This window comes from Paenibacillus sp. IHB B 3415, assembly GCF_000802655.2.
Taxonomy (GTDB): domain Bacteria; phylum Bacillota; class Bacilli; order Paenibacillales; family Paenibacillaceae; genus Paenibacillus_AQ; species Paenibacillus_AQ phytohabitans.
The window spans coordinates 1-57,671 of record NZ_JUEI01000032.1; the positions used below are offsets into that span (position 1 = coordinate 1).

Here is a 57,671-nt window from a genome sequence, read left to right on the forward strand (position 1 = left end):
CACTCCTTGTTCCGGTCCAGCGCACCTTCTGTAATGAGTGAATGGATGTGTGGGTTAAACTTTAAATCGCGACCAAACGTATGAATCACCGTTATGACACCAACTTCGTATCTCTTGCTCTTATTTTTCCGTCGGTAATAATACTGAATCACTTTAGCCACTTGCTTACTGAGTTCATTTAACTTGCGCCGGTCTTGAAAAAACACCTTGCGCAATTCCTCCGGCACCGTGAAAACCAGATGGCGGTGAGGTACATTCAAGATCCGCTCCTGCTGCTTTTCTGCCCATTCATCCGTATATTTTTTCCCGCATCCATGACAAAAGCGGCTTTTGCAGGTAAAACAAATAAACACCGGATCCGGCGTGCCTTTTGTACATGGTGAGGTACATTCAAGATCCGCTCCTGCTGCTTTTCTGCCCATTCATCCGTATATTTTTTCCCGCATCCATGACAAAAGCGGCTTTTGCAGGTAAAACAAATAAACACCGGATCCGGCGTGCCTTTTGTACATCCCTTACATTCATATCTCGCGTAGCCCATATCCCGCATGCCACAGCGTATGGCTTTATTCACCGTTTCTGTAATACTACTGCGAAGATTCTCCGGCAGGTGGTGTCCATGCATTTCCATAAACCCATGGAAGTGATCTTTTAGGATCTGCCTTATGATCCCTCGTTTTTTCCACGTTTCTTGGTTTTTCATGTTCATCCCCCTACCTTTTTCTTCGGAGTTATCCACATTTTTTTGTATTGTATAATTTCCTAAACGATGAAAAAAGACAACCTGTATCCTGATTACATCCTGGATCTGCCTTATGATCCCTCGTTTTTTCCACGTTTCTTGGTTTTTCATGTTCATCCCCCTACCTTTTTCTTCGGAGTTATCCACATTTTTTTGTATTGTATAATTTCCTAAACGATGAAAAAAGACAACCTGTATCCTGATTACATCCTCTGGGGATGTATCTGGAGAGTCAGGTTGCCTTGTTCAATTGCTGCTGAATTGACAGGAATGTCCGGGATTGCGCACTATACATTCTGAAGCGTACCGCCGAATAGTCTGCGGATATATCCCTGCAGCTTGCCGATATGCGGCACGAAGGTGCTTTTGTCATACACATAATTAGACTGGCTGACCAGCTGTGAATAGATCAGAAACAGAATAGCTGCGAGCTCCCGGTCAATCTGCTTCTCATGCTCGATCAGCAGATACGTTTCATCCAGCGCCTCGTATAGCTGAAGCAGGGCAGCTTCATTAATGATTTTGCGGCGCAGCGGTACAATAATATCCGTGGCAATAGCGTCAATCCGCAGAATTAAGGCTGCCAGTCTCTCGTTCATGCGGTTTCCCTCCTGCTGTGACTGAATGGTTAAAGCGCTTGCTTAATACCATCCTATGTCAGCCGGACCTTGAGCATGCCTTGAGCGGCTGGAACACATTCTGCTTATCTATGTTATTCTTCTTACCTTGTGTATTCCTCGTACTCATCTTTCTGGTTATGCCTCGAATACATGTACTCATCATTCTTCAGCTTATACATCTGCCCCATCCCGCCAAATATGAACAGCAGCACTACAAGCAGTGTGTAGGCATAAGTGAATTGATTGAAGTAGAAGCAAAGCACAACTGCCGCTATAATCAGCAGCAGCAGTCCGAGACCTATACGGCTTAAGATTTTTCTCATCAGGGGTTCCTCCGCAGAAATTTTAGTCTTACTGTACCATGTTCTGCGGAAGGAATATGTCGAAAGCTGGCGCTATACAATCAGGGAATGTCCCTGGCAGCCGCTTCCTGGCTCCGGGGCATCCCCTGATATATGTTATACTTCTTAACCTTTTATAGTAATTTGGAGATCACCGTTCCGGCCAGCAGCTGTCCGAGCGTCTTATCCAGCGGCAGCGGCTTGTTGCCAAGGCAGGTTCTGAGCGCTGTCAGCAGCACCCGGACATCATATTTACTCGGATGGACAGGAATCACTTCTTTTTCCAGCGCCAAAAGATTATACACTGCCATCATCGCGGACCGGACCGAATATTCCACGGTAAAGACGCAGTCGTCCGGAACTTCGGCAAACTGGCCGAGGAAGGCCAGATTGGTGCTGCCCTGCGGAACCACCTGCGGGCGGTCTCCTGCGACACGCGGCATGAACTGTGAAGTGATATAAGGCATCATACAAGGAATAACATTGGTCGTATGCTCCAGTATCTCCGGAATGCGGTTCTTCAGACCGATATGGTACATCAGCTCCTCCAGAAGCTCGCGTCCGCTGCAGTCACTCATTTTCTTCTTGATATAATCGCCTTCGGCATCCGGGAATAACCCGTAGGCCCAGAGCACCTTCACATTCTCCGGCTGGTTAATGAAATGCGGCTGCTTCGGTGCGGTCCAGGACATCATCCAGCTGGAGTCTTTGATGGTCACAACGCCGCCCATACCGGGAGCATCCCCGGTCAGCTCAAGCAGATACGGGAATACAATATCGTCATCGGTAAAGGTCATCGTAAACGACAGCCACTTGGACTTGTCGATGTCCCCGCAGAACACTTCCGGGTGGCCGAAATCCGGAGATTTCGCGGCAAGCTTCTCCCAGAGGCTCCAGCAGCCGCGTTCCGTAACAGAGCGGTTCAGAACCGCCGGATGGTCCAGATCGCCCAGGGTGGAGTTCTCTGTCATCGAGCCATTGGTGACCATGACCAGATCTCCGCGTGCTGTTGAGAGAGTCTTAGGCTCTCCGTTCACGAGCAGCTGAATAGCGGTTACGGTCTTCTCCCCGCCGGTGAAATCAAGCTCCAGATCTGTTACCTGATGGCCTTTGTCAAAATTGACCCCCTGGCTTTCCAGCCATTTCATCAAGGGAAGAATCAATGAATCGAACTGGTTGTATTCGGTATGCAGGATTCCCTTCAGCTGGTTCATCCCGGAGATCAGGTGCATGAAACGTTCCATGTAACGCTTCACCTCAACTACACTATGCCAATTCTCGAAGGCGAACATTGAGCGCCAGAAATACCAGAAGTTCGTCTCCAGAAAGGTCGGGTCAAAAAACTGCTCAATCGTCACCGCTCCAAGTCTTTCTTCCGTCGCCAGGGTCAGCTTGCCCAATTGCAGCGCATGCGCAGTGGAGAGTCCCAGCGTTGAGAAATCGGCGGGCTGCCCTTCCTTTTCTACCAGACGGCAGTGGGATTCGATCGGTTCTGCCAGATTCAGCTCACGAAATTCATCCAGCACCGTCCGGTCCGGATTCGTTAATGAGGGAATGAAGCCGAACAGCTCCATGAAGCATTCAAAGTGCTCTTCGATCTCGCGTCCGCCGCGGGCACTGTAGCCGTCCTTCGCATTCCCCGCCCCGTCCATCGAGCCGCCATAGACCGCTGATTGCTCAAGGATATGAATATTCCGTCCCGGCATATGGCCGTCACGGATCAGGAAAGCGGCTGCCGACAACGAGCCGATCCCCCCTCCTACGAGATATGCCTTACGTGATGCGATGCCTTCCTGTACCAGCAGATGAATTCTTTGATAGGTACCCATATGTCCTCTTCCTTCCATGATCAGGGGATAAGTGCCTGCTAACTGCCTTCACTATACCCACCGTGAACAATGAATTCTATGGACAGCTTGGCGCGACTGTACAGGGATTACACATCTGCCGGAGATTGTGTCATTTCACTGGACCGGATGGGCGGCGGCAGCCTGGTAGTGTTCCAGGCCCCTGGCGATGCTTCCTTCCATAATCCGGGCTACCTTCTCCACCATTTCGGCCGGGTCGGTATTTGCCCCTGCTTTGAGCCAATGGATCACCTGTTCAAGGATAGCCAGTGTGTAGAAATCGGCAATGTCCTGTCTGGCCTGGCTTCTCCCCTGTTCCGGAATCTGCTTTTGTCCTTCACGAGCCCGCTCCTGCCCGTCCAGTTCTTCCACCACCCTGATCATGACGCCATAAATAACTCCGTACAGAAACTGCTCCAGATGCTCGCGTCCAAGCGAATGAAAGGTGTTCAGACAGATGGTTTTGTTGCTCACGGTGTACCGCAGGACGCTTAAGAATCCCTGCTTCCAACCGGCGCAGCAGCGGTAGGGTTCCAGATCTTCAATTACCTCTGACCTGTAGACCCAGCCGAGCAACTCGTAGATATCCTGAAAATGATTATAAAACGTATGCCGGGTCACGCCGCAATCCGCTGTAAGCTGCTGGATCGTAATCTTATTCAGGGGCTTTGCAAGCATGAGTTTTTTGAGTGACCGGGCTAAAGCGTTCTTGGTTAACAGTGAATTGGACATTTCTTCCCCCTTATTGCAGTAGGAACTTAACCGGATTTCTGGATTTACTGCATTGCTTAATAGGCTTCAAGGTTCTACAATACGGTGTATATGTTCCAATTATAACCAATTAAGAGCAGGTTTTCATAATAACCTTACGGGAGTGGATACACTTGAATAGAAGAAGGTACGGCAATACGGGAAAAACTGTGTCGGAGATTGGCTTCGGTGCCTGGCAGCTTGGGAATAAGCAGGATTGGGAGGCTATGAAGGATCGTGCAGCGGTCTCTCTAGTGCATGAAGCGCTGGAGCGCGGCATGAATTTCTTCGATACCGCCCCGGGTTACGGGCACGGTGCCAGTGAAACCCTGCTCGGGACCGCCTTATCTGGCAGACGCGCCAGCGCTGTGATCAACACCAAATTCGGTCACGGGGCGGATGGCAGCACCAGCTTTGATGCGGACCACATCCGGGCCTCCGTCGAAGGCAGCTTACAGCGTCTGCAGACGGAATATGTGGATTCCGTGCTGATTCATAATCCGCCTTTTGAGCTGCTGGACGGGAAATACGGCCACTACGACGAACTGGACAAGCTAAAAGCTGAAGGAAAGATTCTCTCTTACGGGGTTTCGGTCGATTCCGTGCCGGAAATGCTGGAGGTCATCCGCCATACGGATATTGGCGTTATGGAGGTGATGTTCAATATCTTTTACCAGGAAACGGCGGAAGCTTTCAAGCTGGCCCGTGAGAAAAACATAGCGATCATCGTCAAGGTCCCTCTGGACTCCGGCTGGCTCTCCGGCAAATATGACAGCAGCAGCACCTTCGAAGGGGTAAGAAGCCGCTGGTCGCCGGAGGTGATCGCGAAACGCGCCGCCCTGGTGGATCGCATCCGGTTCATAACGGACGAAGAGACGACCATGACTATGGCTGCCCTGCGCTTCATCCTTGCTCACCCGGAGGTCACGACCGTTATTCCCGGAGTACGCAGCAGCGCACAGCTGGCCGAGAATATATCCGCAAGCCGTGAGGTGATGCCGGCGGAGTATGTGGTGAGGCTCAAGGAGCTGTGGGACAAGGAGATCCGGGATCAGCAGCTCGGCTGGTAATCCGCCGCTGCAGTTATTCCTTTTCGCCAAGCCGGACTGAATAGGTTCTGTACCCGTCTTCATTAATCTCCAGACAGTTCAGCTGCTCTCCATATACACAGCCGCCGTCGATGCCAATCTTATCTCCGTGCGGACTGAACCAGATTCCTGCCCCGTCCTGCAAATCTACCGTGGAGGTATGTCCGAATACAACCGTCTTCGCGGTAGAGGTTACCGGATGATTATAGAACGGCTCGCGGATCCAGATGAAATCATACTCCCGCTGGCTTGTCCAGTCGGCAAGGGAAGGATCAATTCCTGCGTGGACGAATAAATGCGTGTCCGTTTCATAATAGAAAGGCAGCGTACCCAGGAAATCCAGATGCTCCTGATACTCGCGGCGCATATATTCCTTCATTTCCGCATAATCCTTCCAGCCTGAATCCGGGCGCAGCAGGACCGAATCGCGGCCTCCGCAATAACTCAGCAGGGTATGAAATCCCCCGTTGGTAATCCAGTGTGTATCTCGCTTGTCATCTTCACCCGCCAGCGCATCACACGCCATCTGATCATGATTGCCCCGCAGCACGATAACACCGTGCTCTTCCGCAAGACGTTTCACCTGCTCAACCACCGCCCTGCTGTCCGGCCCCCGGTCCACATAATCACCAAGCAGAATTAACTGGTCTTCGGAGGGGATATAGTTTGCCCTGCGGAGCAGCAGGTTGAATTCTTCCACGCATCCATGAATGTCACTGATCACTAATGTTCTGATACTCGTTCCCTCCGCTTCTTTTCATAAGATACCTTACACTCAGAACATTAATTATACTGATAAAACCGGATTTCCGCACGGTCAGGCTGCTGAAAACCTATTGTAAGCGGTTACCAAAGCAGCGGCCTGCAGAAAAAAGAGGTTAGCCCGCACTGCCGGGAAACCTCTTCATCCAATACTATTCGCTCTGTATTACGTTCCGACCTGCACCGGTAATTCAGCAGCGCTGTCCCAGCGCCAAGGCACCTCATGCCCCTGCAGATGCAGCCCGCCGTACCATTCATCTACACCTTGCACTCTCACTCTATCCGCTGTTCCGGCCAATACCTGCTCTCCCAGCTCTGACAGAATAACTGTGCGGTTCAGGAATTCCGGTACTTCTCTGTAGTCTGTAATTTCTGCCGTACCCTCAATAATAAGCAGAGGATGCTCTCCAGCCGTCAGCGTGCGAAGAACCTTCCAGTATTCCACATCTCCCATTCCCAGCCGGTGCAGTGCATCTGTGACTTGACGGAACAGCTTCAGGGGCGTATCCGCTCCGCCAGCCGCAGCCTCAAGCGTTGTCTGTTCGGCAATACCAAGACCGTTATAAACTGAAGGCAGACGCGAGAGATGAAGCTTGAAGGCGTCATAGGCAAAAGAATACGCAGATTTGAACAGTTCGGGCTTACTCTCCTCCAGGAGCTGTGCCAGCTGCCGGGGATCTGGAGATGCATATGCCTGCCATAGCCTGCTCCCAAGCTGCAGCTCCTCCGTGCCGATATTCTGCCAGGTTCCGGACAAGGTCTGAAGCTGTTCTGCCGTAAGCTGGCCCAGACCATGGAACAGCTCAATCCCGGGAAATTCCCCGATGCAGAGCAGACTCAGCTTCGTGCTGCCCAGCTTCCGGTTGCTGAACCAGTGCAGCAGATAGGCCAGCATACTCTGGTCAAACAGATCATGCTCAAACCACAGCACCACTTCATCATACTTGTGGAATCCGCTGAGCATGCGCTCCTGCTCCTCACAGCCCTTCATATATTCTTCTGCCGGAATTCCCAGTGTGGCCTGCAGAACCTCTGCCCGCAGCCGCCGATCCTGCTCTGACGACGGATCCATGAATATCGGCCCCGCCGTGTAGATTTCTCTCCATACGAGCACATCCCCTTGGACAATCCCCTGCTTCAGCTTATCCCCAACCGAATCACCGTTCACAATATGCAGCATACGCTGTCCTCCCTCTTGTAACAGATTAAATGCGGCCGCAAGATCAGCCACGGGAAAAGCCCCCTTCAGCTTGCGTCTGCCGTCATACAGCCTTTTCTTCAGCGTTCCGGCCGGAATTCCCAAATAAACGGAAATCTCCTGAAGCGAATAGCCATAGAAGTAGAACAGCTGCAGCGGTACCCGCAGCCTGGCGGACAATTCTGCCACCGAGCTATGCAGCACCTGTGCCCATTCTCTGCGTTCGGCAATTTCCTCAACGCCTGGAGAAGACCCCGCGACATGTACCGCTGCCTCTAGAGGCAGCAGTGTTTGGCGCCTGCGCCGCAGCAGCCGGTGGCACTGCCTGACCACAATGGTTCTGAACCAACCCGGAAACGCAGCTGGCTCCTTCAAACTGCCAAGGTTCATATACGCCTCAATAAATGCCTCCTGCACCGCGTCTTCCGCCAGCTGAACATCTCCCAGCATATTGTAAGATACTACGTAAGCCATTCCCCGGACATGCTCTGTCAGCTGCCTGAAAGCTCCGGCGTCCCCCTTCTGTGCTTCTTCAATCCACTGCAGCATACGCCTGCGAACCTCATTTCTGTATTTTCATCTGTTCTAAGGATAAGTGCCATTCCGCGGAAAAAAGGTTACAAATGATTGTTCAAGCTCCGGGTTAGCCTATCTATGCTACAAGCCCTTAGTTTATTGACCAGTGTCAGGTTTATATTTTGATAAATTAAATTTATACAAATTAATTTTATTATAATTAATTTTTAATAATGTGTGTTACTATTATTTCATTTAGCAAATCTTGGAGCCTGGGAGGATCTTTAACGCGATAACAACGGCTTATTTCAGTGGAGACAATACAAATTTCAGGAGGCATAACATTGAACCCTAAACCCGGCAGACTTTTTCTCTCCACACTAATGATAGTTACCGCACTTTATTCTTCTTCGGTTGGAACAGCTTTTGGCGCGGCAGCACCTTCATTAACAGGCATCACAGGCCACTGGGCTCAGAACGAAGTGACGGACTGGGTTGAAAAAGGGTTCATTCAGGGATACGCCGACGGCAGCTTCAAGCCGGATAACAGTCTGAAAAGAACCGAATTCATGGCGCTGATTAATCGTGCGTTTGGGTTCACTGAAACTGCGGCTGTCTCCTATACGGACCTCTCTTCAAGCAACTGGGCCTACTCCGAGGTTGCCAAAGCAGTCAAAGCCGGATATATCAACGGATATTCAGATGGCACCATCGGTGCAGGCAAGACCATCAGCAGACAGGAAGCCGCAGTAATCATCAACCGGTTATTGAAGCTGGATGCAGCGCAGACCAGCGTTCTTTTCAGCGATTCCAAGGATATTGCCGCCTGGGCTCTCGGCTCTGTAAATGCAGTAGCCTCTGCAGGAATCATGAAAGGGTATTCCGAAGATAACAGCTTCAAGCCCGGCAGGGATATTACACGCGCGGAAGCAGTAGTGTCATTAACACGGACCAAGGCCATTGAGACTGCTCCGGCCAGTACACCGGATAATACCGGCACGGTCACCCCTTCGGCAACTGCCTCTCCGGCAGCCAGTCCAACAGCTTCACCGACTGCTACACCTTCACCTGTCCGGAGCCCCGATATTCCTTCTGTTCCAACGGCCACACCTGAACCTGTCTCCACACCTACAGCAGCGCCAGAACCGGAAGCTACAGCAACACCAGAACCTACAGCGGCTCCGACTGCGACTCCCGATCCGGCAGATGCGGCAGCCCCGATCCTTACAGGTGTAACTCTTGGAGCAGTTACTGTAGGAGACAATGTATACGGGACAAGTAACGAAGCGGGTTATTTGTATCTGGTCCCTTCCACTGTAGCAGTGACCCCAACCGGTCTGGAGGATTCTGTCCAAGCTGCGCACGGGACAAAGCTGGCGGTAACTGCCTCTGTATATTCCCAACTGAACACGCAGGGTCTGCCTGCAGATCATTATGTTGTATATGCTGTAGATGGCTCCGGTAATATTTCCATCCCTTCCAGCCCTATTGAGGTTAAAGCTATTGAGCTGACCCTGGATGCTCCGGCCTCACTGACGGAATCCAAAACCTATGATGGCACCGCCACAGCAGCAGTAACCGCAAGTCCGCTGATCGGCGTGCTAAGCGGTGACGTAGTAGAAGTGAATGCCTCCGCTTCTTACAGCAACGCGGCGCTTGGAGTTAACAAGACTATAACTGTTGTCTATACCATAAGCGGAGCCCAGTCAGCCAGCTATATTGCTCCAGCCCCATACACCGTCCATACGGGAATTATCTCACTGAATCAATTGACTCTCGGGGCCCCGGATCTGACCTTGGCGAAGTTCAAGGACGGAACAACCACCGCAGCTGTGACCCCTGGTCAGCTCATTGGAGTAATCCCCGGGGATGATGTCAGTGTGAGCGCCGTTGCCAATTATGATACATCCGCAGTAGGTACGAACAAAACTATAACTGTAGTCTATACACTCAGTGGACCAGATGCCGGTAATTATATTGCACCTAAGAACTACGTCGTGAACACAGGTGAAATTGACCGGGATCAGATTACACGCTCCAGAGTCTATGATGGAACTACTGCGGCGGTAGTGGTTGCTGGTGCTGTGACCGGAATCGAACCTGGTGATAGCGTCACAGTAGAAGGTATTGGTGAATACAGCGATGTCAACGTAGGCACGAATAAAATCATAACTATTTCGTACATCTTGACAGGTCCAGACGCTGGCAACTATCTACCTCCTGTTAGCTACACTATAAGCACTGGAATCATCACCGCCTTGCAGTTAGACATTACCCCACCAGTCATCACGGAGTCCAAGCTCTATGACGGAACGCTATCAGCGCAAGTCACTCCAGGCACTCTGATTGGAGTCCTTCCGGGAGATGATGTAACGGTCAGCGCAACGGCGGCCTACAGCGACGCTACTGCGGGCAGCGGCAAAATCATCACCGTAGTCTACACTCTATCTGGGGACGATGCCGCGAACTATTTGGCACCAGAGAATTATATGATTTCCACAGGTGTGATTGTAGCGCCTTAGGCAGAGATATTATGAACACTTGTTAAAAGATAAAAGCGTCCCGCGAGCCGTGAACAGGCTGGCTGGGGCGCTTTTTGTTGGTTGGGAGTAGTAAATCGCTTGCCCGATGGTTTGCAGTGACCCAATTACGGTATATGCCTGGGAGTTGGGAGTATGGTATATGCTTGCTTAATTGCACTCTGTACAACTAAATTGTCTGATTTGCAACCGATTCTCCGTTTAGTTGTATTTCGTACAATTAAACTGCCTGTGTATATTGCTTATCACCTATTCGGGCAGATTTAGTTGTACAGATTACAGTTATTTGATGCAGGCATCCCTTTTCGCTGTTTTTAATTGTACATTCTACAACTATCAATGAAAGCAGGCGGAATGTAGTCTGCTAACCAGATATTATGATTGCCGTGGTAAAACTTAATCCCTTCGTTCGCTGCCCGCCCGGCATCAATTGTTAAAATCACAGGATTAGAATCTTTCCGCCCTCCAACCAGCTTTGCTGTTTCGGTATCCACCGAGAAATGCACATACTGTCTCTTCATTGGTTTAAGGCCCTCGTGCAGAATCGTCTCCACCCACTGTCTGGCTGTTCCATGGTACAGAACGGGGGGTGGGGTTACATTCAGCTTAATTATCTTTTGAGGCACAGAGTGACCATATAGCGCCCTTATCTTGCCCTCGACAATCTCATGCCGCTGTTTAGCCGATACCGCTATCATCTTAGCCAGATCATCTGCAGTTACTGAATTCCATTGTTGCTCAAGGTGCAATGCATTTAATAGCTGTTCGATCTCAACAAAGCCCTCATCATCTAATTCCAGTTCATACTCCCAAGGCGCGTGACGCAGTGCATATGAAACCTCTTTGCTGAGCTTCGAATAATCCATATCAGACCTCCTCACTAAAATGCCGCTTTGGCGTCAAAAACATATATGATTACGAGTTTATCATATGTAACGCTGCCAACATAATACTGCGAAGGTTATATGTGATCCATCATCCGGCGAGGAGGACTGAAATTCCGCTATTTCAGCTAATCAGGCGGATATGTGGGGCACGCGGACTCAGAATCCGTTAAGTGTCCGGATTCCCCTTAGTCGGGGCCGAATGAACAAGATAACGGAATCTCAGTCCGCTTCACTCTTGTGATAACAAAGTAGCTCCCTACGCCGCCCTCATACTAATCTGGCTGTAAGCAAGTAGCTCTAACCAACATTTTGGGCGGTGGAGGCGGAAGTTGGCTGATATTGATGACTGGGGCAGCGGCTAAATAGAGAGATGGCTGTGACATCAGCGGCGAGAATGACTGGCGGTGGCGGTGGGGCAACGGCGACTGCAGCGGCGACGGTATTTACTGCGATGGCGAAGCGGCAATAGCAACATTAGCGGCGGCGGTTCCTTTGTCTTGGGCAGTCCCGTCCACAGCAAAAAGCCGCCCCTCCCGAGGCGGCCGTCCTGCACCCGTCACTGTACATCCTCATACCTGATTCATACTCAACTGTACTGCCAGTCCGGCCATCCTGGCGGTTAACGCCAATGACGGGGCTGTTTGACTGCTGCATCGCTGCTGAACCCTTGATTCCCGGCCTACTGCGCGATCTGCTCGCGGATGTTCGCGAGAATCTTCTTCTCCAGCCTCGACACCTGAACCTGCGAAATGCCGAGGCGACTGGCGACTTCGGACTGGGTCTGGTCGCGGTAGTAGCGCAGGTAGACAATCAGGCGCTCGCGCTCGGTTAAGGCGCCGATGGCCTCATTCAAGGCAAGCTTGTCGAACCAGCGCTCCTGCGACTCGTCAGCGATCTGGTCGATCAGGGTGATCGGATCGCCGTCGTTCTCGAAGACCGTCTCGTGGATCGAAGTCGGCGGTTTGTTGGCTTCCTGGGCGAAGACGATTTCTTCGGGCGTCACGCCCAGCGCCTCCGCCACTTCGCCGATGGTCGGCAGGCGGTCGAGCGTTTTGGACATTTCATCCTTCATCTTACGCACCTTGTTGGCCATTTCCTTGAGTGAACGGCTGACCTTGAGTGTGCCGTCATCGCGGAGGAACCGCTGGATCTCGCCGATAATCATCGGCACCGCATAGGTGGAGAACTTGACCTCATAGCTGAGGTCGAATTTATCAACGGACTTCAGAAGTCCGATACAGCCGATCTGGAATAAATCATCCGGTTCATATCCACGGTTCATAAACCGCTGCACCACCGACCAGACGAGGCGGATATTGCAATTGACCAGCGTGTCGCGGGCCGTATTATCCCCGGCTTGACTGAGCGCGATTAGACGTTTGACCTCCGCATCGTCCAAATAGGTCGGCGGAGCTTTTTTTGACTCTGCATCCATGGCTCCAACCCCTAATTGTATAAAGCTTTTTTCGAGACGATGGTTTTCTTCATTGAAATGGATGTGCCGCGTCCCGGTTCACTGGTAACTTCGAATTCATCCATGAAATTCTCCATAATGGTAAAACCCATGCCCGACCGCTCCAGCTCCGGCTTGGAGGTATACAGCGGCTGCTGGGCCAGCTCCAAATCCTCAATGCCTCTACCCTGATCCTCAATCGTCAAATGCACAGTCTCAACATCAATGGAAGCGGAGATGCTGACCACTCCTGCAGGATCACTGTCGTACCCGTGGATAATGCAGTTGGTGACCGCCTCCGACACAACCGTCTTCAGGTCATTCAGCTCCTCCATGGTCGGATCGAGCCTGGAGACAAAAGCCGCCACTACCACACGTGCGAATGATTCATTCTCCGACAGTGCGGCAAACTGGACGCTCATGAAGTTACGAGCTTCACTATTTGTCATAACGCAACCTCCAAATCCGAGAGTGCAGCGCTCTCGTCGTCATATAGGGGCATGATCTTGAACAGGCCCGACATTTCCAGCAGGCGCTTCACGGGTGCGGTGGCATCGCAGACTGCCATCTTGCCGCCCTTGCTGCGGATCAGCTTGTACCTTCCCAGAATGACTCCGAGGCCCGAGCTATCCATGAACTGTAGCTCCTTCAGGCTGAGAATCAGATGCTCCACCTGGCCCCGCATAATCGCTTCATCCATATCCATACGTACATAATCGGCTGCGTGATGATCCAGTTCGCCAGACAAACGGACAATCAGTACACCCCGGTGATGCTCCATCTCCACATGAGAATTCATCCTTGCCACTCTCCTCTTCGTTGCTTGGACAACCGCCCTGTAACTACTTTCTTTCCCCTACAAGGACAAGGTTTTCTACACCGCAATTGAGGATTCCTGCCTCACGACAAAACTAGAAGAAAACCCCTAAGAACTTACATAAAGCATGGGACTAATCTACAAAATGCAAGAAATTAATCACTAGCACTAATCAATGGTAAAAAGCGACCCCGTTGTACGCTTGAACAGCTTCCACCAGCCTGCCTTGGCTACAGCTTCGCCTGCTTTCAGCTCATATTCCTTCAGCACGTCAGTCCCCTGGTATACGACCAGCTTGCCGACAGTCTGATCTGCGGCCACAGGAGCCTTCAAGTGTTCTTCCAGCACCAGCTTATGCCGGATACCCTCCTGGGTAATTCCTTTTTTGAGTAATACACTGTAAGTTTCCTTCGCCGTCAGCGGCAGCTCCGTCTTCACGCCCTTCTCAATCTTCACTGTGCCGATGGGGTCCCCCGCCTTATGAATCGTATGCAGCTTATATTGGGAAAAGAGGTAATCGAACATCGCCGACACTTCGCTGTTGCGTGTTTTGGTATTCGGCTCACCCAGTACAACCGCGACAGCGCGCAGTCCGTCTCTGGCCGCAGTTGCGGACAGGCAGAACTTCGCTTCAGCCGTATACCCCGTCTTCAGGCCGTCAGCGCCTGTATAGAAACGCACCAGCTTATTCGTATTGACCAGCCAGAACGGCTTGGCCGAATCCTTGCGCAGGTAATCCTGATAGGAGCCGGTGTACTTGATAATCCGCTCATGCTTCAGAAGTTCCTGGCTGATTACGGCGATGTCATGCGCGGATGAATAATGATTCGCAGCCGGCAGTCCATTGCAGTTGGCAAAGTGGGTATCTTTCAGGCCCAAGGCTTCAGCTTTCTGATTCATCAGATCCACAAAAGCGCTCTCCGAGCCGGCGATTTTCTCTGCTATAGCTACAGAAGCGTCATTGCCGGAAGCCATCGCGATGCCCTTCAGCATTTCATCAACCGTCATTTCCTCACCCGGCTCCAGAAAAATCTGTGAACCGCCCATCGATGCAGCATACTCACTGGTCCGCACTTTGTCGGTCAGCTGTAGCCTGCCTTCATCCAGCGCCTCCACGGTCAGCAGCATGGTCATAATTTTGGTAATACTGGCCGGCGGCAGCTTGTCATGGCTGTTCTTCTCGTAGATGATCGTGCCTGTACTGGCATCCATGAGAATGGCAGAGCGTGCCCCCGGTGCGAGGTCAGCGGCCGCAGTACTTCCGGTATTGCCGGTATTGGCAGTACCTTTGGCTTTTTCTTCGGCAAAAGCGCCGGAAGCTCCTCCCAGAACCGAAACAGCGATGCACAGCGCAAGCGTTACATAACGAATTTTTCTCACAATGGTTCCCCTCCTGAACATTAACCTTCATTTCACAGGTACTGTGTTCCAGTTTCGTCAAAAAGGCAGGAAATTATTCCATTTTACGCACAAAAAAAGAAGCTTCCCCCGGTATCCTCGCAGATACTTGAGAGAAGCCCCTCTTATATGCCCTATGAATCGTTAGCCCCCGATGGCCATTGCGCTGAAAATAACAGGTCCAACCACAACAGCAGTCGAGTTAGCATCCTGATTCTCAACAATCAGCTGATAGTTCTGGACACCAGCCGGGACGTTGATATCTACCATATGCAGCGAGATAATGCCGTCGTCATTGAAGAAATCCTCGTACTCTGCCCGTGCATAAAAGATTTCGAAGCCTGCACGCCAGATACGCACCAGGATATTCGGGGTATCCAGCGTAACATTTACGCCGATTGTTGCTTTGAGCTCTACTTTGTTCGGGAAATGGGCCGGAACTGCGGGATCAATATATACCGATGTTCCGGCAATCTGCACGCCAGCCGGGGAGATGGGGACCGGAATGGCGACCCCGTTAGTAATAGGTGTAACTACGGATGCATTATAGTCCAAAAGCGTTTTGACCATGCTGTATCACTCCTTTTCATGTTCTATTAAAAGTATATGAACATTATGAAAAAGAGCTTGTGCACTTCTATTAGAAGCATTGCCTATTTATCCGGCAGATTCACCCGTTACTAGAGACAGATGCTGCCTTGCCTGTCCGCTTAGCCGGAGGAACACCCGCTTTTCCAAGATAAAATCTCGATAATACCGGGTAGCGCATAGCCCACTTGGCGGCAAGCAGCGGCACAATGACCCCAATCAAAGTGAAGGGTACCAGCCCGTAATCCGCACCAAGCAGATATTTAAGGCTGTAATTCAATGGCAGATGCAAATACATAATGGTGATGGTATTCCGTCCAAGGCTGCCCATCCAGCCCAGCGGAATCAGCCTTGCAAGCTGGTACACCGCCGCGCAGATCGTCAATGAAATCAGCAGCGGAACAGCCAGATCCAGCACCAGCGACTCATACTCTTTGTATTTCATATTCAGACTGTAATGAATGACGCCTGTCCGTTCCAGCAGCAGTACAAGTGCAGACAAAGGCAGCAGAACCAGCAATGCCGAATATCGGCTGATTAGCGCAGGAATGGCTTGTTTGCCATAGAACCCGATTGCATAATACGTAACAGCGAGCAGTGCAACATCGATGTTCCAGGGAAGATTGAAGTTCTTAAGCGCGGTCAGGGAGATCAAATGGGAGACAAGGTAGGCGGAGGTGATCAGGAGAAATTGGGTTCTGCGGGAATATCTGACGATGTATCCAAAGAGCAATTGCGTAAACAGCAGGCAGGTGATGAACCAGAACACCCCGTAAGGACCGGTCAGCGACAGCCCCCCGTAGAGCAGCCTCGCTATATTTTCGGCAAATCCCCTAATATTGAAGCTGAACAGCAGCAGTACCCCTGCAATCAGGAGGCCATAGGCAAAATAGGGAGTCATCAGCCCTTTGGTCCGTCTCGCGGCCCAACCCGGATAACGCCCGGGATCGACCGGTTTAAAGACCAGCCCGCTTAGCAGAAAGAACAATGGCATCCGGAACCAGGACAGATAATGATTCGCTGCCGCATCGCCGGAATGGCCCATGACTACAAAAATAATACTGAAGCCCTTGGCCGCATCAATCCATAATTCACGTCGTTTTTCCACTGTTTCCTTCCATCTCCTCCCATTTCAGATGTTATTTAATTATAATTATAGGTTGGTTAATCATTTATTTCAATTTCAAATGAAATATTTCAGTGATGTTTCTGAAAAGAATGGCACTTAACAACGGACGAACAACGTAGAAAATAAGGCGCTGCTCCTAGACGACACTCGAATCTGTTTCAGCTTGCCATACTAGGGCTAAAGTCTGACACTCACCCGCGCACAGCAAGGGCCACCCGCTGCCGGATGGCCCTTGACTATACATTAAATGCATTAATACAAATGGCAGGAGACCTGATGGCCCGAGTCCAGCTCGCGCAGCACCGGAGCCTCACTCTTGCAGCGGTCCATGGCATAAGGACAACGCGGATGGAAGGCGCAGCCGCTCGGCGGTGTCTCCGGATTCGGAACGTCACCGGTCAGGACAATCCGCTGCTTCTTTACTCCCGGACTCGGCACCGGGACTGCCGACATCAGCGCCTGCGTATAGGGATGCAGCGGCTTCGCGAACAGTGACTTGGTCGGTGCCAGCTCGACGATCCGTCCGAGGTACATCACTGCCACGCGGTCACTGATAAATTTCACAACGGACAGGTCATGGGAAATGAACATATAGGTAAGGCCGTATTGCTCCTGCAGATCCTGCATCAGATTCAGCACCTGGGCCTGGATGGAGACATCCAGTGCAGATACCGGCTCGTCACAGACAATGAACTTCGGATTCAGCGCAAGCGCCCGGGCAATCCCGATCCGCTGCCGCTGGCCGCCGGAGAATTCATGGGGAAAGCGGTGGGCTTGATAGGGGGACAAGCCCACCACCTCCATCAGCTGCTCTACCCGGCTTTTGAGCTCACTGGCCGGAGCGGACTCGTGTGTACGAAGCGGCTCCTCCAGTATACGCTGGACGGTCCAGCGCGGGTCGAGCGAAGCATAAGGGTCCTGGAACACCATTTGCATATCGGTACGGAACCTGCGCAGCTGTTCGGTACTCAGAGCGCGCACATCGGTGCCGTTAAACATAATCTCGCCTTCCGTCGGCTCAATCAGCCGCAGGATGGCCCGGCCGGTGGTCGATTTGCCGCAGCCGGATTCACCGACCACCGCAAGTGTCTCCCCCTGCCGGACGGATAACGTAATTCCGTCTACTGCTTTTACAGCACCGACCTGCTTGGAGAAGAAGCCTTTGCGGATCGGATAATGCTTCTTCAGGTTGCGGACTTCAAGGATTGTGCTCATATGACTCCCTCCTGCTGCAGGATACAGCGGCATGTGTGGCCAGGCTGCACTTCAAGCAGCTCCGGAAGCTTCTCACTACAGCGCTCTACAGCCACCGGACAGCGCGGTGCGAACCGGCACCCGGACGGCAGGTTAGCCGGATTCGGCACCTGGCCCGGGATGGAGCTGAGCCGTTCTTCATCACCCGCAAGCTGAGGCAGAGAAGCCAGCAGGCCCCGGGTATACGGATGCAGCGGATTGCTGTACAAGGTAGCAACATCCGTCTCCTCCACGATCTGCCCGGCATACATAATGACGACCCGGTCACACATCTCGGCGACTACGCCAAGATCATGCGTGATCATCAGAATGGACATGCCCTCCTTCTCCTGCAGCTCACGCATCAGATCAAGAATCTGTGCCTGGATGGTTACGTCCAGTGCCGTTGTAGGCTCATCGGCGATCAGCAGCTGGGGATTGCAGACCATCGCCATCGCGATCATCACCCGCTGGCGCATCCCCCCTGAGAGCTGATGGGCATACTGCTGCGCGATCTTTTCCGGCCGGGGAATCCCAACCTTGCGCAGCATCTCCACCGCCCGCTCCGCCGCTTCCTTCTTGCTCAGCTTCAGATGGTAGCGCGCAGATTCAGAAATCTGGCGGCCGATCTTAAATACCGGATTCAGCGAGGTCATCGGCTCCTGAAAAATCATCGCAATCCGGTTGCCCCGGATACCCCGCACCTCCTTCATCGACATCTCCAGCATATCCTTGCCTTCAAACTTGATGTGGCCGGAGGCAATCCGGCTAATCCGTTTGGGCAGAAGCTGCATGATCGACAGGGAGGTGATGCTTTTGCCGCAGCCGGATTCGCCGACAATCCCCAGTGTCTCCCCTTTGCGCACTGACAGACTGATGCCGTCCACCGCGCGGATCGTGCCTGCCGCTGTCTGAAATTCGGTGCATAGCCCTGATACTTCCAGCAGTTCTGTCATGATTGCCCCTCCTCTAACTTAAGATTTGAACTTGAAGCATAGTCGTCACTGCGGTGAACATTTGGACTTCCGGCCGCTGTTGTCCCCAGATTTCTTTATCCAATCCGCTGTTCGCGGTGGAAATCCGGTTCCTCTAACTTAAGATTTGAACTTGAAGCATAGTCGTCACTGCGGTGAACATTTGGACTTCCGGCCGCTGTTGTCCCCAGATTTCTTTATCCAATCCGCTGTTCGCGGTGGAAATCCGGTGACAAAGGCGGTCGCTATTGCTCCTACAGTTCCAAATTCCCCCTCCGTTTCTTTTCGCTTTTCGTTGATCTCTTTAGTCCCTCTTATTTAACAATTAAATTGGTTCTCTTAGTGTGTAAATCAGTTCTCTGTATCTTCCACGCCCAGATATTTAAGTGCCGTCAGGGCATATACTTTCGCGCATTGGATGATCTGCCAGACCGGTGCCTTCTCGTTAAAGTTATGAATCGTTGACAGCTCGGCCGGGCCGTATTGCAGTACAGGAATGTTATGCGTCCGGAAATGGCGGGCATCACTGGATGCCCATTGCAGCACCCCGTAAGCTTCTTCCCCGCTGACTTCACAGATGCTCTCCACCAGGTCACTGACTACCGGCTCCTCATTCGAGGTCCAGTTGGCATTGCCCTGGAAGCCGAAGCCCTTCACTTCAGACTCAATGCCTGCCTCCAGCAGCAGGGAACGGGCACGGTCAAGCACATCGCGGTAGTCTACGCCGAACGGTACACGGGAATCGACCTGGATCGTGCAGCGGTCCGCCACCACGTTAACCTTGGTTCCGCCCTGGATCGTTCCGATATTCACCGTCACATGATCGAATACCTGATAGGCGATCGAGCCGTCCTGTTCGCGCTCCTTCACATAATCCTGCGAGATGCGGATGATCTCCTTCACTTCATCGGGAATATCGACTTTGATATCCCAGAGACGCTGTAAGGCCTCGATGCCCTTGGCCGCTTTGACAATTGCGCTGTCGCCGACGACCGGTGACAGGCTGCCGTGGCCCGGCGTGCCTTCGACGGTGAATTCGAACCAGCAGCTGCCCTTTTGCCCGATCGTCGGGTTCAGCGGGCCTGACGGCTCGGCGATAACCGCAGCCGTTCCGCTGATCAAGCCGCGTTCCAGCACCCAAGGCACACCCAGATGGCCGCCGGTTTCTTCATCCGGCACGATCAGGAGGGACAGGTCGCCTTTGAGCGGAACGCCTAGCTTCGACAGCAGCGCTGTCACATAGATCAGCCCGGCCAGGCCTGCCTTCATATCGGAGGCCCCTCTGCCCAGCAGATAGCCGTCAACGATATCGCCGCAGAACGGATCGAAATCCCAGCGCGTGCGGTCTCCGGCAGGCACGACATCCGTATGTCCGCAGAAGATCAGGTTTTTGCCGGACGGCTGTTCAGCCCCTGTACCCAGTGTAGATACCAGATTCAGCATCGTATCGGTTGCCGGATGGATACTTGTATCAATGCCGGCCTGCTTCAAATAATCAATGATAAAAGCGCTGATCTCGCGCGAATCTCCCGGCGGATTCTCCGAAGGGAAGCGGATGAGCTGTGAGCACAGCTCCAGCAGCTGATCCTGCTCTGCATCAATTGCCTCCAGCACTTTGCTTTTCCAGTCAGTCATGGTTGAAGTTCTCCTTTGCATTCCCCGCTGCCTTCCCTGTGGCTGGCGTGGGGCTTTTTGAATTTGATAAAAAGAGGGACAAAGCCAATGGCCCGTCCGCTCTCTTTTTGCCAAACCTGCTTATTCTGTAATTGAAAGCGGATAGAAACGGATGACTTCATCCGGGTAGAAGGCGTAGCCGCTGATCTTGTTGCTCATGCCGACAATACGATTGTACTCGTACAGATAAGCCCAAGGCGCTTCGGTCGTAATGATTTCCTGTGCCTGCTCATAGAGTGCCGTCCGTTTCGCTGCGTCTGTCTCCAGGTTCGCTTCATCCCACAGCTTGTCTACTTCAGCGTTCGAGTAGTTGATGTAGTTGGAGGAGCCTTTGCCGTAGAGCAGGAAGCCGAGGTGGTAGCCTGGATCATTGACGAATGATGTCCATTTGGAGATATAAGAAGTGAGATTATTGGTCTTCTGCTGCTCCAAGAACTGGGCGCGGGCCAGCTTGTTGATGTTCATGGTTACACCGATTTTGGCCAGTTCTGCCTGAATCAGGACCGCATCATCCTCCCAGTCATCGAACCCGGAACCAAGCGTGAAGTCAAAGGTAAATCCGTCCGGATAGCCGGCTTCTGTCAGCAGCTCTTTAGCTTTATCCAGGTTGTGCTCATATACGTAGCCTGCATCGGTGAAGCCCGGCGTGTTACTCGCCACAGAGCTCTTCATCTGCTTGGCCTGGCCGTACATTACCCCGCTCAGCAGCTCATCATAAGGAATCGCATAGTTGATCGCCTGACGGACTTTTACATTGTCAAAAGGTTTAACCTTGTTGTTCATTGCGAAGAACAGAATCCGGTTGCTCGCATTGGAGGCGACGGTCAGATCCGTGTTGCTCTGCAGGGAGGCAACATCCTTCGGAGGAATCTCGATTGCCATATCTACATCGCCTTTATCCAGCAGCAGTACGCGGTTAGAGGCTTCTTTGGTGAATTTCAGGGTTACTTTGCTGAGGTTAGGCGCACCCTGCCAGTAGCTCTCATTAGCGGTGAAGACAGCTTCGGTCGCCGGGTCCCACTTCTCAAGCGTGAACGGGCCGGAACCGGCAGCATTCGTTTTGAGGTAGTCGGCACCTTGTGCTTCTACAGTCTTTTGATCCACGATGGAGAAGGTGTACATAGCAAGAATCTGGAGGAAATTATGATTGGCATTAGTCAGTGTAACTTCAACTGTGGAAGCGTCTTTGACCGCAACGGACTTGATCGCCGCCATTCCATAGAGGAAGCTGCCGGAGCTTGATTTAGCCACACGGTCAAAAGAGTACGCAACCGCCTCGGCATCCACCGGATTGCCGCTCTGGAAGCTCACGCCGGATTTCAGCTTGAAGGTGTACACCGTGTTGTCAGCGTTCACTTCCCAGCTCTCTGCCAGCATGGGCTGAATGTCTTCGGTGTTGGCGATGCTTGCGCCATTTTCGGTTTTGATGCCGTAGGTGACCAGCTGATCATAAGCGGCAAGCACGAGTGTATCGGAGGTCAAATCGTTAGCTTCTGCGGGGTCGAGTGTAGTGCCGCCCTCGGAATAAGCAACCGTGAGATTTGACTTGGCAGCAGGAGCAGACGTCCCTGTAGTTCCTGAAGCTGCTGTAGTGGCAGCAGGTGTCTGCGGATTGGCGCTGCTGGCGCATCCGGCAAGCATGACTGAAAAAGCGACGAGTGTGGACAATAGTTTAACTCTTTTCATCAGTAGTTCCTCCCTTTTCTATATCCTGCCTGCACTGGTAATACTGGTGCTGCTTCTGATCATCCTGCCGCAACAGCTCCGGCAGCTGTGATCTATATTTACCGGGATACTGCGGAGCTTCGGGGGAGTGATCCCCTGCTCCGCCTTATTTACCCGAGCGCAACCGCGGATCAAGAACGTCCCGGAAACCGTCTCCGAGCAGGTTAAAGCCTAAGATGGAAGTGGCAATGGACAACCCTGGAAAAGTAACCAGCCACCATTGCCCGGAAATAATGTATTCCCGGCCTTCTGAAATCATCGCGCCCCATTCGGCAATCGGGGGTCTGACGCCAAGCCCGAGGAAGCTGAGACTGGATGCGGTCAGGATGGCGAAGCCCATCCCGAGCGTAGCCTGAACCATCAGTGGAGCCAGGGCGTTCGGCAGGATGTGGCGGTACAGGATGACTGTATTCTTCACGCCGATCGCCCGGCTGGCTTCTATATATTCCTTCTCGCGGAGCGAGACGGTCTGCCCGAACATCAGCCGGGCAAATTCCGGGATGCCGACAATCCCGACGGCGATCATCGCACTGCTGAGACCTGCTCCAATCGAAGCGGCAATCGCCATTGACAGGACCAGTGACGGGAAGGACAATAGTACATCCATCAGCCGCATGATGATGGTGCCGGTACGGCCGCCATAGTAAGCGGCAATTCCGCCGAGCGGCACACCGATGACAAAGGAAATCGAGACGGCGATCAGGCCGGTCCAGATACTGATCCGAGCACCGTACAGTACCCGGCTGAGAATATCACGCCCGAAGTTATCGGTTCCGAACCAGTGGCTGCCCGAAGGCGCCTGGAGTTTGTTCGCCATATCCGTTACATAAGGATCATGCGGTGCAAGCCAGGGTGCAATAATGGCTACCACGGTCCAGATCAGAATAAAGGTTAGCCCCAGGGCAGCCAGCCGGTTATGCAGCAGCAGGGACAACAACGTTTTGGGTTTTGCCGCCGCAGCAGGTTTGGCCGGGCTGCCCTGTGCTGAATGTGCTGCAGTGCTCACAAGCAATCTCCTCCTCTCACACAAGCTGTTCTATTCATAGCGGATTCTCGGGTCAATGAAGCCATAGATCAGGTCTACCGCCAGGTTAATTCCGCAGTAGAGCACGGCGCTGACCAGAGTAAAGGCTTGAATCGGCGCATAATCCGCAGCCAGAATGGAGTCTGTGACATAACCGCCGATACCCGGCCAGGAAAAAATAGTCTCCGTAATGACCGCGCCGCCCATCAAAAAGCCGAATTGCAGACCGAGAACAGTCAAGGTTGGTATTAGTGCATTGACGAGCGCATGCTTGTAGATGACGGCTGATTCCCGCAGCCCTTTGGCCCGGGCGGTGCGGACGAAGTCCTGATCCACGACCTCCAGCATGCTGGAACGGGTCATCCGGGCGATGATCGCCATTGTGCCGGTGCTGAGGCAGATAGCCGGGAGCAGCAGATGCGAGAGGCTGCTTTTGAGTGCAGCGGTATCGCCTGAGAGGATGCTGTCCAGAACATACAGCCCGGTGATATGCACCGGCGGATTCAAGTCTCCGCTGATCCGTCCCATCGGTGCCGGAGCCCAGCCAAGGATGGAATAAAAGACATAAATGAACATCAGGCCCAGCCAGAATATCGGCACGCACGCACCTATCAGCGAGAACACCCGTGAAATGTGATCCAGAAACGATTCTTTGCGGGTAGCTGCGACAATCCCGACGGGAATGGCCACCAGGACCGCGATCAGAATGCTGGCCAGGGTCAGCTCAATGGTGGCCGGGAACCGCGATGCCAAATCGCTGGCTACCGTATGTCCGGTGTGATACGCGTAGCCGATATTGCCTTGCAGCAATTGGCCGATGTAAGTGAAGAACTGGATATACAGCGGCTTGTCGAGCCCCATATCCTGACGGATCTTGTCCACAATCTCCTCCGGAGCCTGCTCTCCGGCCAGCATGATCGCCGGGTCACCCGGCAGCACTCTTGAGAGAATGAAGGTGATGACGATAATACCTAGCAAGGCTGGAATCATCTGCACAAGTCTTTTTAATGTGTAAGCAAACAATGAATCAACCCCCTTACGGCTTCTGTGCCATCCATGCTGTGACATTCTTTTTGACGGAAACGCGCTTCCCATGTCAGGTACTGTGCGGTTTCTTTGTCCTCTTTAGTAGTTGTGCTAATTCTACATAGAATTTGACCACCACTCTACGTCCCGTTCAGCTAAAAAAAAGCACAACCGTTTGTCGATTGTGCACTATCAACACCTCTATATGTAATCTTTCCTAACATACAATTCCATAAAAGTTCCAGTCCCGCCTATTTTTCCTGCAGGTAGTAGTAAATCAGGCACAAATGGCAGACGAACTGCTCGCGCGGATCGTTCAGATCGAAGCCGGTAATATCGCGGATCCGCTCCAGCCGGTATTTGACAGAGTTGCGGTGGATGTACAAGCTGTTCGCCGTCTCAATCAGGCTGCCCCGGCACTCCAGGTAATGATAGAACGTCAGCATCATATTACTGTCATGCTCCTGGTCGTATTGCAGCAGCTTGCCCAGCTTACGCCCGAACAGCCGCTCGAAGCCCGGACCGCCAAGGCCCTCCAGCAAGTGGTATACCTCCATCTCTTCATAGCGGGTGACACCGCCTGTACCTTGTCCGAGCCTTCTGGAGATAGACAAGGCTTTGCGCGCTTCATTGTAGCTGGTGTGAATGTCCCACAAGTATTCCGAGGTGCCAATTCCGCTTCTGTAGCTGCTGAGGCCTTCGCTTTTGTCCTTCAGCCAGCCCTCCAGCGTCTTCTCCCAGGGCTCCTGTGCATCTCCGCCTGGCGTGAATTTACGGCCCTCCTGCGTGGGCAGGAACAGCACAGCCCGGCTGGAGCGGTATTCTACGTGGGGTGTAACTCCGCGTTTCTTCGCTTCCCGCTCCAGTAGCCGGTTCACCGTTTCCTCACTCGGCGCTGTCTCCCCTTCGATTACAGCAACCTCCCACTTATGCTCGGGATTCATCCCGAGCTGGCGTGCCCGCCGCTCCACCTCATGCCGCGAAGGCAGCGGCGGAGTCAGCAGCTCATCGATGAAGTTGCCGCGCAGCCGGAACTCGGTATCCTCGGCAACCTTGCGGCGCATCAGCTCCAGGGCAAAGACAAGCCGGGCCTGCTCGATGCCCACTTCCTCCATATCGTCCAGCTGTTCCTTATCCACCAGCAGTCTGGCGACGGTCCGCCGGTCCACGTGAATATTCCAGTTCAGCGGCGACTCTCTCAGTGACCAGTCGAAATCAGCCGGCGAAGACACGATAGTCTTCCGGTCGGTGTCAACAAGGGCAACCGGCGCTTTCAGAAAATCAGCAACATTATCGCTGACCGCCTGAATGCCGCTGTTCTCCAGCACCATTGTTGTCAGCGTGCGGTAGACCTCCTCCGCACGGCGAAGCAGCATCGCCTGCCGTCCGAGCAGCAGCTCCATCACCGGCTGGGTGATATCCGTATACGGAATCTCCGGCGGGATCTCCACAATCGGCAGACCGCAGGCATTGCTGGCCTCGATCGCCCCTTGGGGGATTTCCTTCAGGAAGCGGGCCGGCTTAATCGCCAGCGCCGCTGCACCCAGATTGTCGAGCGTATAGATCAGCTCAGTCAGCAGCGAAGGATCATGGCGGATGGAATACGCCGTAGTCAGCAGCATGACGCCTTCGCTGATCCAGCCCTTCAGATCCGGAACCTCCATAATATCTACGAACCGGACCACCCGGTCCAGCCCCTGCTGGCCGCTAATAACCTTTGCTTTCCCAAGAACAGAGAGCTCCATCAGCTCCCGTAGCGTAATTCCTCGTGTATTCAACATTCTGCCTCCCTCTACTGTCTTCAGTATTTCATGATTTTTCCTGAAATATGCCACCCGTATGCACCCGTAGCCACTCGTATGCCACCAGCTTACATTCGCATTCCCGCTAGTTTATCAGACATTCCCGCCCAGCCACAGGAAAAATATATAAAATTACAGATATTTTTTCGGATTTATGCGCAGGTGTGGGAGGGAAAGCACCGGTTTAGAAGCTGATTCGGTGACTGTGAATAGAACACAACATTTCCTTATTGAACAAAGTAACTTATCTGACGGCTACGCCGGCCTATATGAGAGGGGCGCGTGAAGCTGGTGAGAATTGGCCGCTATTAGACGGGTGGGGCATTAGTGCTTCTCGTTCCGTGCTTGAGCCACTTCTGGTGAAATGAGAGGGATGTGTACCTTGATTTGGTGCTGCGGGCTGCTGCGGCTCGATCAGAGGGGATTCGTACCTTTGATTTGGTGCTAACGGGCTCCTTCGGACGGAATCAGGAGCACTTTTGCCCCTCATTTCCACTTTTATCCTCCTTAGGCCGAAATCAAGGGCACTTTTACCCCTCATTTCCACTTTTAGCCACATTCGGTGGAAATCAAGGGCACTTTTGCCCCTCATTTCCACTTCTTCCCTTCGGAGCGGAATCAGAGGGATTTATACTTTTAATTTGGTGCTGTGAGCCACTTTCGGCGGAAACAAAGGGATTTATACCTTTAATTTGGTGCTGTCAGCCACTTTCGATGGAATCAGAGGGATTTATACCTTTGATTTACTGCTATGAGCCACTTTCGGCGGAATCAGAGGGATTTATACCTTTGATTTGGTGCTGTGAGCCACTTGAAATGTTTGCTACTATACTTTCTGTCTGGTGCCCGAATGTTCATTTCTGTATGTACTTAAAAATCTGCGCACTCTCCTGCTTCTCAGCTCTACACCTCTCCACTCCCCTCCACCTCCACCTCCATACTCTTCATTTCCCACTCCCCATACTCAATTCTCAATTTCCACTTCTCATCCCCTCACTTTCTCATTTCCTACTTCCTCAGCTCCTCACTCCCTCACTTCCTTACTCCCTTACTCCCTTACTTCCCCACTTTCCATTCCCCCATTTCCACCCCAATGTTGTCAGGTTAGTAGAAATTGGTATAGTAGAGGTAAACGATAGAAATGGATGAGTCCAAATGAAAAAAACAAATCCACTACAATATTCCGTGTGTTTAACAAGATGAAAAGTGATGAATTTAAAGAAAGTGCGAAGCAATGTGAGAACAATTTCAAGAGAAATCGAAAGATTGGGTTCATCCCCCTGCTGCTGCTCATCCTTCGTATGGTTCGAAAAACGACACAATTAGAATTGGATGAGTTCCGAGAGAGATTTATGCCTGAAGAGGCAGCAAGAACCACATACACGAAACAATCCTTCTCCGAAGCCAGACAAAAACTTTCCCCTACCGCGTTTACGATGCTTAATGACGAACTGGTTCAAGCTTTTTACGAAGAGGAAGAATTCAAAACGTACCACGGCTTTCGCCTACTGGCGATGGACGGCAGTGTAATGGAACTACCCAATACATCGGAAACCCGGAGTGTATATGGATTCACGACAACATACAAGATAGGGTTTCGGATCGCCAGAGCCCTTTCCTCCCACCTATACGATGTAGAGAACAAGTTGGTTGTAAGTACCTGTCTGAGCCGCTATGACGATAATGAACGCGATCTAGCGAAGCGCAATATTGAACATTTTCTACAACTGAAAACCTCATCCATTCGGAATTTGATCCTGTTTGATCGTGGCTATCCGTCTGCAGACTTTTTGTTGTACTTGCAAGAGAAGGGAATCGCTTATTTGATGCGAGCTCAAGGTTCATTCTACAAAGAGATCATGAATACCACTCAGCCGGATGAAAACGTGACGATTAAAATTACGAAATCCAGAGCCTACGAACTCAAGAGGCAAGGAACAATAATTTTGCCAGGAACAGTGATTCACATTCGAGTCTTAAAAGTAGAACTTTCCACCGGCGAGACGGAAATTCTGCTGACGAATGTCAGCGCAGATGAACTGAATTACGAAGCGTGCAAACCACTTTATTTCAAAAGATGGGGGATTGAAACACGTTTCGATGATTTGAAACAGAAGTTTGAGATTGAGAACTTTTCAGGACAAAAACCCCAACTTATAGAGCAAGACTTTTACGCTACAGTACTACTAAGTAACATGGCTTCCGTATTGGAAAATGAGGCTGAGGAACAAATGAATGTAAGCCAACGAACGAAGGAACTGAAGTACACTGAATACCGAATTAACCGAAATATCTTGGTCGGCAAACTGCGTAACCGGCTCATTGAAATGGCATTAGAAGAGGATGATGGAAAGAGGGAGTCTCTGCAGGATCACTTTCTGGAAGAGCTTCAGCGCTATATCGTTCCAGTCGTCAAAGGCCGCTCTTTCATGCGAGATAAGCAGACAAGAGCTAATAAATTCACAAAAACCAAAAGGCGGGGGCTATAAATGCTTAACCTGACAACATTGATTTCCACCCCCCCCCCTGTATCTCTCAATTTTTCATCCCAACTCCTCCTTCCTTATTTCCCACACCACACCTCCCCCGTACCTCTCACTTCTCCCCTCCGCCCCCTCCTCCCTAACTTCCCGCTCCACACATGTCCACTCCCGCAAAAGCTCAGAAACAACCAACTTTAGCGGCCAGCCAGCCAAATCAGTTACACAAAAAAACGTTCCCCGGACCTACATCCGGAAGAACGCTTAACTATATTTCCTGAATTACTATGCTTCGTACTTCCAAATAGCAGATTTGCACAGCGCAATCAGCGCCGCACACCCCCAGGCAAGGAAGCCGCTGCAGCAGCCGCAGCGCCAAGCGCAAGGATCGGATCAAACGCACGGATGCCAAGCTGTTCTTCCAGCTCCGCCGCCAGGCCGATGGTGGCAAACCCGGTGCAGGCGAGGACTATGGCCTCCGCACCGCGTTCCACCAGCCGGGCTGCTCCGGCAAGTGCACCTGCCCGTCCGGCAGGCGTACCCAAATCAAGTGTGGTCGTTACACCATCAGGCCGGTCCATGCCGAGGTAAGCATCGCCGAGAATGCTGCGGATCAGCGGCGGCACCTCGGTCAGGATCGTCAGCACGCCGATCTTATTGCTGTATGCCAGCGACATATGGGCTGCACACGAGCCTGCGCCCAGAACCGGTACGTTCACTGCCATCCTAGCTTCCAGCAGCGCCGGATCTGCGGCACAGCTGATGCCGATTGCCGTACAGCCCTGCTGCTCCAGATCCCGGGCCAGGCTGATAATCTTCGGCACTGACTCCGCTTCGGTCTCGTCATTGTATACGCCCTGAGGCTGATCCGGAATGCAGCGGCTGATTACCGGCAGGCCATACCGGTGCTCAATCAATTCTCCGTGCAAATGAATTGCAGACTCCTCTTGCAGTGTGATTACACGTATAATTCCAAGCATCCTTGTCTCCCCCTGGTCAGCCATTGTTGGGCGTTCTGAATATCCTCACCATATACTTTTGCTTCTTCCCGTACCGCGATAACCCTGACAACAACACAGCAGCCGCGCAGCCTAGAGCAGTTCTCCTGCACGCATAATCAGCTTATCATCAATATATACATCCGGCTTCATAACCACGGCATCAATATGAACGCCAGCCGCTACAACCCCGCCGAACGTATTATTGCTGCCAAAAGCGACATGGATGGTCCCGTAGACCTTCTCATCCTCCAGCACCACACCTGTAATTCTGGCCTTGTTGTTTGTACCAATGCCGAACTCGCCCAGGAGCCTGCCGTCACCGGCACCAAGCATATCCAGTAGCCGGTCACCGCTCTCGCCTTCTGCCCTAACCAAACGGCCCTGCTCTACCGTCAGCACCATCGGGCTGTTCAGCGCGCCAATACCTGCAATCGAACCGTCCACCTTAATCTGGCCGGTGGCTGTACCTTCCATCGGCGCAATATAAGCCTCGCCCGAAGGCAGGTTGCCCGATTCGCCCGGATTCAGATATAATCCGGTGCTGAGCACGCCATCCCGGCCCTCAATCGAAAAGCTCAGACTCAGTCCGTCTTTAACTACACGCACCTGGCTCCCCTCAGACAGCAGCGCAGCTACCTGCTCCGTTAATGTCTTCACCTGTGCATAGTCCGCAGTGATCGCGCCATGGCTGAACATGTCATCTGTCATGCCCGGCATGGTCGCCACCCGCGTTCCCGCTGCGGCTGCCTGCTTGCGCGCCGCCGTATGTGTCATCGAATGTGTCGTAATGCATACCGCCACATCCGCTTTGGCCATAGCTTCGGCAATCGGAGCCGGCGGCTCCTCGCCGGATTTGCTCCGCGCCTGCATAATCAATAGCATCGATTCCGCCCCGAGCCGCTTCCCTGCTTCATAGACGGATTCGGCAAGCTCCCGCTTGTCGTCATCGGCCACTACAGCCAGCAATTCACCGCTGCCAAGCCCCAGACAGTCCTTAAGGACATTCATGCTGATCAATATTCGTTGCTCACTCATTATCTTTTCCTCCCGGTTACACCATTTCTGCTACCAGCTTGCCCATCAGGGCATTGGACAGCACGGCAGGCACTCCTGCGGAGGCCGCCCACTGTCTATGCTGCTCCACATATCCCATACAGTCAAGCACAATCACGTCCGCCAAGTCCCGCAGACGCTCAGCAGCCGCACGGAAATCCGCTTCCGTACCGGTATACGGAGAAGCAGCTGCAAACGGCAGCCGCGCTCCGGCTCCCGCGAATTTCTCATTCATGCTCTCTTCCTGCTCGGGCAGAGGACCAATCAGCCCCAGCCGGCGTCCGTCAAGCATCGCCATTACAACCGGAGGGATAATCCGGTCCGGTTCAATCAGATGGGCCTTGGCCGTATGAAGTCCCGGAAAAACACCGGTACAGGCCAGCAGAATCGTCTCAATTCCAGCAGCCTCCATAGCATCAACCTTCCCCTGCAGAACTGACTTTATCCGCTCACGGGAGATTACCGCAGCTGATCCGTCCGCCATGCGGGTAGTCAGCACATACTCCCCCGGTCCAGGACTATAGAATTCGCGTACCTGGGCAGCAGTGAACCCGTCAAGCACCCCGGACTGAACCAGTCCGGCCTTACCCTCCAGATACTTCTCAACAATCGGCGCAACATCGTTCCTTGGAGCTTGTCCGATCGTGATTAACCCTATATTTTTACTCATCTAGCTCCCTCCCGCTTCTCCATACTGATTGAATTCGTGGCAACCGATGCCTGTATATATTGAGCAGGCGCTGAATTAAGCTCAGCGCCTGCCATTATTCCGTTCTATTCCTAGTGAGAGGTTACAGCCGGTTTACCCAGCGTCTGCAGCACTTTCATCGAACCGTACAGCTCGGTAATCTGTGCGAATTCAGCTTCGTTGTAGAAGGAGCATATTCCTTGAGTGAACTCTTTGGCTGTCTCAATGGCAAAGCGCACCGCCTGGGCGATATCAATCTCATGGCTTGCCCCTGTACCGCAGCCGGGTACCATGGACTGGGCTGTAATTGCCAACCCTACAACGGGAGCCGAAGTCGCTACTGCGGGCTGCAGGATGGAATTGATATGATATAGTCCGTTACCGTAAGGAGTAATATCCTGCGTAGTTACCGGAAAAGTAACCGGATACTGTCCTGTCGTCATTTCCTTAATGCGCAGCAGATCCTCACTGACCCGCAGAATGTACCCTTCTTTGACCGTAGGTGAGATTGCAATGCCTTTGTGATTCACCACACGGTTGCCCTTGGTCGTATCAATAGAAATAATCGCTTCCATCTCCGGCAGTACCTCATGCTCATTCATCTGCAGGATATCCACCGGGGAATCCATGAAATCAACGGGCTCATGCGGCAGTGTCGGAGCATCCGGGCAAATATGTGTCGTAACCAGGACGTCACCTTGCAGCACATCCCCTTTGGTCTGCATGTTTGCCAGCTTCAGTGCCGCTGCGATTGCCGCCACTGCGCCGTCTGCATCAGAGACAATGCCGATCCGGCTGGGGCGCGCCCCTATGCCGCCAAGTCTGCCGACAATTCCGAAGGTTGGCGCGCTGCCGCCTCCAAGCTTGCCTTGACTGCCCGGAATGGTGATTTTGACGAATTCCGTACTGCCTTTTTCACCTTCCACTTTCTGAACCTCAACCTTAACCGCAGGATATGCTGCGAATAACTGCCTGACCTGCTCACCATTAACATAAGCGCTGTCCAGTGCGTTCAAAACTGTAATCGTCTGATAAAGTGCCATTATAATTCCTCCCCGGATGCATGCTCATGATTGTGATGTTTGAATTTATACTATCTTAAAATTCGAAACGTCCACAATGTACCGCCCTGCCAAAACTAAGTTGTTTTTCTTGTCCTTTGCACATAAACCTTACGCGCAAGGTACACTCTTCGACCTTTCAGCAGCCTCCGGCATCCATTAAACCCCTAAAATCCACGCTCCATATCATACAGAAATATAAATAAAGGTTAATTATTCCATATTGGCGAATTACAAGAAGGTTACACATCATCAAGTTATGGAAGAGGGTTAATACATGAAGCTGGAACAGACAGAGCATCAAAAAGAGCTCCAACAAACCATCGATCAGGAGGTTCTGCTCTCCGGATTTTCGGGGACGGTACTGGTTACGCAACACGATCAGACCCTCGCAGCGGCTGCTTGCGGACAAGCCAACGTAGCGGAGGAACGGATCAATCAGCTTAACACCCGCTTCGGGATTGCTTCCGGCAGCAAACTGTTCACAGCAGTAGCCATCTGCCAGCTGGCCGAGCAGGGGAAGCTTTCTTTTGACGGCAAGGTGCTGGAGGTCTTACATGAGCAGAAGTTCCCTTTGTTCAGCCCGGAGATCACGGTTCATCAGCTGCTGACGCATAGCTCGGGCATTCCGGATTATTTCGATGAGGAGGTTATGGACGATTTCGCAGCACTATGGGAGGACATACCGATGTATACGCTCAGGCGACCGGGTGATTTCTTGCCACTATTTGCATCCCTGCCGATGAAATTCACTCCCGGCGATCGTTTCCACTATAACAATGCGGGTTATATCATGCTTGGCCTGCTTGTCGAAACGGTCAGCGGAATGAATTTCACGGATTATGTGGAGCAGCATATTTTCCAGCCTTGCGGGATGAAGGATTCCGGTTACTTCGCCCTGGATGCCCTCCCTGCCAATACAGCTCTCGGTTATATCGACAGTGAGACCGGAGAGAATATCAGCAACATCTACTCCATTCCGGTAGTGGGAGGCGGCGACGGCGGCGCTTTTGTCACGGCAGCGGATATGCAGAAGCTGTGGACATGCCTGCTCGGGCACAAGCTGCTGCAGCCAGAGACGACTACCCTGCTGCTCACACCGCATATTCATGAGGATGAGGATACTTACTATGGTTATGGAGTGTGGATTACGATCCGAAACGGCGAGGTGTTTAAATACCATCTCATGGGCTCCGATCCCGGGGTCTCCTTTCGCTCGGCAGTTTATCCGGCAAGCGGCGTAACTTTCACCGCTCTCTGCAACCGGAGCAGAGGAACTTACCGGATGATGCAGGTGGTTGAAGAGAATTTGCACACTAATAAATTACCGGGAGAGTGATGAGAAATGAATAATAAGGAACGATTTTCAAACCGGGTCGATACATATGTGAAGTACCGCCCAAGCTATCCAAAAGAAGCTGTTGATTATTTGTACAATGTCGTCGGTTTGCGTTCGAACAGTAAAATAGCAGACATCGGTTCAGGTACAGGTATTTTTTCAAAGCTACTTCTGGATCACGGAGGCTATGTGACCGCGGTCGAGCCGAATCCGTCCATGCGGTTAGCCGCCGAGCAAATGTTAGAGGGCCATCCGAACTATCAGACGATATCAGGTTCTGCAGAATCTACAGGATTATCTGATCAGTCAGTTGATTTTATTGTCTGTGCACAAGCATTTCACTGGTTTGATCACACGGCAGCGCGAACTGAATTCCGTAGAATTCTGCGGCCGGACGGGCGGGTTATACTGATTTGGAATTCCCGCCTTACACAAGGTACACCATTTCGTGAAGAGTACGATCAACTGCTTCATACCTATGGAACCGACTACGAACATGTCAATCATAAAAATATTTCTCAAGCGATGCTTCTCTCTTTTTTCAAGGAAGGCACTATGCATGAAGTGCGATTTAGAATGAGTCAAAAGTTCGATTTCGAGGGCTTGAAGGGCCGGTTGCTATCCTCTTCCTACAGCCCTGTACCCGGACATCCAAATTACGAACCGATGATGATAGAACTACGAAACTTATTTGACAGGACTAATCAGGATGGTATGATTCTATTCGATTATGAAACTGAGATGTTTTGGGGAGAAGTATAAATCCAAAAGCCGTACACCAGCAATTTGCTGATTGTACGGCTTTTTGGATGTTCATTATATAATTTAGTACCGCGTTACGCCATCCTTAGTCACCAGCGCGAATACCAGCGGCTGCGGCGGAACCGGCTGAGCGGAGATGCGGTAAGCTTCCAGCACCTTGGCTTCGGCTTCCTGCACTTTGCTCTCACTGGCATCATTCACATGCAGCACGGCAAGCGTATCGCCTGCGGCTACGGCATCGCCGACCTTAATCGCCAGCTGAATGCCAACGGCCAGGTCGATGACGGATTCCTTCGTTTCGCGTCCGGCGCCGAGCAGCATTGCCGCTACGCCGATCTCTTCGGCCTGAATGCTCTCCACATACCCTGCGGCTTCCGCCTTCACTTCGATGAACTTGCGCGCTGCCGGCAAAGTATCCGGCGACTCAATCTGCGTGGCATCGCCGCCTTGGGCTGACACCATCTGCTTGAACTTGTCCAGCGCACTGCCGTCTTTGATATGGGACAGCAGAATGGAGCGCGCTTCTTGTTCGTCCTTTGCCTTGCCGCCGAGCACCAGCATCTGGCTGCCCAGAATGAGGCAGACCTCCTGCAGATCCTTCGGCCCGTGGCCGTTCAGGGTCTCAATGCCCTCTTTGATCTCCAGCGCATTGCCGATACCGAAGCCCAGCGGCTGGTCCATGTCGCTGATCACAGCAACCGTATTGCGGCCGAGATGTGTTCCGATATCCACCATCGCCTGTGCGAGTGCAATGGAATCATCCAGCGTCTTCATGAACGCGCCGCTGCCGGTCTTCACATCAAGGACGATGGCATCCGCACCTGCGGCGATCTTCTTGCTCATTACGGAGCTGGCAATCAGCGGAATGGATTCCACGGTTGCAGTCACGTCACGCAGTGCGTACAATTTCTTGTCCGCAGGCGTAATGTTGCCGGACTGGCCGATGACAGCTGCACCGATCTCCCCTACCTGGGTGAAAAAGCGCTCCCGGTCCATCTCCACGGAGAATCCGGTGATCGACTCCAGCTTGTCGAGCGTACCGCCGGTGTGGCCGAGGCCGCGTCCGGACATTTTGGCCACCGGAACTCCGGCCGCAGCTACAAGCGGGGCCAATACAACCGTCGTTTTGTCACCAACACCGCCGGTAGAATGCTTGTCTACCTTGATACCTGCAATCGGACTGAGATCCACCTGGTCACCGGACATCGCCATTTCCAGGGTCAGATCGCCGGTTTCCCGTGCGTTCATTCCGCGGAAATAGACAGCCATCGCCCAGGCGGAAATCTGGTAATCAGGAATTTCACCTTTGCTGTAGCCTTGAATCAGAAAAGCTATTTCTTCACGGCTGAGCTCTCCGCCGTCTCTTTTTTTCTGGATAAGGTCAACTGCACGCATTATACCTGTACCTCACGGACAAAGGAGCGCACAAGTCCGATAAATTTCGGTTTGGTCAGGTTAGCGACTTTTACCACCTGCTCATGAGTGAGCGGCTCCAGCTCGTCCCCGATCGCCATATCGGTGATACAGGTAATGCCGAGCACACGCAGCTTGCTGTGGCTGGCTACGATCACTTCGGGCACAGTGGACATTCCAACGGCATCGCCGCCGAGATAGGCCAGCATTTTAAGTTCAGCCGGAGTTTCATAGGTAGGGCCGCTGATGCCTGCATATACGCCTTCCTGCAGCACAAGTGCTTCACCATCGGCACCCTTTACTTCACCGGCCAGCTTCTTCGCCAGCGCGATATATTCCGGGTCATACGCACGGGACATATCCGGGAAACGTACACCCAGCTCCGGATCATTCGGTCCGATCAGCGGGTTGTCGCCAGTCATGTTCAGGTGGTCGGTAATCAGCATGAGGTCACCGGCTTTGAACGCTCTGTTCATTCCGCCGCCTGCATTGGTAATCACGAGTGTGCCTACGCCAAGCTTAGCCATTACGTATACCGGCAGCACCACTTTGCGCATTTCATAACCTTCATAGTAGTGGAAACGGCCCTGCATGATCATAACATCCTTGCCTTCCAGCTTACCGATCACGAACCGTCCGGCATGACCTTCTACCGTGGAACGCGGGAAATGCGGAATTTCTTCATAAGGCAGATATACCGCATCTTCGATCTGATCGCCCAGATCCCCGAGGCCGGAGCCCAGAATAAGTCCGATAGCCGGTGTGTAAGAACCGAATTTGGATTGAATATATTCAGCAGCTTCTTTTACCTGAGTGCCGTATGGGACTGTTGATGGTGTTGTCATAGGTTGATCCTCCCGGATATGAATTGTCTTGTAAATAGCTTGAAGCAGGAACTACATCTTCGGAATAAAAGCCAGCACCAGCTTCAGGAATTGCTCGCGCACACGTTCCGCTGTCTCCATCACTTCTGCATGGTTCAGCGGCTGTTCCAGAATTCCGGCAGCCATGTTGGTGATGCAGGAAATACCAAGCACTTCAATACCGGCATGACGGGCCACAATCGTCTCAGATACTGTGGACATCCCTACTGCATCCGCCCCTTGGCGGCGCAGCATAACGATCTCAGCAGGAGTCTCATAGTTTGGTCCGAGCAGACCGGCGTATACGCCTTCCTTGAACTCGAAGTTCAGCGCTGCAGCAGCTTCTTTGGCGGCTGCAATCAGGCGCGGGCTGTAAGCCGAAGACATATCCGGGAAACGTACGCCCAGCGCATTATCATTCGGTCCGGTCAGCGGATTGCGGCCTGTGAGGTTCAGATGGTCAGTAATCAGCATCAGATCACCCGGTGTGAAATCGGTGTTGACCCCGCCGGCAGCGTTGGTAACCAGCAGGCTGGTTACGCCCAGCTCTTTCATTACGCGCACCGGGAATGCCGTAGTTTCTGGTCCGTACCCTTCGTACATGTGGAAGCGGCCTTTCATCATGACCACGCGGCGGCCTTCGATCATGCCGATCAGCAGTTCACCTTCATGTCCTTCAACAGTGGATACGGGGAAATGGGGAATTTCATTATAAGGAATGACTACTTCATCCGTGGTCAGATCGGCCAGAACGCCGAGGCCGGAGCCGAGGATCAGCCCGATCTCGGGGGCAACGGTACATTTGTCTTTGATATATACTGCTGCTTCTTGAATATTGCTTTGGGTAACTGCGGTCATGGTTGGTTCCTCCTTGAGGTGGGTGGGATGAACTTTAGTCATCGACGTAAAGCTGAGCCGTCACTACGGTGATATTTGGACTTCCGGCCGCTGTTGTCTACAGATTTCTTCAATTTTGACCCGCTTAGCGGTTGAAATCCGTAGACAAAGGCGGTCGCTATCGCTCCTACAGTTCCAAATTTCCCCTTCGATTCTTCTCGCTTTTAGTTATATCCTTCAGTTCATCTTGATTTATTATTTAAATTAAATTAATTCAGACAAAAAGCTCGTTCCGTACTGCGGTGCCTTCGCTCCGAAATTATCAGCGATAGTAGCGGCAACGTCAGAGAAGGTCTGGCGGATGCCCAGGCTGCCCGGAGTCTTGAATCGCGGGCTGTAGATCAGGAGCGGCACATATTCACGGGTATGATCCGTTCCGGCATGGATCGGGTCATTGCCGTGGTCCGCCGAGATGATCAGCAGATCATCTTCATCCAGGGTGGAGAGCAGCTCAGGCAGCGCCTGATCAAATACCTCCAGCGCCCGGCCGTAGCCTTCCGGATCACGGCGGTGGCCGTACAGGGAATCGAAATCAACGAGATTGGTGAACAGGAATCCGTTGAACGGCTTGCGCAGCTCATCAATGGTGATCTGGATACCGTGCTCATTGCTCTTCGTAGGGTACGTAGCCGTCACCCCTTCGCCAGTGAAGATATCATTGATTTTACCTACCGCAATCACGTCTTTGCCGATGTCCTCCAGAGCGTTCATAACGGTCGGCTCCGGCGGCTTCACCGCGTAGTCATGACGGTTCGGGGTACGCACGAAATTCCCCGGTTCACCGATATAAGGACGGGCGATGACACGGCCTACGGAGAATTCGGGAGCCATCGTCAGCTCGCGGGCGATCCGGCAGGCGCTGTACAGCTCTTCCAGAGGAATGATATCTTCATGCGCGGCAAGCTGGAATACGCTATCTGCCGAAGTATACACAATCCATGCGCCGGTCTTCATCTGCTCTTCGCCATATTCTACGAGAATCTCCGTGCCGGAAGCCGGTTTGTTGCCAATCACCTTGCGTCCGGTTGCCGCTTCGAACTTCTCAATCAGCTCTGCGGGGAATCCGTCAAAATAAGTATTAAAAGGAACCTCAATCTTCAGGCCCATCAGCTCCCAGTGGCCGGTCATCGTATCCTTGCCTACTGAAACCTCCTGCATTTTGCCGTAATAGCCTGTTGGGGCAGCTACCGGTTCAAGCGGCGGCAGCGGAGCAATATTCGCAAGTCCCAGCTGCTGCAGATTAGGAAGCTTAAGACCCGGAACCCGCTCCAGAATATGACCCAGCGTATGGGAGCCTGTATCTCCAAAATTAGCGGCATCCGGCGCTTCACCGATACCTACACTATCCAGAACAATAAATCCGATGCGTTTAAATGAGGACATTGCCGTCTTCACTCCTTCGTAGTTTGCATAATCGTAAGGTCTGCTCAAAACAGGAAGAAACTCCGGGAGAACCTCTCCCGGGAGCTATCCTTTCAGTATGATTCCATCATAACTTTCTTACTCACAAAAAGCATCTTTTCGGGCCAATCCAACCCATTACCCGTTCTACCCACGGTTACACCATACCTCTGAATACAGGCTACCTCGCCCGGGGATGGTGATTCTCATAGACTTCCTTCATATTCTTGCGGGCGATTCCGCTATAAATCTGAGTGGTCGAAATATCGGAATGGCCCAGCATCTGCTGCACAGAGCGCAGGTCTGCCCCGCCTTCCAGCAGATGAGCGGCGAAGGAATGCCGCAGGGTATGCGGTGTGATGTCCTGCTGGATGTCGGCTTCACGCGCATATTTCTTTATTATTTTCCAAAAGCCCTGACGGGTCAGCCGTCCGCCCAGACTGTTAAGGAACAGCGCCGGCTCCTCCAGGTTCACCCGGAGCAGCTTGTCCCGCATACCGGCGGTATAACGGGCCACACAATCCGCAGCAATCGTACCCAGCGGCACCACTCTTTCCTTGCCGGAAGCGCCGCTGCAGCGGGCGAACTTCAGCCCGGTGTTCACGTCCTCCACATTCAGCGAGATTAGCTCCGTAACACGGATACCCGTAGCATAGAGCAGCTCAAGCATCGCCTTATCGCGCATCCCCTGGGGAGCAGATTCATCTGGGACGGCCAGCAGGCGTTCAATTTCTTCAATACTAAGAATCATCGGCGGTTTCTTGCTCGGTTTAATCGTTTCCATATCCAGTGTCGGGTCTTGCCCGATCAACCGTTCTTTCAGCAAAAAATGAAAATAGGCGCGCAGCGATACCGTATTCCGGTTGACTGTTGCCGTTGCCTTGCCCGCTCCGCGCAGAGCGCCGAGGTAGAGCATAATATGTGATCTTCTGATTTCTTCCATCGCAGCCGTGCCGCGTTCTTCGGTAAACTGCAGAAACTGCGAAATATCCCGTCCATAGGATTCCAGCGTACTAGGAGACAATCCTTTGTCCCCGGACAAATACTGCATAAACGGCTGCAAGTGTGACTTCATCTATTCACGCTCCTGTCATACTCAGGCTGCTTCATGCCGCTCTGCAGCGGTTGGGATCCGGCAGCAGTCAGAACGCGGGGCGTCCCTTACATGCTCTAGATTCATTCGACAGGCTTCTAGCTTTTTCCTGCAACCGGCGGAGCGCTCACTCCCCGTACCAATAGTAGAACCGCAGGCGCTGACCTGCACTCAGCCCTTCATCGCTTTGCTTCACATCATGAAATGCCCGGATGGCTGTGCCCTCCGGAATATCATAATTCTGAGCGGGGCTGATCCAGGCACTGACCCAGCTTAGGACATAGTACAGTACACAGCTGATCGCAACGAGCAAGGTCATGAAATACAGCCGGCGTACGGTTTTGGGAATGGAGACAATCATCCGGACAACCTCCTAAAAGTTATGGCAGCATCTGCTTCATGGTTCTGCTTCGCAAAACTCGCTTCGAAAGCATTCACTTAAGTTTTGGCCGCATCTGCTTCACTATTCCACTTCGCAGAACTCGTCCTTCACTTTATGCGCCGGAGGGTGGTGTTATGTATTGCTCTTTGAATAATCATTTAAAAAGCCCCCTCCGGCCATTCAGCCGGGGAGAGCTTGTGCGGTAATTCCTCATCTGTATAAGAGTTCATGCTCTATATTAGCTTATTCGGGAGTATTGCCGTCTGTAGGATTCTTATCCTTGCAGCGGTGGCAAATTCCGTGGAAATCAAGTCTATGATCAAGCACCGTAAAATTATAATCCTTCTCAAGACGCTCTTCCAGCGGACCCAGCCAATCCTCACGAATTTCATCCATGGTTCCGCATTGTACACAAATCAGATGATGATGATGATGTTTCGCTGTATCCGTCCGCAGATCATAACGGGCAACACCGTCTCCGAAATTAATCTTCTCCACGACATGAAGCTCGCTGAGCAGTTCCAGGGTACGATATACGGTGGCGAGACCGATCTCCGGAGCCTTTTCTTTCACCAGCATGAATACATCTTCAGCGCTTAAATGATCATCCTCGTTCTCCAGGAGAACTCTTAAGGTCGCTTCCCGTTGAGGTGTAAGCTTGTATCCTTGGGATTGTAGTTGTTGCTTAATCTTGTCTATCCGGGCTTCCATTGTCTGCCTCCCCCTTGGAAAATTACCGCACCGGGCTTCAAGCCACTTCTTCCATTATAGGGGGAGTTACTTTGAGAAGTCAAACGCTTTTAGCTTACGCGGAGGTGGGACCCCGACGTTCAAGGATGTGCCGGAATGGAAATTCATTCCACCACAGGTTCTCAGTACAGGCTGCTGCTTCCTGAAGATTCCACGCTCATCCGGCTGACACCAGCATCGGCGTCACCCACCGCATCATCACCGGGGTCACCCAGGCTTCAAATCCGGAGATCCCCATAACCAGCAGGGCCATGCCGAGTGACAGCAGGGTATACATTACAAAAGGCCGGGTCACCTTGGTACGCCGCTGTTGTCCCAGCACCCGGCTGCGGATCATCAGCAGGGAGAAAGCAATCGCGGCCGCGCTGCATACGAGCAGTACCGGAATCAGCACCAGATTATGCGGGGCTACAGAGACCAGGGCAAACAGCATGCCATGCCAGGAATACTGGCTGACCAGACTGCCGACGGTGAAGCCAATTAGCACGCCTTTGAGGAAATCAAGAATCAGAATCCCCGGAAGTCCGATAACCGACAAGCCGAGGATCCAGATCAGTCCAACCCATTTGAGATTGAATGCGGCAATCCCCCAATACGAATCCTGCGCGGCAGGCAGTCCCTGCTGATCAACGGTCATGAAGAAATTACCCAGATAATCCCCCAGCTCCTGCTGCTGATCCAGCGTTAACGCACTGACAATGAGCGCTCCAAATACGACCCCGACCAGGAATAATACCGCGACAAAAATATAAAGAGGCGTCTGTTCCTTCATCATCAGCCTTAAACTGCGCATCAGGACATTCTCCTTTCCGGTCACATGTTACACCATATGAAGGAATGTCCCGCTCTATGACTTGTCCTTGGTTACTTACCCTTAATGACCTTGCCGTACGTCCCTCCGCCTCCTGAAGAGAGCGCAAGCTTGCCAGTACGGGCCAGTACGATCAGCTCTGCTAGCTCTTGTCCGGCAACAGCAGCAAGCTCGGCTTCACCCGCCTTGTGCAATATATTCATCTCTGTGCCAAACGCCTGCAGCAGATCATTCAGCTTGCGCTTGCCAAGTCCCGGAATAAACTCCAGAGGCACCTGATAATGGTACGGCGGACGGTACGCCGGAACCAGCGGCTGCTCACGGTCAGCAATATCGAGAATACGGTCCAGCACACCTTTCACCAGCTTCGGGCTGCCGCAATACGGACAGCGCTCTGAAGTCGCATACGCCTCATCGATAATGCTGCCGCAGCCGCCGCAATATGTGCGGTGGTATTTCCCCAGCCGGGGATTCAGCCCGAAGTTGGCACTAATCCGGCGTCCCTCCGAGCGTTCCAGCGCCAGCTTCAGCTCATGGAAGGAAGGCCGCTGCAGCTCGATCACATTATACTCACGGCCGATTTTACCCAGGGAATGGGCGTCGGAATTAGTCAGGAAGCTGTAGGGGTCAAGCTCTGAAATATATCCGGCCATTTCCGAATCCGCACTGAGTCCAAGCTCCACCGCAGCAATCCGTTCCAGGTCGAATAATTCAGCCATCCGCTCCGCTGCACAGCCGTATAGCCCTTTGTGCGGGGTGAAAATATGTGCGGGAATCAGCAAGCCTCCCCGTCCGGTAATCTCGTCCTGCAGCACCCGGGAGGGTGCATACAGGCGCTGGGAGCTGAGATTCACATTGCGCATATGGGCGCTCATCCAGCTGCTGAACTCTTCCATGGTCCCCAGGTCCGGCATAAAGGCCAGGACATGGCATTCTTTCCGCCCGGGCTCACGGATCTCAATCTCGGTTCCCAGGATGATCGTAGTCCCCCTGTAGGCAATACCTCCGCCTTCCGCCATCGTCATCTCACCGGAATCCAGCGCCGCATGAATATCCCGCAGCACCCCCGGGGAGTGGCTGTCGATGATGCCGATCAGGCCAATCCCCTTGCGCTCCGCCGCCTCTTTGGCAATCCCGGCGAAGGTGAGCTCGCGGCTGCCGCTGATTTTGACAGCCTGTCCCTCCGAAGTCCGCCCGATATGCACATGCAGGTCGCAGTAAACGCTCTGCAGCGTGGACACTAGTGCCATTGCCCAGTCAGCGTATACAGATGCCAGGCATAGACAGCCATCATGGTCTTGGCATCGGCAATACGTCCATCTGCGATATACTGGTACGCTTCCTCCAGCGTCAGCTCGGAAACCTCCAGGAATTCATCCTCATCCAGCGCCATCTCACCCGGCTGGGCATCTTCTGTCACATAGAGGTGAATGATCTCATCGGCGAAGCCGGGAGAGGTATAGAAGGACTTCAGCAGCTTCAGCCCGCCGCTGTGAAATCCGGTCTCCTCCTGAAGCTCACGGCCCGCAGCCGCCAGCGGATCCTCGCCTTTATCCAGCTTGCCTGCCGGTATCTCCACTTCAGTACGGTGCATCGGCTGGCGATACTGTTCCACAACAAGCATTTTACCGTTATTCAGCGCCAGCACAGCTACGGCCCCCGGATGCTTCACCACCTCACGGGTTGCTGTATTGCCGTCAGGCAGCTTCACCGTATCTACCTGCAGCGAAATAATGTTGCCAGTAAAGATCGGCTTCGTCGACAATGTTTCTTCATCCAATGCGGGGTTGCGGTTGATTTCATCGTTTTTCATAGATTTGTGGTCTCCTTTGGCATGGTTATGCATAGGGTGTATTATAGCAAACTTAAAAGGAAAGAAGGAATGCAGGCATGAATGATTGTCTTGTCCGAGCAAGCTCATCCGCAGTTACAATGGTAGGTAAACCGGAGCAGATCAAGGCCGTAATGGCCGGGTGGATGAAGCAGTACGGGCGTGATATGCCCCTATCCTACATCCTGCTGCTCCAGGCGGAAACGCGGATCACAGCTTCCAAGGCAGGATAATGCCGCTTCTTTCCGGATATCCGTGAGGAAGATTAGCTTCACCGAGTAACAAGAAGGAGCTGTCTCCCGGTGAATTCCGGAACAGCTCCTTCTTGTTACATTTAAGCGCAGCCGGCCCCATTACCGGCAGGCATCTGCGCAGTTTTTGAAATCAGCCTTTTTGGCTCTCGGCCACAATGGCAACAACCAGGCTGGCTACTTTGACGATATCTTCGGCTTTGATCCGTTCCTTCGTTGTGTGGATATCCTCATAGCCGACAGCCAGATTCACAGTAGGAACCTTCAGGCCGTTGAACACATTGGCATCACTGCCGCCTCCGGAAGCGAACAGCCGGGTAGTCAGTCCCAGTGAAGTAATCGCGCGGTCTGCCAGCTGTACCACCGGATCATGCTCATTAAAGCTGAACGCCGGATAAATGATTTCACTGCGGAATTCACTCTGTGCGCCGTTGTCACGTGCGGTTGTCTCCAAGGCTTCACGCATAGAGGCAATCTGCAGTTCTACCTTCTCCTGGACAATACTGCGGGCTTCCGCATCCAGCTGCACATGGTCGCAGACCACATTGGTCGGGCCGCCGCCGGCAAATTTGCCGATATTCGCTGTCGTTTCATTATCGATCCGTCCAAGCTTCATCGCCGAAATCGCTTTGCTGGCTACTTGAATCGCACTGATCCCATCCTCCGGATTAACTCCTGCATGAGCAGATTTGCCGAAGATCTGCATCGTTACCCGCGCCTGTGTCGGCGCAGCAATGGCAATCGCTCCTACTTCACCATTGGAATCGAGCGCGAAGCCAAGATCGGCATCCAGATGTGCCGGGTCCATTGCGCGTGCGCCCATCAGCCCGGACTCTTCGCCTGCCGTAATGACAAACTGAATCTGCCCGTGCGGAAGCTTCTGCTCCTGAATTACCCGAATCGCTTCGAACAAGGCGGCAAGTCCCGCTTTGTCATCCGCTCCGAGAATTGTGCTGCCGTCGCTGGTAATCCAGCCGTCTGCCCCCAGCGTAGGCTTAATATTCTGCCCTGGAACCACCGTGTCCATATGGCAGGTGAACAGCAGCTTAGGCGCGCTCACCCCGCTGTCTGCAGGCCAGGTTACGAACAGATTGCCCGCCCCGTGTCCCGTTCTCTCCTGAGAATCATCTTCAACCGCTGTCAGGCCCAGACTGCTGAATTTCTCCTTAAGCACATCGGCAATCCGCCGTTCATTTCTGGTTTCACTATCAATACGGACAAGCTCCATGAATTCATTGATCAACCGGTCTTGTGATATCACTTGGACTTCCCTCTCTTTCGCGGATACGTTACAATGGTTGTACTGCGTTGTCTAACGCCTACGTTCTTAACTTAAACTAATCTCAAAGGAGTCACTCATGCAACAGAAAAAATGGTTCCGCATCATTATCTACATTATGCTGATCGCTATGATCGCCTCTACGGTGCTCTTTGTCATCGAGCCGTTTATGGCCGGTTAGTCACGTTTAGTACTTGAATAACAGCGTCCGGGTTCTCCGGGCGCTGTTTGACGTTGCCTGGATTCAGCATTCATTATTCTGCAGCACTTACAGCCCCGGCAACCGCTTCATACGGAAACTGCTGCAAGAAATAAGGCACCAGCTCTGACGCAACGGTCTCTATGGCAAAGGAACGTCCGGTGCATTCCTCAAGTGAAGTGACTCCGTACTCGGCAATGCCGCAGGGTATGATTCCCGAGAAGCCGCTTTGGCTGATTCCGGCTGAGATGTTGAACGCGAAGCCGTGGCTGGTAATAAAACCTCTGCGGAATTTACTCTTGTTGAATTTGACGCCGATCGCACAAATCTTCTCATCGCCGACCCATACGCCCGTATATCCCTGCTTGCGGGTTCCTGTTATCCCGTATGAAGCCAGAAAGGCAATAATAACGGCCTCCAGCCTGCGCAGATATCCGTGCAGATCGACCTTGCCGTCTTCGCCAAGCTTCAGGAGGGGATAACCTACAAGCTGGCCCGGTCCGTGATATGTAATATCTCCTCCGCGGTCGATTTCAAACAGCGCAATCCCTTGTTTCCCCAGCTGTTCCACGCTAAGGAGCAGATGCTCCGGATGATTCTGTGAACCGATGGTATAGGTTGGCGGATGCTGCAGAAGGATCAGCCGCTCGGAAGCGGTGCCCGCGTCAATCCCCTGCACCGCTTCCTTTTGCAGCTCCCAGGCCGCGCCGTATTCCATCAGCGGGAGATAGGAAACTTCCAGTTTACTTAAGTTCAGGTTGTCCATGGTCATAAGGTCCCCTTTGCTTCATATTCTCCCTGTCACAGGGTTCCGCAGCTGCCTTATTAAAGCATTAGTACAGCTTGGTGTCCGGCGTATAACCTTCCACATTATCCTTCACGCGCTGCAGGAAACGCCCGCTGATGACTCCATCCAGAATCCGGTGATCCAGCGACAGGCAGATATTGGCCATCGAGCGGACGGCGATCATATCATTGATGACCACTGGTTTTTTCACGATAGATTCAAAGGTTAGAATCGCCGCCTGCGGATAGTTAATAATCGGGTAGGACAGAATCGAGCCGAACGAGCCGGTGTTGTTAACCGTGAACGTGCCGCCCTGCATATCTTCCAGCCGCAGCTTGCCTTCACGAGTCTTCAGCGCCAGTTCGTCGATCTCGCGGGCCAGCCCGGCGATGTTCTTCTGATCGGCTTTTTTGATGACCGGTGTCATTACGGAATCCTCTGTACCTACGGCAAGCGAGATGTTGATATCGCGTTTGACGATGATTTTGTCAACGGCCCAGACGGAGTTCATAATCGGATAATCCTTGATTGCACTGACAACCGCCTTCATCAAAAAGGCCAGATAGGTCAGGTTAATACCCTCTTTGCGCTTGAACTCATCCTTCAGCTTGTTGCGCAGCACGACAAGATGGGTCACATCGACCTCAATCATTGTCCAGGCATGCGGAATCTCCGAGACGCTCTGGCGCATACGGGTCGCGATCGTATTGCGGATCGGCGTAACGTCGATCAGATATTCCGAGCTGCTGCCCCGTCCGCCTTCCACTTCGATCGTTGGAATCTTCGGCGACTCGCTTAAGTGCAGACCGGAATGACGCAGATGCTGAGGTTCTCCGCGCACTTCTTCCTGAATGGCCTGCAGCGCAGGCTGCTGCAACGCTTCAGGGGCAGCGGCGGGTGCCGTAGCTGCTGGCTGGGCTGCAGCTGCGCCGCTCTCCAGGAACGCGAGCACATCCTTGCGTGTGATGCGTCCGCCCAGGCCGGTGCCCGGCACGGCCGCAAGGTTGATGCCGTGCTCGGCGGCCAGCGTCTGCACAGCCGGAGAGTAACGGGAGCGCATCGGAGCATCCGCGTCAAAAGCCGCAGCCGGCACAGACGGCCGGACGGAGGCGTGGGCAGGCTGCGGCGCGGCGCCGGGTGCCGCAGGTGCAGCGGAATTTGCAGGTCCCGCAGCGGCAGCTACCGGGGACGTGGCCGCTGCGGATGCCGCAGGGGCTGCTGCACCGGCAACTGCGATACGGGCGATAATCTCGCCGACGCTGACCGTCTGGCCTTCTTCGGCGAGCAGCTCCACCAGCGTACCGTCTACGGTAGCCGGCAGCTCAGCATTTACCTTATCCGTAATCAGCTCACAGATCGGCTCATATTGCTCGATCGTATCGCCCGGCTGCTTCAGCCATTTCCCGATCGTCGCGGATACCAGCGATTCTGCCAGCTGCGGCATGATTACATCCGTCAGCTTTGTATTGTCAGACATAATGTCACTCCTTAAAGTTTTGTAAGCAATAGGCTTCCTGAGTTAGCTTCGACAAAACTGGCTTCGAAAGCATACGCTTATGTTTTGTAAGCACAAGCTTCCTGAAGCAGCTTCGTACAAAACTGGCTTCGGAAGCATGTAGCCACGAAATCCTGCCCAAAATACAACATTTCACCACTTAAATCGGTCAAACATCAAAAAAGTTGTACAAAAGGCAGCATTTCTCTTTATCCAAGCCGATAAGCGTGCAAATTGTTGTATTTCATACAGCAATCTGCCCAACCCACCGCTAATTTCGAATCTAAGCTGCAATAATTGCAACATTCATGCCCAATGTACATTACAGGCTGAGCCTAAATACCTCACCTGTTGTTCACATATATCAGTACTGCGCCAAACGCAGCATCTCAGCCTTTAATTTGTCCTTGCTCAGCATGAAGAACTTCTCCATCGGCGGGGAGATTGGCATCGCCGGCACATCAGGTCCGCACAGGCGGAAGATTGGCGCATCCAGATCAAACAGGCAGTGTTCAGCAATAATCGCTGCCACTTCGCCGCCAATGCCTCCGGTCTTGTTGTCCTCGTGGACAATCAGCACCTTGCCGGTCTGGCGGACAGCGGCAATAATCGCCTCGCGGTCCAGCGGCTGCAGGGTGCGCAGATCCAGAATATGCGCGGTAATGCCCTGCTCGCGCTCCAGCTCTTCCGCTGCCTGCATCGCAAAATGCAGCGGCAGGCTATACCCGATCACCGTAATATCGCTGCCTTCACGCAGCAGATTCGCTTCACCGATCGGCACAATGTAGTCGCCCTCCGGCACATCTTCCTTGATCAGCTTGTAGCATTTCTTGTTCTCGAAGAACAGCACCGGATCAGGGTCACGGACAGCAGCTTTCAGCAGTCCCTTGGCATCGGCAGCCGAGTAAGGGGCTACAATCTTCAGTCCCGGAGTACCGAAGAAGATCGATTCCGGACACTGAGAGTGGTACAATCCGCCGAAGATCCCGCCGCCGATAGGCGCGCGGATTACCACCGGACAGTTCCAGTCGTTATTGGAGCGGTAGCGGATTTTGGCCGCCTCGCTGATAATCTGGTTCGTAGCCGGCAGCATGAAATCCGAGTACTGCATTTCGGCGATTGGCTTCATACCGTACATCGCAGCTCCGATCGCCACACCGGCAATCGCTGACTCCGCAAGCGGTGTATCAAGCACGCGCTCTGCGCCGAACTGCTCCTGCAGTCCTTTGGTAGTCGTGAATACGCCGCCCTTCACGCCGACATCCTCACCCAGCACGAACACCGAATCATCGCGCTCCATCTCTTCCTTCATTGCCAGCCGGATTGCATCGATATATTCCATCATCGCCATGGCTTATGCTCCTCCCTTGAGGCCGGATTCATCGTACACATGCAGCAGCGTATCTTCCGGTTTCGGGAACGGTGCATTTTCGGCGTAGGTTATGGCCTCTTTCAATTCAAGATTATATTCGGCAACCAGATCACGCTCCTGCTCGTCACTCCACAGACCCAGTCCGGTCAGGTATGTGCGGAACGCGGCGATGCCGTCCTTTTTCCAGTTCTCGTCAACCTCTTCCTTGGTCCGGTAAGCCAGATCATTATCCGAGGTGGAATGCGGCGACAGGCGGTACATCATCGCTTCAATCAGGGTGGGTCCTTCTCCGGCGAGCGCACGCTCCCGCGCCTCTTTGACCACACGGTAGACCTCAAGCGGATCATTGCCGTCCACCCGGACCCCCGGGAAGCCATAGCCGAGGGCGCGGTCACTAACCTTGCCTCCAAGCTGCTTGTGGGCAGGAATGGAGATCGCATACTGGTTGTTCTGGCAGAAGATGATAACCGGCAGCTTATTCACACCGGCGAAGTTACACGCTTCATGAAAATCCCCCTGGTTACTGGAGCCTTCACCGAACGTAACAAAGGAAACAAACTTTTTCTTCTGCATCTTGGCCGCCAGCGCAAAGCCTACAGCATGCGGAACCTGGGTCGTAACCGGACTTGATCCCGTTACGATACGCAGGCGTTTGCTCCCGAAGTGGCCCGGCATTTGCCGGCCGCCGCTATTCGGATCTTCCGCCTTGGCGAATACGGACAGCATCAGCTCACGCGTGGTCATTCCTACCGTCAGCACGAAAGCATAATCACGGTAATACGGGAGGAAATAATCATTCTCCCGGTCCAGCGCAAAAGCCGCCGCGACCTGCGCCGCTTCCTGTCCGATGCCGGACACATGGAAGTTGATCTTGCCTGCGCGCTGAAGCAGCAGACTGCGCTCATCGTATTTGCGCCCGAGCTGCATAAATCTGTACATATCGATAACCTGGCCGTCGCTGAGTCCAAGCTGTTTATGTCGGTTAACGGTTTCTACAGTACCTTGGGATTCCATATAAGAGGTACCTCCTAAAAGTTTTGTAAGCATAGCTTCCTGAATTCAGGTCGTTCAACCCGGCTCCGGAAGCGTTCGCTAACTTTGTTAAGCATGACTTAACAAAGTATATGCCCTGATCTTAAAACCAAGTACTAAATTCATTCTAAGTTCATTATAATCCCTTTCCATACAAAAAGAAAAGCCAAGAAATGCCGCTATGGAGCTGTTTAGGCGCATCAAGCGCCCTCAGCTCCGTCCGGCATTCACTTTAGCCCCTTCATCGTATCCTAGAATCCGATTGCTCTTCCATCCACCGCCAGCATCGCTTCACCGATGATCTCCGAAAGTGTCGGATGGGCATGGACCGCCTCGCCAACCTCCCAGGGTGTTGCATCCAGAATCTGTGCCAATGCCGCTTCACCGATCAGGTCCGTCACATGCGGGCCAATCATCTGCACGCCGAGGATATCCCCGCTCTTCGAGTCGGCGACCACTTTTACGAAGCCGTCCTTCATGCCGTAGACAATCGCTTTGCCGATAGCGGAGAACGGGAATTTGCCGGTTACAGTCTCATGTCCCAGCGCCTTCGCTTCCTTCTCGGTATAACCGACACTTGCCACTTCCGGCCGCGTATAGACGCAGCGGGGAACAAGATGGGCTTCATACGGATGGAGCGTTTCGCCCGCCAGGTGATTGACGGCACGGATGCCTTCATGGCTGGCCGCATGTGCCAGCTGCAGTCCGCCGATGCAGTCGCCAATAGCGTAGATATGCGGCTCCCCCGTCTGCATGCTGGCATTCACTCCGATGACACCTTTGTCGAAGCGGATATCTGTATTTTCCAGGCCGATATTCTCGATATTCGCTACGCGCCCGACGGATACCAGCAGCTTCTCTGCCGACAGGCTCTGACTCTGCTCACCCTTACGGGCTTCAATCGTAATTCCGGATTCCGATAGGTTACAGGTCTCTGCATCCACGGTAGTCCCCGTCAACACTTTGACTCCACGTTTCTTAAGCAGACGCAGCAGTTCACGGGCAACCTCTTCATCTTCCTGCGGCAGCAGCTGGCCGGCGGCCTCAACTACAGTGACCTGCACACCGAAATCGGCTAGCATCGAAGCCCATTCCACGCCGATAACCCCGCCGCCCACAATAATAATCGAAGCCGGAAGCTCTTCGAGCGTCAGCGCTTCTTCACTGCTCAGAATCACCTTGCCGTCAGGCGTGAGGCCAGGCAGTATACGCGGACGTGATCCGGTAGCAATGATGAGATTGGTGGAGACTACGGTCTCCATCTCGCCATCCTCCAGCTCCACGGCAACTGCACCGCTTCGCGGAGAGAAGATAGACGGGCCGATGATCCGGCCTTTACCTTTGAGAATCTGAATTTTATTCTTGCGCATCAAATACTGCACACCCTGATGGAGCTGCTCCACTACCGCTTCCTTACGCAGCTGCACTTTGGGAAACACCAGCTCTACGCCAGTTGTCTCTATACCGTAGCTTTCGCTCTCCTTGATTTCAGCAAATACCTCGGCACTGCGCAGCAGTGATTTGCTGGGAATGCAGCCGCGGTGCAGGCAGGTTCCGCCCAGCTTGTCCATTTCGATGACGACGACGGATTTGCCGAGCTGCGCGGCGCGGATCGCCGCCACATAACCACCGGTACCTCCACCAAGTATCGCCACGTCACAGGTAATTGTCATGATATGTATCCTCCAGTCATTCCTCTAAAGTTCATTTAACCTATTATATTGTACTCTCTTTTGATTCTATTACAAAACTTATAAACGTCATGTATCCATGGACTTTTGCCAATTGAAGCGTTATCATAGGGGTGAATTCAAACGGCTGCGAAGAGGAGGGACGATTATGAAACTGCTCATTTCACGCTTCATTGCCATCCTTATCCTGGTGATCCCCGGCCTTCTGGCCATGAAGGGCTTCCTGATGATGAAAGATGATATTTTCAACTTTATCTCCATGCATGGCGACGATTCCGTCACTCCGGATTTCGCCTGGCTGCATTTTGGCGGAGGATTACTGCTGTTCCTGGCCGGAATGAGCTTCCTCGGCGGCTGGATTCTGACCCGGGACCGCAAGAAGAACTACGTAGGACCACGGTTCAGAGAGAAACAGAAAGCGCAGCAGCCCCCGCCCACCAATGCCACACCCTAACAATAATCAATAACACTAATAAGCAGGGGATGTCCCAAGCCAGGATTGAAATGGCTGCTGAGGCATCCCCTTTTGTCGTTCAATTGTTCTGAAACCAACTGCAATGTAGCTTGGCTGGAGAAAATTCCGATCCGCACCGGTGCCCTCGCTTGTTTGCAATTTACAGGCTGTGCGCTAAGAGACTCCCGCTCAAATTCCAATTTGAGCCAGCATTGCGGCGGGAGAGCTTTATTTCCCCACTCTCTCTTACACTTATAATCTGCCGGAATACGACAACCTCTTATACTTGATTCGTTACCGGCCTAGGAAGCACTGTCTATTAGGCCGCTACAGACAAAAATGTTGTACGTTTTGCAACTTTGATACCCAGATAGCCAGGTGTTCAGATAGATTGTTGTAGGAAATACAACAATAATCCGGCTAAGCCGCTTAAATAAGGTGAAATCCTGCATTTTCTACAACAATTTTGGTTTTAGGCCGGTAGGAAGAGGGAAATGTTGTATTATGTGCAGGATTTCATTATAAGTTACCAGAACTCTGCCCAGAAAGCGGATATAATCGGGACATTCGTGCGACAACAGCAATAGCAGCCAAATATAACTGCAGGATTAAGGTTATCCGCTTGGCATCCTCTCTGCACCGCCTATTTCAGCAATGGATCTTCCCTATCCCATCCTTGCCGGCAGCACTTACTGCGCAGCAGCCCCCTTGCTCCCCTGTACCAGTTCGCTATAGAGACCGCCCTGCCGCAGCAGTTCCTCATGGGAACCCTGCTGAATCAGGCGTCCGCCCTGGAGCACCAGTATGCGGTCAGCAGCCCGGATCGTGCCCAGCCTGTGGGCAATCACGAAGCTCGTCCGCCCTTTCATCAGCGCCTGAAGGCCTTCCTGAATCTTGATCTCGGTCACTGTATCAATGCTGCTCGTAGCTTCATCCAGCACCAGCATAGACGGATTCGCGAGAATTGCCCGGGCAATAGCAAGTAACTGCTTCTGCCCCTGGCTGATGCCGCTGCCGTCTACGGACAGCATCCGGTCATAACCGCCCTGCAGCCTCATAATGAAGGCATGGGCATTGGCAAGCTTCGCGGCTTCCTCCACCTCTTCATCGGATGCATCCAGTCTGCCGTAGCGGATATTATCGCGGATCGTACCTTTGAACAGGAAGGAATCCTGCAGTACGAAGGCCATTTGGCTACGCAGACTTTCCCGCGTAATCGTGGAGAGCTCTCTTCCGTCCAGCGTAATACTTCCTTTACTCGGATCGTAGAAGCGGGACAGCAGGCCGATTAGGGTGGTTTTGCCGGCTCCAGTAGGTCCAACCAGCGCAATCATCTCTCCGGGCTTAGCTTCAAAAGAAATATCCTGCAGCGTATCTGCGCCTCCATCATAGGAGAAGGATACGCCTGAGAACTTCACCGCTCCTTCCACATGCTGCAGCTTTACCGCTGCCCCCTCATCCCTGGCTTCGGTTTCTTCATCGAGTACTTCGAATACCCGCTCCGCACCGGCAATTGCCGACAGAAGGGTGTTCCACTGGTTCGCCAGATCATTCAGCGGGCGTGTAAATTGACGTGCATATTCGGCAAAAGCAATAATTATCCCTACTGTTACGAGTCCGCGGATGGCGAGCAGCCCCCCGACTCCGGCAACGATTGCAAAGCTTAGGTTGTTCAGACCATTCATCAGCTTGGGAATGAAACCGGATATCGCCTGCGCCCAATACCCCGACAGCATAATCCGTGTATTGCGCTCCCGGAAGCCGGTAATGACCCGCTCCTCCTGCGAGAAGGCTTTGATAATCCGCTGCCCGGACAACGTTTCTTCTATATATCCGTTCAGTTCCCCCATATTGCGCTGCCGTTCCTTGAACAGCGGGCCGGTCCGCCGGGTAATCCAGCGCATGCCCAGCATCATCAGCGGCACAACGATGAAGGTCAGCAGCGTCAGCAAGGGACTGAGCCACAGCATTACCCCCACCGTACCCACCAGCGTCAGGATACTGGAGAAAATCTGAATCGCCGAGCTGTTCAGCGTCGAGCTGATATTCTCAATATCATTGGTTAGCCGGCTCATAATCTCCCCCTGCTGCCTGCGGTTGAAGAAGGAGATCGGCAGACGGTGCAGATGAGAGAACAGATCCGTACGCATCCGGTATACCGTCTCCTGGGCAATCTCGATCATCCAGATATTCTGCAGCCAGGAGATCAGAGAATTAAGCAGATAGACAAGCGCCAGTGTGACCAGAAAAATCACCCAGGTTCTGCCCCCGTCCCCTTCAAGATAATGGTCCACCGCCCGGCTGATCAGGTAAGGTCCAAGCAGGGACAGTCCTGAGCTGAGCAGGACCATAAACAGTACCAATACCAGCTTAGCCCTGCGCTCCGCAAGGTAACTCCATATCCGTCCAAGTGTACCGGACCAGTTCTTGGCTTTGGCCTTCGGTTTCCGGGCGCCCATTGCCCCGAAGACCTTCCCTTCTCCCAGTCCGACCTCCAGCTTCGGATGGCGGAACGGCTCAATGAGTGCTTTGAACATGCTGCGCCTCCCCTGTCTGTGACTGATAGATTTTGCGGTACAGCGGGGACGCATCCATCAGTTCTGTATGCGTCCCCTGGGCAATCAGCCGTCCTTCGTCCAGCAGCAGAATCAGATCGGCCGACACAGTGGAACTGATCTTCTGGGTGATGAGGAACGTTGTGCAGGACATCGTCTTCAGCTCCGCCAGTAAAAGCCCCTCCGTCACCGCATCAAGCGCACTGGTGCTGTCATCGAGAATTAGAATCGCCGGTTTGCGTACCAGTGCCCGCGCGATGGTCAGACGCTGCTTCTGTCCGCCGGACAGATTGACTCCGCGTTGCCCAAGCCGGGTATCGTACCCCTCTGGCAAACCTGCAACAGTCTCATGAATCTGTGCCGCTGCGGCTGCCTGCTCAATGTCCGCCTGATCCGCCTGTCCGTTACCCCAGGCAATATTTTCACGGATCGAGCCGGTGAACAGCAGTACCTCCTGCGGTACATATCCAATGGATTCCCGCAGTGCCTGTATGCCCATCTCCGTATGCTTCATCCCGTCAATCCTGATGACACCGCTGCCACACTCATACAGACGGGGGATCAATGTTACCAGAGAGGATTTACCTGAGCCCGTTGCACCCATAATCGCCACACGTTCTCCAGGCTGCACCGTGAAGGAAATGTCCTCCAGCACTTTAATCTCACTGCCGGGATAACTGAAGCCGACCTGCTGGAACTCGACCTTCCCCTTAATGGCTGGCACCTGATTCTGATTCTGATTCTGATTCAGAGAGCCCGTTTGCGCTGACGCCATCCCCAATTCCCCCGGACCTTCACTTGCCGACATCACTTCATCGATGCGCACGGAAGAAGCTCTGGCGCGCGAGAAGCTTACCATGATCCAAGACAGCGCAGACAGTGCACCCATGGTGCGCAGGGAGTAGTTAATGACTGCAACGGTCTGCCCGAGCGTCGCATCTCCCGAAGAAATCTCAATCCGGCCAAACCATAACACAGCCAGAATTCCAGCATTCACGATGATCATAATGAACGGTGTCGAGGTCTCCGTCAGCCGCAGCGCGGCGACGGTCGATTGCATCAGCTTCCCGCTGAACGAGGCAAACCGGCCAATCTCATGACCCATGCGCACAAATACACGAATCAGGCGGATACCGGTAAGATTCTCCTGAATGACACCATTGACATCATCCAGCCGGTTCTGCACATTGCGGAACAGAACAGAGGCTCTCCGCATCAGCCATAGGAGGAAAATCACCAAAAACGGCAGCGTCACCGTCAGCAGCAGCCCCAGTCTGACATGCACCACGAGTGCCATAATTACGCTGCCCACAACTACCAGCGGGATACGGGTCATGAACCGCAGACCCATGAATATCGTATCCTGCAGCTGAGACACATCCCCGGTAAGCCTTGTAATCAGCGACGAAGTAGGGAAACGGCTGAAGATCTCATAAGAGAAGGATTGCGCCTTCTCATACAGCTTGTCCCGCAGGTCGAACGCGAACCCCTGGCTGGCATGCGATGCATAAAAGGAGCTGAGCACTCCGGCAAGAAACGCCACTGCTGCGCTTCCCACAAGCACACCGCCCCACAGCCAGACTACTGCTGTATCCTTTTCCCGGATGCCTTCATCAATGATTTTGGAGATCAGCAATGGCTGCGACAGCTCTACTGCCAGTTCGATCAGCATCATTACCAGCGCGGCAATGGCTGCGACACGGTATTTTTTAAGATAAGAGAAGGTTAGCTTCATCGGATATACCCCATTTATTTATTCGTAGAGCGCATCCCGCAGACGGGTAGACATCGCTGAGCCTTGTCCCGATTTCAGGATGACCCGGCGCAATGCCTTATTGCTGCGGTTAAGCTCCGTCATTTCTGCCAGCATTTCGACCAGTAAATTCTCCGACTCAGGGCTTAGTCCCCCCTTCTCCTGAAGTAGGTTCAGCCGTTCCTTGTATTGCTCCAATTTCTCTGTCACCTGACAAACTTCCTCTCTGTTCACAAGATTCTCCTGCTGAAGGCATAGTTGCGTTCATTATATCACATCCCCGCTGGAGCAATCTTTTCACTGGCTACCCCGGCCCCGAATATGATACTCTAATGAGGTCGCATTTTTCGGATACTATTAACCAAGCTGAACAGCGAAAGGATAGATGGACGTGGCACAGTTGTTTTTCAAGTATGGGGCAATGAATAGCGGCAAATCCATTGAGATTCTCAAGGTTGCACATAATTACGAGGAGCAGGGCAAGTCGGTACTCATCTTCACTCCATCCCTTGACGACCGGGACGAAGTCGGTTACATCTCTTCCCGGATCGGACTGCGCAAGCAGGCCATCCCTATCGACGAGAATACGGATATCTACAGCATTGTCAGCAGCAATCTGCCGAAACCCCACTGTGTGCTGATAGATGAGTGCCAGTTCCTGACTAAGGACTGCATTCTCCAGCTCGTGCGCATTGTTGATGAGCTTGGCATTCCGGTCATGGCCTTCGGCCTCAAAAATGATTTCCAGAACAATCTGTTCGAAGGCAGCAAGTACATGCTGATCTACGCTGACAAGATTGAAGAAATGAAGACCATCTGCTGGTTCTGCGCCCGGAAAGCCACT

Annotated in this window: 54 protein-coding genes (1 of these 54 running past the window's edge); 9 read left to right on the forward strand and 45 right to left on the reverse strand. The window is 52.8% G+C overall.

Annotated elements, in window-relative coordinates:
* The 6 genes from QW71_RS41355 to QW71_RS16045 all read right to left on the reverse strand — a co-directional run.
* On the reverse strand, window positions 1-353 hold a 353-nt coding region (locus QW71_RS41355), incomplete at its 3' end, for a transposase zinc-binding domain-containing protein (protein WP_373604771.1).
* Entirely contained in the window at window positions 257-853 is a 597-nt protein-coding gene (locus QW71_RS41360; RefSeq protein WP_039300257.1) for a transposase zinc-binding domain-containing protein, read from the reverse strand. The genes QW71_RS41360 and QW71_RS41355, both read right to left, overlap by 97 nt.
* A 176-nt stretch (window positions 854-1,029) precedes the next feature.
* Window positions 1,030-1,341 (reverse strand): hypothetical protein, encoded by a 312-nt coding sequence (locus QW71_RS16030; protein ID WP_039300260.1) that lies wholly within the window; start codon window positions 1,339-1,341, stop codon window positions 1,030-1,032.
* Window positions 1,342-1,463: 122 nt separating this feature from the next.
* Window positions 1,464-1,685 carry a hypothetical protein gene (locus QW71_RS16035; RefSeq protein ID WP_039300264.1) on the reverse strand — a complete coding sequence of 74 codons (222 nt, stop codon included), beginning with the start codon at window positions 1,683-1,685 and terminating at the stop codon, window positions 1,464-1,466.
* 152 nt (window positions 1,686-1,837) lie between these two features.
* Window positions 1,838-3,532, reverse strand: coding sequence for an oleate hydratase (locus QW71_RS16040; RefSeq protein ID WP_039300267.1), 1,695 nt, complete (start codon window positions 3,530-3,532; stop codon window positions 1,838-1,840).
* Window positions 3,533-3,667: 135 nt separating this feature from the next.
* Window positions 3,668-4,282, reverse strand: coding sequence for a TetR/AcrR family transcriptional regulator (locus QW71_RS16045; RefSeq protein WP_039300270.1), 615 nt, complete (start codon window positions 4,280-4,282; stop codon window positions 3,668-3,670).
* A gap of 152 nt (window positions 4,283-4,434) precedes the next feature.
* Between QW71_RS16045 and QW71_RS16050 the strand changes: the two genes are divergently transcribed.
* Window positions 4,435-5,370, forward strand: coding sequence for an aldo/keto reductase (locus tag QW71_RS16050; protein WP_039300272.1), 936 nt, complete (start codon window positions 4,435-4,437; stop codon window positions 5,368-5,370).
* 13 nt (window positions 5,371-5,383) lie between these two features.
* Here the strand turns inward: QW71_RS16050 and QW71_RS16055 are convergent, their stop codons facing one another.
* Together QW71_RS16055 and QW71_RS16060 are read right to left on the reverse strand one after the other, a co-directional pair.
* Window positions 5,384-6,112, reverse strand: a complete 729-nt coding sequence (locus QW71_RS16055) for a metallophosphoesterase family protein (protein WP_235441472.1) — start codon at window positions 6,110-6,112, stop codon at window positions 5,384-5,386.
* A gap of 204 nt (window positions 6,113-6,316) precedes the next feature.
* Window positions 6,317-7,897, reverse strand: coding sequence for a sigma-70 family RNA polymerase sigma factor (locus tag QW71_RS16060; protein WP_039300278.1), 1,581 nt, complete (start codon window positions 7,895-7,897; stop codon window positions 6,317-6,319).
* A 311-nt stretch (window positions 7,898-8,208) separates the two neighbouring features.
* On the opposite strand from QW71_RS16060, the gene QW71_RS38040 reads away from it, so the two are divergent.
* Window positions 8,209-10,386, forward strand: a complete 2,178-nt coding sequence (locus QW71_RS38040; protein WP_052770049.1) for a YDG domain-containing protein — start codon at window positions 8,209-8,211, stop codon at window positions 10,384-10,386.
* Between the two features lie 332 nt (window positions 10,387-10,718).
* Here the strand turns inward: QW71_RS38040 and QW71_RS16070 are convergent, their stop codons facing one another.
* From QW71_RS16070 to QW71_RS16135, 14 genes are all read right to left on the reverse strand, one after another.
* Entirely contained in the window at window positions 10,719-11,270 is a 552-nt protein-coding gene (locus QW71_RS16070) for an RNA 2'-phosphotransferase (RefSeq protein ID WP_039300281.1), read from the reverse strand.
* A gap of 700 nt (window positions 11,271-11,970) precedes the next feature.
* Window positions 11,971-12,726 (reverse strand): RNA polymerase sporulation sigma factor SigF, encoded by a 756-nt coding sequence (sigF, locus tag QW71_RS16075; protein WP_039300284.1) that lies wholly within the window; start codon window positions 12,724-12,726, stop codon window positions 11,971-11,973.
* An 11-nt stretch (window positions 12,727-12,737) separates the two neighbouring features.
* Complete coding sequence (spoIIAB, locus tag QW71_RS16080) at window positions 12,738-13,193, reverse strand: anti-sigma F factor (protein ID WP_039300287.1); 456 nt, start codon at window positions 13,191-13,193, stop codon at window positions 12,738-12,740.
* Window positions 13,190-13,543, reverse strand: a complete 354-nt coding sequence (gene spoIIAA / locus QW71_RS16085) for an anti-sigma F factor antagonist (protein WP_036727462.1) — start codon at window positions 13,541-13,543, stop codon at window positions 13,190-13,192. Before spoIIAA ends, spoIIAB begins: the two co-directional genes overlap by 4 nt.
* A 186-nt stretch (window positions 13,544-13,729) precedes the next feature.
* Window positions 13,730-14,962: a D-alanyl-D-alanine carboxypeptidase family protein gene (locus QW71_RS16090; protein WP_152679775.1), complete on the reverse strand. Its 1,233-nt coding sequence runs from the start codon at window positions 14,960-14,962 to the stop codon at window positions 13,730-13,732.
* A 141-nt stretch (window positions 14,963-15,103) separates the two neighbouring features.
* Window positions 15,104-15,529, reverse strand: a complete 426-nt coding sequence (locus tag QW71_RS16095; protein WP_052770050.1) for a hypothetical protein — start codon at window positions 15,527-15,529, stop codon at window positions 15,104-15,106.
* A 100-nt stretch (window positions 15,530-15,629) separates the two neighbouring features.
* A complete protein-coding gene (locus tag QW71_RS16100; RefSeq protein ID WP_039300295.1) occupies window positions 15,630-16,655 on the reverse strand; it encodes an acyltransferase family protein in 1,026 nt (341 codons plus the stop codon).
* 273 nt (window positions 16,656-16,928) lie between these two features.
* Window positions 16,929-17,891 carry an ABC transporter ATP-binding protein gene (locus QW71_RS16105; RefSeq protein WP_039300298.1) on the reverse strand — a complete coding sequence of 321 codons (963 nt, stop codon included), beginning with the start codon at window positions 17,889-17,891 and terminating at the stop codon, window positions 16,929-16,931.
* Complete coding sequence (locus QW71_RS16110; RefSeq protein WP_039300301.1) at window positions 17,888-18,865, reverse strand: ABC transporter ATP-binding protein; 978 nt, start codon at window positions 18,863-18,865, stop codon at window positions 17,888-17,890. The genes QW71_RS16105 and QW71_RS16110 overlap by 4 nt, the downstream gene beginning before the upstream one ends.
* 369 nt (window positions 18,866-19,234) lie before the next feature.
* Entirely contained in the window at window positions 19,235-20,518 is a 1,284-nt protein-coding gene (locus QW71_RS16115) for a M20 family metallopeptidase (protein WP_039300304.1), read from the reverse strand.
* 120 nt (window positions 20,519-20,638) lie between these two features.
* Window positions 20,639-22,243 (reverse strand): ABC transporter substrate-binding protein, encoded by a 1,605-nt coding sequence (locus QW71_RS16120; RefSeq protein WP_200905929.1) that lies wholly within the window; start codon window positions 22,241-22,243, stop codon window positions 20,639-20,641.
* 145 nt (window positions 22,244-22,388) lie between these two features.
* Window positions 22,389-23,288 (reverse strand): ABC transporter permease, encoded by a 900-nt coding sequence (locus QW71_RS16125; protein ID WP_039300310.1) that lies wholly within the window; start codon window positions 23,286-23,288, stop codon window positions 22,389-22,391.
* Between the two features lie 30 nt (window positions 23,289-23,318).
* Window positions 23,319-24,329 carry an ABC transporter permease gene (locus tag QW71_RS16130; protein ID WP_171716738.1) on the reverse strand — a complete coding sequence of 337 codons (1,011 nt, stop codon included), beginning with the start codon at window positions 24,327-24,329 and terminating at the stop codon, window positions 23,319-23,321.
* Window positions 24,330-24,583: 254 nt separating this feature from the next.
* Window positions 24,584-26,110, reverse strand: coding sequence for a PucR family transcriptional regulator (locus QW71_RS16135; protein WP_039300313.1), 1,527 nt, complete (start codon window positions 26,108-26,110; stop codon window positions 24,584-24,586).
* A gap of 1,223 nt (window positions 26,111-27,333) precedes the next feature.
* Here QW71_RS16135 and QW71_RS16140 point away from each other — a divergent pair.
* Window positions 27,334-28,623: an IS4 family transposase gene (locus tag QW71_RS16140; protein ID WP_047013807.1), complete on the forward strand. Its 1,290-nt coding sequence runs from the start codon at window positions 27,334-27,336 to the stop codon at window positions 28,621-28,623.
* Between the two features lie 317 nt (window positions 28,624-28,940).
* On the opposite strand, the gene QW71_RS16145 is transcribed toward QW71_RS16140, so the two are convergent.
* The 4 genes from QW71_RS16145 to QW71_RS16160 all read right to left on the reverse strand — a co-directional run bounded on the left by QW71_RS16145 (window position 28,941) and on the right by QW71_RS16160 (window position 32,399).
* On the reverse strand, window positions 28,941-29,594 hold the full coding sequence (locus QW71_RS16145) for an aspartate/glutamate racemase family protein (RefSeq protein WP_039300316.1): 654 nt from the start codon (window positions 29,592-29,594) through the stop codon (window positions 28,941-28,943).
* 111 nt (window positions 29,595-29,705) lie between these two features.
* Window positions 29,706-30,650: an aminopeptidase gene (locus QW71_RS16150; protein ID WP_039300319.1), complete on the reverse strand. Its 945-nt coding sequence runs from the start codon at window positions 30,648-30,650 to the stop codon at window positions 29,706-29,708.
* A 16-nt stretch (window positions 30,651-30,666) separates the two neighbouring features.
* Window positions 30,667-31,338, reverse strand: a complete 672-nt coding sequence (locus QW71_RS16155; RefSeq protein ID WP_039300322.1) for an AroM family protein — start codon at window positions 31,336-31,338, stop codon at window positions 30,667-30,669.
* 110 nt (window positions 31,339-31,448) lie between these two features.
* Window positions 31,449-32,399, reverse strand: coding sequence for a DUF1177 domain-containing protein (locus QW71_RS16160; RefSeq protein ID WP_039300326.1), 951 nt, complete (start codon window positions 32,397-32,399; stop codon window positions 31,449-31,451).
* A gap of 295 nt (window positions 32,400-32,694) precedes the next feature.
* Between QW71_RS16160 and QW71_RS16165 the strand changes: the two genes are divergently transcribed.
* Window positions 32,695-33,756, forward strand: coding sequence for a serine hydrolase (locus QW71_RS16165; RefSeq protein ID WP_047013804.1), 1,062 nt, complete (start codon window positions 32,695-32,697; stop codon window positions 33,754-33,756).
* A 6-nt stretch (window positions 33,757-33,762) separates the two neighbouring features.
* The gene (locus QW71_RS16170; RefSeq protein WP_039300329.1) at window positions 33,763-34,518 is read left to right on the forward strand and encodes a class I SAM-dependent methyltransferase; all 756 of its coding nucleotides are present in this window, start codon (window positions 33,763-33,765) and stop codon (window positions 34,516-34,518) included.
* Between the two features lie 63 nt (window positions 34,519-34,581).
* Here QW71_RS16170 and QW71_RS16175 read toward each other — a convergent pair whose 3' ends face one another.
* The 10 genes from QW71_RS16175 to QW71_RS16220 form a co-directional block, all read right to left on the reverse strand.
* Complete coding sequence (locus QW71_RS16175) at window positions 34,582-35,913, reverse strand: pyrimidine-nucleoside phosphorylase (protein WP_039300332.1); 1,332 nt, start codon at window positions 35,911-35,913, stop codon at window positions 34,582-34,584.
* Window positions 35,913-36,776 carry a purine-nucleoside phosphorylase gene (locus tag QW71_RS16180; RefSeq protein ID WP_039300336.1) on the reverse strand — a complete coding sequence of 288 codons (864 nt, stop codon included), beginning with the start codon at window positions 36,774-36,776 and terminating at the stop codon, window positions 35,913-35,915. The genes QW71_RS16175 and QW71_RS16180 overlap by 1 nt, the downstream gene beginning before the upstream one ends.
* Window positions 36,777-36,827: 51 nt before the next feature.
* Window positions 36,828-37,652 (reverse strand): purine-nucleoside phosphorylase, encoded by an 825-nt coding sequence (locus tag QW71_RS16185; protein ID WP_039300338.1) that lies wholly within the window; start codon window positions 37,650-37,652, stop codon window positions 36,828-36,830.
* 243 nt (window positions 37,653-37,895) lie between these two features.
* Window positions 37,896-39,074: a phosphopentomutase gene (gene deoB, locus QW71_RS16190; protein WP_039300341.1), complete on the reverse strand. Its 1,179-nt coding sequence runs from the start codon at window positions 39,072-39,074 to the stop codon at window positions 37,896-37,898.
* A 199-nt stretch (window positions 39,075-39,273) separates the two neighbouring features.
* Window positions 39,274-40,167 (reverse strand): site-specific tyrosine recombinase XerD, encoded by an 894-nt coding sequence (gene xerD, locus QW71_RS16195; protein ID WP_039300344.1) that lies wholly within the window; start codon window positions 40,165-40,167, stop codon window positions 39,274-39,276.
* A 145-nt stretch (window positions 40,168-40,312) separates the two neighbouring features.
* A complete protein-coding gene (locus QW71_RS16200) occupies window positions 40,313-40,546 on the reverse strand; it encodes a DUF4227 family protein (RefSeq protein ID WP_039300347.1) in 234 nt (77 codons plus the stop codon).
* A 264-nt stretch (window positions 40,547-40,810) separates the two neighbouring features.
* The gene (locus tag QW71_RS16205; protein ID WP_039300350.1) at window positions 40,811-41,278 is read right to left on the reverse strand and encodes a Fur family transcriptional regulator; all 468 of its coding nucleotides are present in this window, start codon (window positions 41,276-41,278) and stop codon (window positions 40,811-40,813) included.
* A 196-nt stretch (window positions 41,279-41,474) separates the two neighbouring features.
* The gene (gene spoIIM / locus QW71_RS16210; RefSeq protein ID WP_039300353.1) at window positions 41,475-42,110 is read right to left on the reverse strand and encodes a stage II sporulation protein M; all 636 of its coding nucleotides are present in this window, start codon (window positions 42,108-42,110) and stop codon (window positions 41,475-41,477) included.
* A 71-nt stretch (window positions 42,111-42,181) separates the two neighbouring features.
* Entirely contained in the window at window positions 42,182-43,378 is a 1,197-nt protein-coding gene (locus QW71_RS16215; protein ID WP_039300356.1) for an endonuclease Q family protein, read from the reverse strand.
* Window positions 43,369-43,941 (reverse strand): NUDIX hydrolase, encoded by a 573-nt coding sequence (locus QW71_RS16220; protein WP_042138703.1) that lies wholly within the window; start codon window positions 43,939-43,941, stop codon window positions 43,369-43,371. Before QW71_RS16220 ends, QW71_RS16215 begins: the two co-directional genes overlap by 10 nt.
* Window positions 43,942-44,018: 77 nt before the next feature.
* On the opposite strand from QW71_RS16220, the gene QW71_RS40500 reads away from it, so the two are divergent.
* Window positions 44,019-44,192, forward strand: coding sequence for a hypothetical protein (locus QW71_RS40500; RefSeq protein ID WP_160311813.1), 174 nt, complete (start codon window positions 44,019-44,021; stop codon window positions 44,190-44,192).
* A 151-nt stretch (window positions 44,193-44,343) separates the two neighbouring features.
* Here the strand turns inward: QW71_RS40500 and QW71_RS16225 are convergent, their stop codons facing one another.
* Entirely contained in the window at window positions 44,344-45,471 is a 1,128-nt protein-coding gene (locus QW71_RS16225) for a M20/M25/M40 family metallo-hydrolase (protein WP_039300359.1), read from the reverse strand.
* Window positions 45,472-45,568: 97 nt separating this feature from the next.
* Here QW71_RS16225 and prli42 point away from each other — a divergent pair, with 97 nt between their 5' ends.
* Window positions 45,569-45,670 (forward strand): stressosome-associated protein Prli42, encoded by a 102-nt coding sequence (gene prli42, locus QW71_RS39860; protein WP_099052488.1) that lies wholly within the window; start codon window positions 45,569-45,571, stop codon window positions 45,668-45,670.
* Between the two features lie 73 nt (window positions 45,671-45,743).
* On the opposite strand, the gene lipB is transcribed toward prli42, so the two are convergent.
* The 5 genes from lipB to lpdA all read right to left on the reverse strand — a co-directional run bounded on the left by lipB (window position 45,744) and on the right by lpdA (window position 52,047).
* A complete protein-coding gene (gene lipB / locus QW71_RS16230) occupies window positions 45,744-46,445 on the reverse strand; it encodes a lipoyl(octanoyl) transferase LipB (protein WP_373604772.1) in 702 nt (233 codons plus the stop codon).
* Between the two features lie 76 nt (window positions 46,446-46,521).
* On the reverse strand, window positions 46,522-47,952 hold the full coding sequence (locus QW71_RS16235; RefSeq protein WP_039300363.1) for a dihydrolipoamide acetyltransferase family protein: 1,431 nt from the start codon (window positions 47,950-47,952) through the stop codon (window positions 46,522-46,524).
* A 382-nt stretch (window positions 47,953-48,334) separates the two neighbouring features.
* Window positions 48,335-49,321 carry an alpha-ketoacid dehydrogenase subunit beta gene (locus tag QW71_RS16240; RefSeq protein WP_039300367.1) on the reverse strand — a complete coding sequence of 329 codons (987 nt, stop codon included), beginning with the start codon at window positions 49,319-49,321 and terminating at the stop codon, window positions 48,335-48,337.
* A 3-nt stretch (window positions 49,322-49,324) separates the two neighbouring features.
* Window positions 49,325-50,356 carry a thiamine pyrophosphate-dependent dehydrogenase E1 component subunit alpha gene (locus QW71_RS16245; protein ID WP_039300370.1) on the reverse strand — a complete coding sequence of 344 codons (1,032 nt, stop codon included), beginning with the start codon at window positions 50,354-50,356 and terminating at the stop codon, window positions 49,325-49,327.
* Window positions 50,357-50,625: 269 nt separating this feature from the next.
* Window positions 50,626-52,047, reverse strand: a complete 1,422-nt coding sequence (gene lpdA / locus QW71_RS16250; RefSeq protein WP_039300373.1) for a dihydrolipoyl dehydrogenase — start codon at window positions 52,045-52,047, stop codon at window positions 50,626-50,628.
* Between the two features lie 166 nt (window positions 52,048-52,213).
* Here lpdA and QW71_RS16255 point away from each other — a divergent pair, with 166 nt between their 5' ends.
* Window positions 52,214-52,519 carry a DUF2627 domain-containing protein gene (locus tag QW71_RS16255; protein WP_039300377.1) on the forward strand — a complete coding sequence of 102 codons (306 nt, stop codon included), beginning with the start codon at window positions 52,214-52,216 and terminating at the stop codon, window positions 52,517-52,519.
* 689 nt (window positions 52,520-53,208) lie between these two features.
* Here the strand turns inward: QW71_RS16255 and QW71_RS16260 are convergent.
* The 3 genes from QW71_RS16260 to QW71_RS16270 are packed head-to-tail and all read right to left on the reverse strand — an operon-like array spanning window position 53,209 to window position 57,037.
* Window positions 53,209-55,056 carry an ABC transporter ATP-binding protein gene (locus QW71_RS16260; protein WP_039300379.1) on the reverse strand — a complete coding sequence of 616 codons (1,848 nt, stop codon included), beginning with the start codon at window positions 55,054-55,056 and terminating at the stop codon, window positions 53,209-53,211.
* Window positions 55,037-56,809, reverse strand: coding sequence for an ABC transporter ATP-binding protein (locus QW71_RS16265; protein WP_039300381.1), 1,773 nt, complete (start codon window positions 56,807-56,809; stop codon window positions 55,037-55,039). The genes QW71_RS16260 and QW71_RS16265 overlap by 20 nt, the downstream gene beginning before the upstream one ends.
* Before the next feature lie 18 nt (window positions 56,810-56,827).
* On the reverse strand, window positions 56,828-57,037 hold the full coding sequence (locus tag QW71_RS16270; protein ID WP_039300384.1) for a hypothetical protein: 210 nt from the start codon (window positions 57,035-57,037) through the stop codon (window positions 56,828-56,830).
* A gap of 181 nt (window positions 57,038-57,218) precedes the next feature.
* Here QW71_RS16270 and QW71_RS16275 point away from each other — a divergent pair, with 181 nt between their 5' ends.
* Window positions 57,219-57,671: the 5' portion of a thymidine kinase gene (locus QW71_RS16275; RefSeq protein ID WP_039300387.1), read on the forward strand. Its footprint extends 117 nt past the window's final position; the window shows 453 of its 570 coding nt (coding positions 1-453); it begins with the start codon at window positions 57,219-57,221; its stop codon lies beyond the right edge, outside the window.

Excerpts from the sequence above, each read along its gene's own strand:
- QW71_RS16160 (WP_039300326.1), bottom strand. The coding sequence starts at position 32,399 with ATGGCACTTTATCAGACGATTACAGTTTTGAACGCACTGGACAGCGCT.
- QW71_RS16240 (WP_039300367.1), bottom strand. The coding sequence starts at position 49,321 with ATGGCGATGATGGAATATATCGATGCAATCCGGCTGGCAATGAAGGAA.
- spoIIAB (WP_039300287.1), bottom strand. The coding sequence starts at position 13,193 with ATGACAAATAGTGAAGCTCGTAACTTCATGAGCGTCCAGTTTGCCGCA.
- QW71_RS16255 (WP_039300377.1), top strand. The coding sequence starts at position 52,214 with ATGAAACTGCTCATTTCACGCTTCATTGCCATCCTTATCCTGGTGATC.
- QW71_RS16045 (WP_039300270.1), bottom strand. The coding sequence starts at position 4,282 with ATGTCCAATTCACTGTTAACCAAGAACGCTTTAGCCCGGTCACTCAAA.
- QW71_RS16235 (WP_039300363.1), bottom strand. The coding sequence starts at position 47,952 with ATGTCTGACAATACAAAGCTGACGGATGTAATCATGCCGCAGCTGGCA.
- QW71_RS16180 (WP_039300336.1), bottom strand. The coding sequence starts at position 36,776 with ATGACAACACCATCAACAGTCCCATACGGCACTCAGGTAAAAGAAGCT.
- QW71_RS16200 (WP_039300347.1), bottom strand. The coding sequence starts at position 40,546 with ATGATTGTCTCCATTCCCAAAACCGTACGCCGGCTGTATTTCATGACC.
- QW71_RS41360 (WP_039300257.1), bottom strand. The coding sequence starts at position 853 with ATGAAAAACCAAGAAACGTGGAAAAAACGAGGGATCATAAGGCAGATC.
- QW71_RS16030 (WP_039300260.1), bottom strand. The coding sequence starts at position 1,341 with ATGAACGAGAGACTGGCAGCCTTAATTCTGCGGATTGACGCTATTGCC.
- QW71_RS16115 (WP_039300304.1), bottom strand. The coding sequence starts at position 20,518 with ATGACTGACTGGAAAAGCAAAGTGCTGGAGGCAATTGATGCAGAGCAG.
- spoIIAA (WP_036727462.1), bottom strand. The coding sequence starts at position 13,543 with ATGAATTCTCATGTGGAGATGGAGCATCACCGGGGTGTACTGATTGTC.
- QW71_RS16260 (WP_039300379.1), bottom strand. The coding sequence starts at position 55,056 with ATGTTCAAAGCACTCATTGAGCCGTTCCGCCATCCGAAGCTGGAGGTC.
- QW71_RS16040 (WP_039300267.1), bottom strand. The coding sequence starts at position 3,532 with ATGGGTACCTATCAAAGAATTCATCTGCTGGTACAGGAAGGCATCGCA.
- QW71_RS16060 (WP_039300278.1), bottom strand. The coding sequence starts at position 7,897 with ATGCTGCAGTGGATTGAAGAAGCACAGAAGGGGGACGCCGGAGCTTTC.
- QW71_RS16110 (WP_039300301.1), bottom strand. The coding sequence starts at position 18,865 with ATGACAGAACTGCTGGAAGTATCAGGGCTATGCACCGAATTTCAGACA.
- QW71_RS16120 (WP_200905929.1), bottom strand. The coding sequence starts at position 22,243 with ATGAAAAGAGTTAAACTATTGTCCACACTCGTCGCTTTTTCAGTCATG.
- spoIIM (WP_039300353.1), bottom strand. The coding sequence starts at position 42,110 with ATGCGCAGTTTAAGGCTGATGATGAAGGAACAGACGCCTCTTTATATT.
- QW71_RS16140 (WP_047013807.1), top strand. The coding sequence starts at position 27,334 with ATGAAAAGTGATGAATTTAAAGAAAGTGCGAAGCAATGTGAGAACAAT.
- QW71_RS16205 (WP_039300350.1), bottom strand. The coding sequence starts at position 41,278 with ATGGAAGCCCGGATAGACAAGATTAAGCAACAACTACAATCCCAAGGA.
- QW71_RS16265 (WP_039300381.1), bottom strand. The coding sequence starts at position 56,809 with ATGAAGCTAACCTTCTCTTATCTTAAAAAATACCGTGTCGCAGCCATT.
- QW71_RS16245 (WP_039300370.1), bottom strand. The coding sequence starts at position 50,356 with ATGGAATCCCAAGGTACTGTAGAAACCGTTAACCGACATAAACAGCTT.
- QW71_RS16215 (WP_039300356.1), bottom strand. The coding sequence starts at position 43,378 with ATGGCACTAGTGTCCACGCTGCAGAGCGTTTACTGCGACCTGCATGTG.
- QW71_RS16170 (WP_039300329.1), top strand. The coding sequence starts at position 33,763 with ATGAATAATAAGGAACGATTTTCAAACCGGGTCGATACATATGTGAAG.
- QW71_RS16220 (WP_042138703.1), bottom strand. The coding sequence starts at position 43,941 with ATGAAAAACGATGAAATCAACCGCAACCCCGCATTGGATGAAGAAACA.
- QW71_RS16105 (WP_039300298.1), bottom strand. The coding sequence starts at position 17,891 with ATGAGCACAATCCTTGAAGTCCGCAACCTGAAGAAGCATTATCCGATC.
- QW71_RS16090 (WP_152679775.1), bottom strand. The coding sequence starts at position 14,962 with ATGTTCAGGAGGGGAACCATTGTGAGAAAAATTCGTTATGTAACGCTT.
- QW71_RS16185 (WP_039300338.1), bottom strand. The coding sequence starts at position 37,652 with ATGACCGCAGTTACCCAAAGCAATATTCAAGAAGCAGCAGTATATATC.
- QW71_RS16175 (WP_039300332.1), bottom strand. The coding sequence starts at position 35,913 with ATGCGTGCAGTTGACCTTATCCAGAAAAAAAGAGACGGCGGAGAGCTC.
- QW71_RS16150 (WP_039300319.1), bottom strand. The coding sequence starts at position 30,650 with ATGAGTGAGCAACGAATATTGATCAGCATGAATGTCCTTAAGGACTGT.
- QW71_RS16095 (WP_052770050.1), bottom strand. The coding sequence starts at position 15,529 with ATGGTCAAAACGCTTTTGGACTATAATGCATCCGTAGTTACACCTATT.
- QW71_RS16035 (WP_039300264.1), bottom strand. The coding sequence starts at position 1,685 with ATGAGAAAAATCTTAAGCCGTATAGGTCTCGGACTGCTGCTGCTGATT.
- QW71_RS40500 (WP_160311813.1), top strand. The coding sequence starts at position 44,019 with ATGAATGATTGTCTTGTCCGAGCAAGCTCATCCGCAGTTACAATGGTA.
- QW71_RS16145 (WP_039300316.1), bottom strand. The coding sequence starts at position 29,594 with ATGCTTGGAATTATACGTGTAATCACACTGCAAGAGGAGTCTGCAATT.
- deoB (WP_039300341.1), bottom strand. The coding sequence starts at position 39,074 with ATGTCCTCATTTAAACGCATCGGATTTATTGTTCTGGATAGTGTAGGT.
- sigF (WP_039300284.1), bottom strand. The coding sequence starts at position 12,726 with ATGGATGCAGAGTCAAAAAAAGCTCCGCCGACCTATTTGGACGATGCG.
- lpdA (WP_039300373.1), bottom strand. The coding sequence starts at position 52,047 with ATGACAATTACCTGTGACGTGGCGATACTTGGTGGAGGTACCGGTGGT.
- QW71_RS16165 (WP_047013804.1), top strand. The coding sequence starts at position 32,695 with ATGAAGCTGGAACAGACAGAGCATCAAAAAGAGCTCCAACAAACCATC.
- prli42 (WP_099052488.1), top strand. The coding sequence starts at position 45,569 with ATGCAACAGAAAAAATGGTTCCGCATCATTATCTACATTATGCTGATC.
- QW71_RS16070 (WP_039300281.1), bottom strand. The coding sequence starts at position 11,270 with ATGGATTATTCGAAGCTCAGCAAAGAGGTTTCATATGCACTGCGTCAC.
- QW71_RS16155 (WP_039300322.1), bottom strand. The coding sequence starts at position 31,338 with ATGAGTAAAAATATAGGGTTAATCACGATCGGACAAGCTCCAAGGAAC.
- xerD (WP_039300344.1), bottom strand. The coding sequence starts at position 40,167 with ATGAAGTCACACTTGCAGCCGTTTATGCAGTATTTGTCCGGGGACAAA.